Here is a 56805-nt window from a genome sequence, read left to right as displayed (position 1 = left end):
CTGCCCGTACTGCCCCTGTCCCGGCTGTCCCGGCGGCACCGGCGGCATGACGGCCGTCGGGTCGGCCGCGCCGCGGTGCGGGAGTACGGCGGTGGGGTCGGCGGCGCCGACGGGGTTGCCAGGGCCGGTGTGCGGCAGGAAGCTGGTCGCCGCGTTCGGGTCGTAGCCGCCCGCGGCGCCGGCGCCGTGCGGCAGGACCTGGGTCGGGTCGGCGGCGCCGGGCGTGTCCGGGACGGCCGCCGGGTCCGGGTCGGGCAGCAGCAGCGCGCCGACGTTGTCCGCCGCGGCGATCTGCGCGGAGTTCGCGTGCACGCCGATGCCCTCGGCGACCACACGCAGCCCGCGCGCGAGGTTCTCGGCGCTGGGGCGCCCGTCCGGGTTCTTGCTCAGACAGCGCTCTATGACCGTCCACAGCGGGTCGGGGACCGTGGAGGGGCGGCGCGGCTCGGCGCTCAGGTGCTGGTGCAGGACTTCGAGGGCGGAGCCCCCGGCGAACGGCGGACGGCCCGTGACCAGCTCGTACAGCAGGATGCCGGCGCCGTAGATGTCCACGGCGGAGGTCTGCGGGCGGCCCTCGGCGGACTCGGGCGCGACGTACGCGGGCGTGCCGACGAATTCCTGCGTCCGGGTCAGGCCCGGCGAGTCCGCGAGGCGTGCGATGCCGAAGTCGGTGAGCAGGGGGTGCATCTGGCCGCCGTACTGCCGCAGCAGCACGTTGGCCGGCTTGAGGTCGCGGTGGACCACGCCGTCGGCGTGGCTGGCGGCGAGCGCGTCGGCGATCTGGGCGGTGATCAGCGCGGCGCCGACCGGGCTGAAGGGGCCGTTCTCGCGCAGGTAGCGGTGCAGGTCGGGGCCCTCGACGAGGTCCATGACCAGGGCGAGCAGATCGCCCTCGACGACCAGGTCACGCACCCGCACGATGTTCGGATGGGTCAGCCGCAGCAGGACGGAGCGCTCGCGCAGGAAGCGCATCACGATGTCCGGGTCGCTCGCGAGCTCCTCCTTGAGGACCTTGATCGCGACGGTCTCGCCCGGCTGTCCGGGTACGGCGGCCTCGGCGCCCGCGGTCTCCCGCTGACGGGCCCGCCACACGGTCCCCGTGGCACCGCGTCCGAGCGGCTCCTCGAGGAAGTACTTGCTGCCTACCGGCCGCACGTCTGCACTCCCTGCTGCTTGCTGTCGTTCCGACCCACTTCCGACCCACTGTAGTGCCGCTCCTCCTGGCACTGCGTAAGCGTTGCCAAGCACGTTCGAAGGAAAGACGCTCCGCCCGGGTCTCCCGGTTGCCGGACGTTGACGTGACCGATCTCAAGTGATCGCGCGCGCTGCACTGGTCAGGCACTTTTGGGGGCAGAGCTGACCAATCAAGATCACTTGCCCTCGGGCGACGGGCGCGTTGTCAGTGGCAGGTGCGAGGATGCCTACCGTCAAGGCCGACGAACTTGGGCGCGTGCTTGTCCGCGAACTCGTCCGCGCAGAAGGGACCGCTGACGGCGATGCAGATCCGGCTGACCGTCGTAGACCCGCTGGGCCCGCCCGACCGGGGCCGGGGCCGCGCCGCGAGCTGCGACGTGCTGGTCACGGCTCCGGTGGGCACCGCGCTGGCCGCGGTGGCGACGGCGCTCGCCTCGGCGGTCCCGGCGGACGGGAGCACCTCCCGCGCGGGCGAGGCCGAGCGCGGTTCGGGCCCGGTCGTGCTGTACGCGGACGGGGAGCGGCTCGACACCCAGCGCGCCACCCTGGGCGAGCCGCCGCTGATCGACGGCGCCGTGCTGTCCGTGGGCGCCCCGGCGGCCCCCGAGCCCCATCCCGAGCTCGACGACGCCCCCACCCAGCTCCACGTGGTCGCCGGCCCCGACGCGGGCGGCGTCCATCTGCTGCACGGCGGCCAGATCCACATCGGCCGCTCCGCCGACGCCGACGTCCCCCTGGACGACCCCGACGTCTCCCGCCTGCACTGCGCGGTCACGGTCGCCTCCGACGGCCGCGTCTCGGTGGCCGACCTCGACTCCACGAACGGCACGACGCTGGACGGCACCCGTGTGGGCACCCGCCCGGTCCGGTTCCCTCCGGGGGCGCTCCTGAGGATCGGCGAGTCGGTGCTCCGGCTCTCGCCGAGCGGGGGGCCACGGCTCGGGACGGAACCGGACGGCGAGGGCCACGTGCGCGTGACCTCCGGCGAGGCCGGGCCCGTGACGGGCGGCGAGCGGGGCCCTGGGGGCGCGGACGCCGCCCGCAGAGCCGGCACCGCACCGGGCGGTGCGGACCGGGGGCCGAGCGTGAACGGCGCGCGCCGGAGTTCGGAGAGCGCCCCGGAGTCCGGTGCGGCCGGGTCTCGGCCCGGTGCTGTCCAGGGGCGCGGGACGGCAGAGGTCCGTGAGGACGGCAGAGGCGCCTCCGGCTCTCTCCCCGCACAGGCCGAGGGCTCGTCCCGCGCGCGCGGGAGGGTGTCGGCACGTGCCGCGGAGGCCGCGTCCGCCGCGGACGCGGGGGCGGCCGAGGGCTCGGCACGCGCGCGTGGTGGCCGGGACGGCGCCGGGGCCACGCCCCGGCCGCCCGCCGACCTGACCCACCACGCCTACGGCTCCGCGAGCTGGGGCGCCTCGGGCGGCGGCCCCGAGACCACGCGGGCGCAGGGCCACGGCTCCACCGAGCCGTCGGTGGTCGTTCCGGGTCAGGGCGGCGCACCCCGTATCGAGCGCCGAGTCGAGCGCCAGGGGGACACCGACGCCGGCCCCCGCGGCACTGCCGGAGGGCTCTCCCCCGGCGAGGTACGTGCCGGGGCCCCCGACGGGGACACCCACGGCGGCCGGTCCGGGCTCGGCTCCTTCGAGGTGACCCGCACGACCGCTGTCCCCTCACCTCCTCCGGCCGACCAGGAACTGCCCTCCCCGTCCTCCCCGTCCTCCGCGTCCGACGCCCCGGACACCACCGCGTCCGGCCGCCGCAAGGGCACCCCCCTGCGCGGGACCGACGTACCGCAGGGCGTGCGGCGGCGCGGCGGGCTGTCCGCGTGGGCCCGGCGGCTGACCGGCGCGCGGGGCGAGCAGGAGACACCCGAGCGGGACGAGACGTACGCCGAGACGAGCGCGCCCGTCACCCCGGCACCCTCGGCCAGCGCGCCCCAGGTGCCCGAGGTCTGGCCCGACCCGGCGGCCCTGCTGCTGACGGCGCTGGGTCCCGGCGCGCGCCTGTGGGAGCGCGGCCCCGGGCATCCGGAGGCCCTCACCGTGCGGCTCGGCACCGCCGACCGTGCGGCCCCGGACGGCTCGGGCCTGCTGCCCGCCGTGCCGGTCACCGCGGACCTGCGCGAGGTCGGTGCGCTGGGCCTGGCCGGTCCGCGCGCGCGGCTCGCCGGGCTGGCCCGCGCGGTGGTGGCCCAGCTCGCCGCCCTGCACGCGCCCGAGACCCTGGAGATCGTCCTGATCAGCACGGACCGCTCCCGGTCCGCGCAGGAGCGCACCGCCGAGTGGTCCTGGCTCGGCTGGCTCCCCCATGTCCGCCCGGGACACGGCCAGGACTGCCGCCTCCTCCTCGCCCACGACCGCGAACAGGCCGCGGCCCGTACCGACGAACTCCTGCGGCGCCTGGAGGACCACCTGGCCGACACGGAGCTCGCACCCGCCCGCAGCACCATCCCTGCCGCCCGCTCCGGCGCCCCGCAGACCCGCACCGGCACCAGCCCCCGGCGGCCCTCCTGGGCCCGGGACGACGCGGAGGACGAGACGGGCGGCGGTTTCCCGGGGCCGTACACCGTGGTCGTCGTGGACGGCGACCCCGGCGCCGCGGATCTGCGCAAGGCGGTGGCACGGCTGGCGGCGGAGGGCCCCAGGGCCGGCATCCACATCGTGTGCCTGGCCGAGACGGCCCCCGCCTCGCCCGCCTCTCCGGTGACCGACACCTACGAGGCTGCGTGCGCCGCGGCCCCGACGTTCCGCGAATGCGGTGCGGTCGGCCTGCTCAGCGGGGACGTGGCGACGGCCCTGCGGCTGATGCGGGTGGCTCGGGCGGGGGTTCCCGCGGAGAGGGGCACCGGGACCGACGGCGCCGGCGATTCCAGCCACCGCGCGAAGTCCGACGGCACCGGTCCGGGCCCGCGCGGCGACGCCGACGACACCCTGCACCTCACCGCGGCGCCCGCCCCGGCCCCGGTCGGACACGGCACGGTCGCCGCCGTGGACGCCGTCTCCGCGGCCTGGGCCGAGCGGTTCGCGCGGGCGCTGGCCCCGCTGCGGACGGACGGGCCCGCCGGTGCCGGACACACGCGCGTGTCCTCGCCGTTGCCCCAGTCGGCGCGGCTGCTGGACGAGCTGGGGCTGGCCCGGGCCACCCCGCCGTCGCTGATGACCCGCTGGGCGGACGCGGCCGACGACCCGGAGTCGCTCGGCGGCCGGGCCTGGGCGGTGCTGGGGGCCGGACCGCGCGGCCCGGTCTGCGCCGACCTCGTGGCCGAGGGCCCGCACCTGCTGATCGAGGGCCCCGCGGGCAGCGGCCGTACGGAGCTGCTGCGGGCCGTCGTCGCCTCGCTGGCCGCCGCCGAGCGCCCGGACCGCCTCAGCGTCGTCCTGATGGACGGCCGGGACAGCGTGGGCGCCGGGGGTGCCCCCGCCGGCGGTGAGGGGCTGCACGTGTGCACGGACGTGCCGCATGTGACCACCCACCTCACCGCCAACGACCCGGTCCGCATGCGGGAGTTCGCCCAGTCCCTGAGCGCCGAGCTGAAGCGGCGCGCGGAGCTGCTCGGCCGCTCCGACTTCGCGGAGTGGCACACCGGCCGGGAGCTGTCGGGCCGTATGGTCGCCCAGCGCACGGCGGCCCCCCGGGGCACCACCGGCACCGCGGGCGCCCCCGGCGACCCGGCCGCCGGTGACCTCGACTCGCCGCCCAGCTCCACGATCCGCCTGCGCCCCGGGGCAGCCCGCCGCAGGACGGAGACGGCACCCCCGCTCCCCCGTCTGGTCGTGATCGTGGACGACCTGGACGCCCTGGTCTCCCCGCCCCTCGGCTCTCCGGGCAGGCCGGCCGCGGGCTCGGTCATACGCGCGCTGGAGGCGGTCTCCCGCGAGGGCGAGCGCCTGGGCGTCCACCTGGTGGCCGCGACGGGTCCGGGCGGCCGTACGGCGGAGTGGGAGGCGGCCCGCCGGGCCACCCTCCGCGTCACCCTGGACGCCCCGGCCACCGGCCCGGACGAACCGGCGCCCGGCCGCGGCCGGCTGACCCGGTCCGACGGCCGGGTCACGGCCTTCCAGGCGGGCCGGGTCACCGGCCGCATCCCCCGCACGGCCACCCTGCGGCCCACGGTCGTGCCGCTGGAATGGGACCGCATGGGCGACCCGCCGGCCCGCCGCCCGGTCCGCGAACTGGGCAACGGCCCGACGGATCTCGCCCTCCTGGCGAGTGCATTGGAACGGGCAGCCAGGGAAGTCGCAGCAGCAGAGGTCCCGTCACTTCTCTAGCCGTCAAGGGGCCCGGGGGCACCGCCCCCTGGCCACGCGCGCCACAACGCAGCGGCACTGGTCACGACGGCATCACGATCTTCGGCTTGACAGCGGACGCCCACTTGCCGACCTCGTCCCCCCGGCGTAGACCAGATCGCACGGGACAGCCCTCGAACGTTCGACGAGGAACGAAGAACGGGGTCGTGATGCGCAGCACGAGCAGCACACAGCGGAAGCCCAGGTCAGCGAACAGGGCTGCGAAATCGGCGGCCGCCGCCCTCGCGGCGGCCCTCGCCCTCTCGCTCACCGCATGCGGCGGAGACGACGACAAGAGCAGTGACAGTGGCCCGACAGGCGGCAAGGAGACCGGCAGCAGTCTCAGCCTCCCCAAGCTGAACGGCCAGCACCTGGAGGTCGCCGCCGTCTGGAGCGGCGCGGAACAGGCCAACTTCAAGAAGGTCCTCGCCGAGTTCGAGAAGCGGACCGGCGCCACGGTGACCTTCGTGCCCGCCCAGGACCCGATCGTCAACTTCCTGGGGTCGAAGGTCGCGGGCGGCCAGCCGCCGGACATCGCGATGCTCCCGCAGCCCGGCGCGATCAAGCAGGCCGTGGACAAGAAGTGGGCCAAGCCGCTCGGCACGGAGGCCAAGGCGGAGCTCGCCAAGAACTACTCGCAGGGCTGGCAGGACATCGGCAAGGTCGGCGGCACCCAGTACGGCGTCTACTACAAGGCCGCCAACAAGTCGCTGATCTGGTACAACGCCAAGGTCTTCGAGAACGCGGGCGCCACCGAGCCGAAGACCTGGGACGAGTTGCTCACCACCGCGCAGACGGTCTACGACTCGGGCGTGACCCCGTTCTCCGTGGGCGGCGCCGAGGGCTGGACCCTGACGGACTGGTTCGAGAACGTCTACCTCTCCCAGGCGGGCCCGGAGAAGTACGACCAGCTGGCCAAGCACGAGATCAAGTGGACGGACCCGTCCGTGAAGGACGCTCTGACCACGCTGGCCCAGGTCTGGGGCAAGAAGGACTACGTCGCGGGCGGCGCGAAGGGCGCGCTCCAGACGGACTTCCCGGCCTCGGTGACGCAGACCTTCACCGGCGGCGACCAGCCCAAGGCGGCGATGGTCTACGAGGGCGACTTCGCGCAGGTCAACATCCAGACCGCCAAGGCGAAGGTCGGCACGGACGCGAAGGTGTTCCCCTTCCCGAAGGTCGGTGACACCGCCCCCGTGGTCTCCGGCGGCGACGCGGCCGTGATCCTGAAGGACTCCAAGGCGGCGCAGGCCCTTGCGACCTTCCTCGCCTCCCCGGACGCGGCGACCATCCAGGCCAAGCTGGGCGGTTACCTCTCGCCGAACAAGAGCGTGGACATCTCCTCGTATCCGAACCCGGTGCAGCAGAAGATCGCCAAGGCGCTGATCGGCTCGGGTGACGACTTCCGCTTCGACATGTCCGACCAGGCCCCGCAGGCCTTCGGCGGCACCCCCGGCAAGGGCGAGTGGAAGGCGCTCCAGGACTTCCTGACGAACCCGAAGAACATCGCGGGCACGCAGGCCAAGCTGGAGGCCGACGCGGCGGCCGCCTACGGGAACTGAGGCGATGACATCGGCCACCGAGGCAGGGGTCCCTCCGGCCCCTGCCTCCCCCAAGTCGCGCAAGAGCGTGACCGGCACGCGCAGGACCGTGGCAGCGCTGTTCCTGCTGCCCGCTCTCGTGCTGCTGGGCGCGCTCGTGGTCTACCCGATCGGGTACTCCATCGTCCGCAGCTTCTACAACCAGTCCGGCGACGGTTTCGCCGGTATCGACAACTACAAGGCCCTGTTCACCGACGACGGCATCCGTACGGCCCTGAAGAACAACATCATCTGGGTGGTGTTCGCGCCGACGATCGCCACCGCGCTCGGTCTGATCTTCGCGGTGCTCACCGAACGGGTGCGCTGGGGAACGGCGTTCAAGCTGGTCGTCTTCATGCCGATGGCGATCTCCATGCTGGCGGCGGGCATCATCTTCCGGCTCGTCTACGACCAGGACCCGGACAAGGGGTTCGCGAACGCGGTGTGGGTGGGCGTGCACGACACGTTCGCGCAGTCCTCGGCGTTCCCGAAGGCCCACCCGGGCCGCAACTCCCCGCTGGTGGCACAAGGGGGCGGCTTCATCACCAAGGAGGCCGTCCACACCGGCGGCACGGTCACCCTGCCGCTGGTCGGTGTCGCCCCGGACCAGATGCCGGGCGACGCGAAGAAGGCGGTGGCGCCGCAGGCCGACCCGGGCCGGATCACCGGGACGACCTGGCAGGACTTCACGCGCGGCAAGGGCGTCGGCAAGCTCGGCGGGGTCGACCCGACCGAACTCGGCTACCCCGGCATGAAGATCGAGGCGGTCAAGGACGGCAAGGTCGTCGAGACCGCGAAGGCCGGTGACGACGGCACGTTCTCCTTCTCCGAGAAGGCCGACGGAGCCCGACTCCGGCTTCCGGCGAGCAACTTCAAGGAGGCCTACAACGGGATCGACTGGCTCGGGCCGTCACTGGTGACGCCGGCGGTCATCGGGTCGTACATCTGGATGTGGGCCGGTTTCGCGATGGTGCTGATCGCGGCCGGGCTCGCGGGCATCCCCCGCGAACTCCTGGAAGCGGCCCGGGTCGACGGCGCCAGCGAGTGGCAGGTCTTCCGCAGGGTCACGGTCCCCCTCCTCGCGCCCGTCCTCGCGGTCGTCACCGTGACCCTGATGATCAACGTCCTGAAGATCTTCGACCTGGTCTTCATCATCCCCCCGGGCTCCTCGCAGGACGACGCGAACGTCCTCGCGCTGGAGCTGTACCGCAAGGGCTTCGCCGAGGACCAGCCGGGCATCGCGAGCGCCATCTCGGTGTTCCTGCTGCTGCTGGTGATCCCGGTGATGTGGTTCAACATTCGTCGGCTCAGGCGGGAGGTACGGCGATGACGACCCAGGCCGAAAGGCTCCCCGAGACGGCACCCGCCGAGGGTGCGAAGGTGAAGCAGTCACTCGGCTCACGGCTCGTCGAGCGGGTCAGCGGCGGCCTGATCAGCGTCTTCCTCGTCGCCGTCGGCCTGTTCTGGCTGGTGCCGACGATCGGGCTGCTGATCTCCTCGCTGCGCAGCCCCGAGGACCTCGCCGCGACCGGCTGGTGGAAGGTCTTCACCGAGCCGTCCCAGCTCACCCTGGACAGCTACGACAAGCTGCTCCAGAACAGCGACATCACCGGCTCCATCGTCAACACCGTGCTGATCACGGTCCCGGCGACGGTCCTGGTGATCGTCATCGGCGCGCTCGCGGGCTACGCGTTCGCGTGGATGGAGTTCCCGGGCCGCGACTGGTGGTTCATGGCCGTGGTCGGTCTGCTGGTGGTGCCGGTGCAGGTGGCCCTCATCCCGATCGCCGAACTCTTCGGCAAGATCGGCCTGTTCGGCAACCTCTTCGGCGTGATCCTCTTCCATGTCGGCTTCGGTCTGCCGTTCGCGGTGTTCCTGCTGCGGAACTTCTTCGCGGAGATCCCCCGCGAGCTCCTGGAGGCGGCCAGGCTCGACGGCGCGGGCGAACTGCGCCTGTTCGCAAGGGTGGTGATGCCGCTCGGCGCGCCCGCGATCGCGAGCCTGGGCATCTTCCAGTTCCTGTGGGTGTGGAACGACATGCTGATCGCCCTGGTGTTCACGGACGCCGACAGCCAGCCGATCACGGTCGCCCTGCAGACCCAGATGCGCGCCTTCGCCGACAACGTCGACGTGCTCGCACCGGGCGCGTTCATCTCGATGGTGATTCCGCTGATCGTGTTCTTCGCGTTCCAGCGGCAGTTCGTGTCCGGCGTGATGGCGGGCGCGGTCAAGTAGCCCGCAGAGCAGCCGACTTGAAGGGGCGGGCCGGTTCCGGTCCGCCCCTTCGCGTTCGCCCGAATGCCGTACGGACCGTAACCCCTTGCCCCCATGGGGCGTTCCCGGGCAGACCGCCCGCGCCGACCCATGGATGTGCCGTGCCCAGGTTCAGTGTCATCGTCCCCGCGTACAAGGTTCAGGCGTGTCTGACCGCATGCCTGGAATCGGTGCTGTCCCAGTCGTACGACGATCTGGAGCTGATCGTGGTCGACGACCGCTCGCCGGACGCGTGCGGCGAGATCGCCGACGAGTTCGCGGCCCGCGACCCCCGGGTCCGGGCGGTCCACCTGGCGCGGAACGAGGGGCTCGGCCACGCCCGCAACGCCGGGACGGCCGAGGCGACGGGCGACTACCTGCTGTTCCTCGACGGCGACGACACCCTCACCCCGCACGCGCTGCGGGCGATCGCCGACCGGCTGAAGGAGACGGGCGAGCCGGACGTCCTGCTGTACGGCCACGCGCTCGCCCACTGGTCGGGCGAGACCGTCCGCGACGCCTTCGCGGGTCAGCTCACCGAACAGGGCCCGGCCCCCTTCCTCCTGGAGGACCGGCCGGGGCTGCTGCGGGTGCCGCCGGTGGCCTGGAACAAGGCGTACCGCAGGGAGTTCACCGAGCGCGGCGGCTTCGCCTTCCCGTCCGGCCACCACACCGACCTGCCGTGGACCTACCCGGTCCTGATGACCGCCGAGTCGATCGCCACCCTGGACCGGGTCTGCGTCCACCACCGGCAGCGGCGACGGAGCGGGATGCCCGGCACGGTCGGCCACTTCGATGTCTTCGACCAGTACGACAGGGTCTTCGCGTACGTCGACGCGCGCCCCGAACTCGCCCGGTGGCGGCCGGTGTTGTTCCGCCGCATGGTGGACCACCTCGCGGCGCTGTTCACCGACCCGGACCACCTCCCGCGCGCCGACCGCGCCGAGTTCCTGAAGCGGGCCCGCGACCACTACCGCGCCCACCGCACTCCGGGTCACCCCGTCCCGGCACACTCCCGGTTGCGCCACACCGTGATCCGGCTGGGCCTGTACCGCACCCACCGACTCGCGGAACTGGTCCGGGGGTTCGCCCGACGGGCCGCCCGCCCGGCGCTCCGCCTCGCCAAGTCCCTGCGCGCGACCGCCCTCCGGCTCCACTACCGCGTCCAACTCCGGCTCCCCCTGCGCGAGGACCGTGCCGTCTTCGCCGCGTACGGGGGCCGCGGCCACGGCTGCAACCCGGGCGCGCTGGAGGAGGCGTTCCGCACCTTCGCCCCGCACATCCGCACCGCGTGGGTCGCCCGCCCCGAGCACCACCACACCGTCCCGACCGCGACCCGCCGGCTGCGCCCCGGCACGGCCGCCTACTGGACGGCGCTGGCCCGCTCCAAGTACCTGGTCGACAACACCGACTTCGACCGCCGCCTCGTCAAGCGCCCCGGCCAGATCCTCGTCCAGACCCAACACGGCACCCCCCTCAAGCACATGGGCCTGGACCTCCTGGAACGCCCCGCGGCGGCAGGGGACTTGGACGTCGAGGCGATGCTGCGCGGGGTCGACCAGTGGGACTACCTCCTGTCCCCCAACCGCCACACCACCCTGACCTGGGAACGTGTCTACCCGGGCGGCTACACCACGCTCCCCTACGGCCAGCCCCGCAACGACGTGTTCCAGCGGGCGACTTCGGAGGACGTACGGCGGCTGCGCGAGTCCCTCGGCATCCCCGAGGGCTCGGTCGCCATCCTGTACGCGCCCACCCACCGCGACTACCGCCGCACCCAGCGCACCACCCTCGACCTGGACCGCCTCGTGCGCCGCCTGGGCCCCCGCTTCGTCGTGCTGGCCCGCGCCCACCACCGCCACGGCGGCCCGCTCGTCTCCCCCGCCACCGCGCGGGTCATCGACGTCACCGGCCACCCGAGCGTGGAGTCCCTGTGCCTCGCCTCGGACGCCCTGGTCACCGACTACTCGTCCCTGATGTTCGACTACGCCAATCTGGACCGCCCGATCGTGATCCACGCCGACGACCGTGAGGCGTACGAGGCGGCCCGCGGCACCTACTTCGACCTGCGGTCCTGCGCGCCGGGCGCGGTGGCGCGCAGCGAGGACGAACTCATCGACATCTTCGCCACCGGCCACTGGCGCGGCTCCCGCTCCACCCAGCTGCGCTCGGCGTTCCGCGAGCGTTTCTGCCCGTACGACGACGGCCGCGCCGCCGAACGGGTCGTACGCCATGTCGTCCTGGGCGAGACGCAGTCGCCGCCCGTGATCCCCCTGGCCGACCGGCATCCGGTGCCCTCCGCGGCGGCCGCGCTCGGCCGGCCGCCGCTGGCCACCGTGGAGCGCGGCGCGACGGACACGCCCGTCGCCGAGACCCGCTAGGAGGCGCCGCATGCCGTCCAGCCCGTCGCATCCCACCCCGACCCGCCCCTCCACCTGGCGGCCGGCGGGGCGGCCGGGGCGCCGGCTCCGCCGCCAGGGCCTGTCCTAGCCCCGAGCCGCCTCCGGGTGCAGCCGGATCCAGCCCTCCCAGGCCGACGCGATCATGTCCTGGACGTCGTGCTTGGCCTTCCAGCCGAGTTCCGTGGCCGCCAGGTCGGCCGAGGCCACGACCCGGGCCGGGTCTCCGGGGCGGCGGGGAGTGACCGTCGGGGGGCGGTCGTAACCGGTGATGGCGTTGATGTGGTCGATCATCTCGCGCACGGAGACGCCCTCGCCGCGGCCGATGTTGACGGTGAGGCCGCGCCCCGGGGAGGCCTGCAGGGTGCGGGCGGCGGCCACGTGGGCCTCCGCCAGGTCGGCGACGTGGATGTAGTCGCGGACGCAGGTGCCGTCGGGGGTGTCGTAGTCGTCGCCGAAGATGCGCGGGGCCGCGTCCTGCGTGAGCTTCTCGAAGACCATCGGGACGATGTTGAAGACGCCCGTGTCGGCCAGCTCGGGGCTCGCCGCGCCCGCCACGTTGAAGTAGCGCAGGCAGGCCGTGGCCAGGCCGGTCGCGCGGCCCGTGGCACGGACCAGCCACTCGCCGGCCAGCTTGGTCTCGCCGTACGGGGACATCGGTGCGCAGGGGGTCCGCTCCGTCACCAGCGGCACGTCCGGCATGCCGTACACCGCCGCCGAGGACGAGAAGACGAAGGAGGGGACCCCGGCCGCCGTCACCGCCTCCAGGAGGACGCGCAGGCCCTCGACGTTCTCCCGGTAGTAGTGCAGCGGCAGGTTCACCGACTCGCCGACCTGCTTCTTCGCCGCGAGATGGACCACCCCGGTGACCTCGTGGTCCGCCAGGGTGTGCGCGACCCGCTCGGCGTCCAGCGTGGACCCCGTCACCAGTGGCACGCCGGCCGGCACGCGCTCGGCGACACCGGTGGACAGGTCGTCGTACACGACCGCCTGCTCGCCCGCCTCGGTCATCGCCCTCACGACGTGCGCCCCGATGTAGCCGGCGCCTCCGGTGATCAGCCAGGTCATGTACGGCCGTCCCCTCTTCGGTTGACCCGTGTCCGCGTATCAGTGAACCAGGCCGGTGCCGTCGACAGCGCGGTGAGCGTCAGTCCTGGACCAGCCCTCGGTCGGCCTCGTCGGGCAGTTCGGCGTGCACGGCGGCGTCCAGTGACGAGGTCAGCCGGTCGAGACGGAGCCGCAGGTCACGGATCTCGTCCAGGTCGAAGCTGGTCGCCTGGACGATCCGGCGAGGCACCTGTTCCGCGCGCTCGCGCAGGGCGACGCCCTGCTCGGTGAGCCGCACCTCCACCGAGCGCTCGTCGCGGGCACTGCGCTCGCGCCGGACCAGGCCCGCCGTCTCCAGTCGTTTGAGGAGCGGGGACAGGGTGCCCGAGTCGAGCCGCAGGTGCTCGCCGAGCTTCTTGACGGGCAGCTCGCCGTGTTCCCACAGAAGGAGCATCACCAGGTACTGCGGGTAGGTGATCCCCAGATCCTTCAGGATCACGCGGTAGACGCTGCCGAAGGCGCGGGAGGCCGCGTTCAGGGAGAAGCAGATCTGCTGGTCGAGGCGGAGCCAGTCGGTGGCGGTCGGGGATGTGGCGGCCGTGGGTGTCGAGGTCGGGGACGTGTCCATGCGTCCAGGATAGCTCTTGCGAGCCATTTAGTTGTGTGCAATTGAATTGTGTGCTCTACTTGTCGTCGTGAGGCGGCCGCGACAGAGCCGCCGGAACAAGTCTTCGAGAGGGATGGTCTTTGATGGACGCGCTCTACACCGCTGTCGCCACCGCCACTCACGGCCGTGACGGCCGGGCCTACACGAACGACGGCAAGATCGACGTCGCGCTGGCCCCGCCGGCTGAGCTGGGCGGCAACGGGCAGGGCACCAACCCGGAGCAGCTGTTCGCCGCCGGTTACGCCGCCTGCTTCGGCAGCGCCCTCGGTCTCGTCGGCCGCCAGGCCAAGGTGGACGTCAGCGACGCCGCCGTCACCGCCGAGGTCGGCATAGGCAAGCAGGGCGAGGGCTTCGGCCTCAAGGTCGCCCTCCGCGTCGAACTCCCCGACACCGTGGACGCGGAGACCGGCCGCAAGCTGGTCGAGCAGGCCCACCAGGTCTGCCCCTACTCCAACGCCACCCGCGGCAACATCGAGGTCGACCTCGTCATCGAGTAGGGGTCACGCGACGGCTGAGGCGCGCGCCTCTCCGCAACCCCGGCTCTGTCAGAAGCCTGCACGGGCCTCGTTCCGGTTCACTCCGGGACGGGGCCCGTGGTCGTTGTCCGCTCCCCGCTTGGAGGCCACGGCAACTCGGGCCCCGCCCGCACGGACGACCTCGACGGCCCACGGCTAACCTGCGCGGATGGTCGTTCGTATGGAGCGCGCCCTGGGCGCTGTCATCGGTTCCGCAGTGGGGGACGCGCTGGGCGCCCCCTTCGAGTTCGGGCCGGAGGGTGCCTTCACGGACCGCTTCCCGGCTCCCGGGCACGGCGGCGAGATGTGCGGGGGCGGCGGCTGGGAGCCCGGCGAGGCGACCGACGACACCCAGATGGCCGTTCTGGTCGCCGAGTCCCTGGTGGAGTGCGGCCGGCTCGAACTCCCGGACGTCTTCCGGCGGTTCCAACGGTGGGCGGCGGCGGAGCCGAAGGACATCGGCCTCCAGACCGAGGCCGTGCTCAGCAGCGGCGACCCGTGGGACACCGCGGCCGCTCTCCACTTCCAGGTGAACCAACGCGCCGCGGGAAACGGCGCCCTGATGCGAGCGGCGCCGTCCGCCGTGCACTTCGCCGTGCGGGGCCGCCACGCCACCATGGACGCGGCCCGCCGCCTGGCCGCCCTCACCCACGGCGACCGGGCCGCCTGGGAGGGCACGGCCGTCTTCCACGAATTCGTACGGGTCGCCCTGGCCGGCAACGACCCGCTGGACGCCGTGGAAGCCGCCCTCGGCGCGGTCCACCCGGACCACCGCCCGCGCTACACCACCGTCCTGGCCCCCGACTGGCACCCGGACCAGGCCACGGAGTTCAACGGCGCCGTACGGCCATGCCTGGGCTCCGCCGTCTGGGCGCTGCGGACGACCACCTCGTACGAGACGGCCGTACGCGCCGCGATCGACCTGGGCGGCGACACGGACACGGTGGCAGCGGTGACGGGCGGCCTGGCCGGTGCGGTGTACGGCGTCGCGGCCATCCCGGAACGCTGGACGGCCCCGCTCCACGTACCGCTCCCGGGCTTCGCCGGCCGGGTACTGACCGCGGCCGACCTGGCGGACCTCACCCGTCTGCTCACCGGCTGACGAACGCGCCTTCAGCACGCCCTCCGGACGCCGGACGCCGAGCGCCGGACGCCGGACGCCGGACGCCGGACGCAGCCAGGGGTACGGGCACAGCCGCCGGGGCTCAGAGCGCCTTCAGCGCCTCCGTCGTCGCCCGGGACAGCGCCGCGAGATACCCCTTCGGCAGCTTCGAGCCGCGGATCACCACCGAGCGCCAGTACAGGGGGCCGGAGATCAGATCGAGGGCCAGTTCGTCGTTGAAGCCCGTGCGCAGCTCCCCCCGCTGCTCCGCCGCCGTGATGATCTTGCTGGCGACGCCCTCCTGGCCCTTCTGCAACGCGTTCTGCAGGGCTTCGGCGATCTCGGGGTTACGGGCCGCCTCGGCCTGCAGGTCCGGGATGATCTGCGAGGCCACCGGGTGCCGCAGCGCCCTGGACGTCACCTCGTACAGCATCCGCAGGTCGTCCTCCAGCGAACCCGTGTCCGGGACCGGCAGGCCCAGCACCGCGATCTCCGAGACGACGTCGAGGACAAGGTGCAGCTTGGAACGCCAGCGGCGGTAGACCGCGGTCTTGCCGACGCCCGCGCGGCGCGCGATGCCCTCTATCGACATCCGCGCGTACCCGACAGCCGCGAGTTCCTCGAAGACGGCGCCACGGATGGCTTCCGTCACATCCTCGCGGAGTACGGCGGCGCCGGCCGGGGGACGGCGGCGCGGACGGGTCTGCGGCGCGTCGGCGTTGGTCGTCATGCGGACCAGCATAGGGCGTAGCGACGAAACGGTCCCGTTCCGACGCGGGTGGTCGGGACGAGACGGTCTCGTCGCGGCGCGCCGCGTTACGACGATACGGGCGCGTCCCGACGTGATCCGTCGCGACGAAACGGTTGCGTCCCGACGCGATCCGTCACGACGAAACGGTTGCGTTCCGACGCTCACTCGTCCTACGCTCACGTTGCGACGATACGGTGCCGTCCCGACGTAAGAAAACGTGAAGAGTCGCGTAAGGAAACGTCGGATGACGGGCGCGCCAGCCGCACGCGCACCACCCCCACCCCCCGAGTGAAAGCAGCGGATGTGAGCCAGGTCCTCGACACACCGCCCCCCACAGCGCCTCCGGCCGACGGCGACCTCTCGGCCCTGGCCGCCCGGCACGGCCTGGCGGTCAGCGGTGCCCGCCCCTCCCTGCCCGCGTACGTCCGCCAGCTGTGGGCACGGCGGCACTTCATCACGGCGTTCTCGACCGCCAAGCTCACCGCGCAGTACAGCCAGGCGAAGCTGGGCCAGGTCTGGCAGGTCATGACCCCGCTGCTGAACGCGGCGGTGTACTACTTCATCTTCGGCGTGCTGCTGGGCACCAAGAGGAACGTGCCGGACTACGTCCCGTTCCTGGTCACGGGCGTGTTCATCTGGACGTTCACACAGAGCTCGATCATGGCGGGCACGCGCGCGATCTCCGGGAACCTGGGCCTGGTGCGCGCCCTGCACTTCCCGCGGGCCGCGCTGCCGATCTCGTTCGCGCTCCAGCAGCTCCAGCAGCTGCTGTTCTCGATGGCCGCCCTGGTCGTGATCCTGCTCTGCTTCGGTGTCCCGCTCGCCGCGTCCTGGCTACTGGCGGTCCCGGCGCTGGTGCTGCAGTCCGTCTTCAACGCGGGCGTCTCGATGATCATGGCGCGGATGGGCGCCAAGACGCCGGACATCGCGCAGCTGATGCCGTTCGTGCTGCGCACCTGGATGTACGTCTCCGGCGTGATGTGGAGCATCGACAAGCTGGCCAAGGGCCACCACGACTGGCCGTCCTGGGTGGTGCCCGTCCTCCAGGCCAACCCGGCCGCCGTCTACATCGACCTGATGCGCTACTCCCTGATCGACAGCTTCCACGCCAGCCAGCTCCCGCACCACGTGTGGGCGATCGCGGTGGGCTGGGCGCTGGTCGCCGGCGTCGGCGGCTTCATCTACTTCTGGAAGGCTGAGGAGACGTACGGCCGTGGCTGACATCGAGAACGACAAGATCCCCACCGTCGTCGTCGACGGCGTCGACATCGTCTACCGCGTCAACGGCACCGGGGCGGGCAAGGGCTCCGCCACCGCCGCCCTCAACCGCATGCTGCGCCGGGGTCAGGTCGAGAAGGCGGCGGGCGTGCGCAAGGTGCACGCCGTCAAGAACGTGTCGTTCGTCGCCTACAAGGGCGAGGCGATCGGGCTGATCGGCACTAACGGTTCCGGCAAGTCGACCCTGCTCAAGGCGGTCGCGGGCCTGCTCCCGGTGGAGAACGGCCGTATCTTCACCGACGGCCAGCCCTCCCTCCTCGGCGTCAACGCGGCCCTGATGAACGACCTCACCGGCGAGCGCAACGTCTACCTCGGCGGCCTCGCCATGGGCATGTCCCGCGAGCAGGTCAGGGACCGCTACCAGGAGATCGTCGACTTCTCCGGCATCAACGAGAAGGGTGACTTCATCACCCTCCCGATGCGCACCTACTCGTCCGGCATGGCGGCCCGGCTGCGTTTCTCCATCGCCGCCGCCAAGGACCACGACGTCCTGCTCATCGACGAGGCGCTCGCCACCGGTGACCGTTCCTTCCAGAAGCGCTCCGAGGACCGCATCCGGGAGCTCCGCAAGCACGCGGGCACGGTGTTCCTGGTCAGCCACAGCAACAAGTCGATCCGCGACACCTGCGACCGGGTGCTGTGGCTGGAGCGCGGCGAACTGCGCATGGACGGCCCCACCGACGAGGTCCTGGCGGCCTACGAGGACTTCACGGGCGGCCCGGACAAGGCGAAGCCGAAGCCGAAGGTCGCCGCCTGAGAATCCGTACAGGACGGACGACCGGACGACCGAGGGCGCCCCGAGCCACATGGCCCGGGGCGCCCTCGTCGTCGTATCGCTGACGAACGCTTACGAATGCTGCCGCAGCAGCGTCCTCATCGTGCGCATCGCCACCGACAGGTTGGCCAGGTCGAACGCGTCCGAGCTCCGGATCTCCTCCAGGGTGGTGCGCGCCCGGCTCAGGATCGGGGCGTTCTTCTCCTCCCAGGCCTTGAAGCGCTGCTCGGGCGTGGACGTGCCGTTGCCCACGGCCAGGACGTCCGCGGTCAGTGCCGAGTGGGCCGCGTAGAGGTCCTCGCGGATGGAGGCGCGGGCCATGGACTGCCAGCGGTCGGCGCGGGGCAGCTCGATGATGCGGTCCATGAGCTGGGTGATGTGCAGGCGGTCGGCGAGGTCGTAGTACACCTCGGCGACGTCCATCGGGTCGCGGCCCATGCGGTCGGCCACCGAGACGATGTCCAGCGTCGGGAAGGCCGAGGAGAAGCCGGCCACGCGCGTGGCGAGTTCGTCCGGGACGCCGGCGCCGCTCAGCTCGTCGTAGATCTTCTGGTACCACTCCAGGTCGGCGCCCCGCAGCAGCTTCGGCAGCTGCGACCACACCTGTTCGACGCGGTCGCCGAAGAACTCGACGGTCTCGGCGAGCTGGAGCGGCTGCGGCCGGTTGTTGAGCAGCCAGCGGGTGCCGCGCTCGACGAGGCGGCGCGAGTGCAGCCGGATCCGGGTCTGTACGGCGGCCTCGACCTGGTTGTCGAGCGCCTCGACCCCGTCCCACACCACGCCGGAGCGGAAGATCGCGCGGGCCACGGTCTGCGCCCGGACGATCTCCTCGAGGGAGGCGCCGGTCTCCTCGCGCAGGCGGTGCAGATAGGTCGTACCGCCGGTGTTGACCGTGTCGTTGACCAGGACGGTCGTGGTGATCTCGCGGTGCAGCGGGTGGTTGTCGATGTGCTCGGGGAACTTCTCGCGCAGCGCGGCCGGGAAGTACGTGTGCAGCAGGCCGTGCAGATAGGGGTCGTCCGGGAGCGAGGTGTGCAGCAGCTCCTCGGCGACCGTGATCTTCGTGTACGCCAGCAGGACGGCCGTCTCCGGGCTGGTCAGGCCCTGCGCGGCGCCGAGGCGTTCGCGGATCTGGCGGTCGGTGGGCAGGAACTCCAGGGCTCGGTCGAGGTGGCCTTCGCGCACCAGGTGGCGCATGAAGCGCTGCTGGGCGTGGAGCATGTCCTTGGACTGGGCGAGCGCGTTGGCGATCGCGGTGTTCTGCGCGTAGTTGTTGCGCAGGACCAGGTGGCCGACCTCGTCGGTCATCTCGGCGAGCAGCTTGTTGCGCTGCTTGACCGTCATGTCGCCCTCGGTGACCAGGCCGTTGAGCAGGATCTTGATGTTCACCTCGTGGTCGGAGGTGTCCACGCCCGCGCTGTTGTCGATGGCGTCGGTGTTGATCTTGCCGCCGCGCAGCGCGAACTCGATCCGGCCGAGCTGGGTCAGGCCCAGGTTGCCGCCCTCGCCGACGACCCGTACGCGCAGGTCGGCGCCGTCGACGCGGATCGGGTCGTTGGCCTTGTCGCCGACGTCCGCGTGGGTCTCCGTGGACGCCTTCACATACGTGCCGATGCCGCCGTTCCACAGCAGGTCCACCGGCGCCTTGAGGATCGCCTTCATCAGGTCGGCCGGGGTCATCTTGGTGACCTTGTCCTCGATGCCGAGGGCCTCGCGGATGTGGGCGTTGACCGGGATGGACTTGGCGGTACGGGGGAAGACGCCGCCGCCCGCGGAGATCAGCTCGGTGCTGTAGTCGGCCCAGCTGGAGCGCGGGAGGTCGAAGATGCGGCGGCGCTCGGCGTAGGAGGTGGCCGCGTCGGGCTTGGGGTCGATGAAGATGTGCCGGTGGTCGAAGGCGGCGACCAGGCGGATGTGCTCGCTGAGCAGCATGCCGTTGCCGAACACGTCACCGGACATGTCACCGATGCCGACGACGGTGAAGTCCTCGGACTGGGTGTCGAGGGCCAGTTCGCGGAAGTGCCGCTTGACGGACTCCCAGGCGCCGCGGGCGGTGATGCCCATGCCCTTGTGGTCGTAACCGGCCGAGCCGCCGGAAGCGAAGGCGTCACCGAGCCAGAAGTTGTACGACTCCGCGACCCCGTTGGCGATGTCCGAGAAGGTCGCGGTGCCCTTGTCGGCGGCGACGACGAGGTAGGTGTCGTCCTCGTCGTGCCGTACGACGTCGGCGGGCGGGACGACCTCTCCGGCCACCATGTTGTCGGTGATGTCGAGCAGCGCCGAGATGAACATCTTGTAGCTGGCGATGCCCTCGGCCAGCCAGGCGTCCCGGTCCACGCTCGGGTCGGGCAGCTGCTTGGCGACGAAGCCGCCCTTGGCGCCGACCGGCACGATGACGGTGTTCTTGACCATCTGCGCCTTGACCAGGCCGAGGATCTCGGTGCGGAAGTCCTCACGCCGGTCGGACCAGCGCAGGCCCCCGCGCGCGACCTTGCCGAAGCGCAGGTGCACGCCCTCGACGCGCGGCGAGTACACCCAGATCTCGAACGCCGGGCGCGGGGCCGGGAGGTCGGGGATGGCCTGCGGGTCGAACTTCATGGAGACGTAGTCGTGCGGCTTGCCGCCGGCGGCCTCCTGGAAGAAGTTGGTGCGCAGGGTCGCCTTGATGACGGTCAGGAAGGACCGGAGGATCCTGTCCTCGTCCAGTGAGGCCACCTGGTCGAGGGCCGCGTCGAGCTCCTCCAGGAGGGCGTCGACGAGTTCGTGCCCGGCACGCTGGCGGTCCGGCGACATCCGCGCCTCGAACAGGGAGACGAGCAGCCGGGTGGTGTGGACGTTGTTGCGGAGGGTGTCCTCCATGTAGTCCTGCGAGAACGTGGAGCCCGCCTGGCGCAGGTACTTGGCGTACGCCCGCAGGACCATCGCCTGACGCCAGTTCAGGCCTGCGCTCAGCACCAGGGCGTTGAAGCCGTCGTTCTCCGCCTTGCCGGTCCAGGTGGCGGCGAAGGCCTCCTGGAAGCGCTCGCGGCCGTCGTCGCCCAGGTAGTCGCCGCCGCCGTTCTGCGACTTGGGCATGCGCAGGCCGAAGTCGTAGATCCAGGCGATGCTGCGGTCCGAGCAGCGCAGTTCGTAGGGGCGCTCGTCCATGACCTCGACGCCGAGCCGGTTGAGGACCGGCAGGACGGCGGACAGGGAGATCGCGTCGCCCTTGCGGTAGATCTTGAAGCGGCGCTCCTCGGGGGCGGCGCCCACCGGCTCGTAGAGGCTGAGCGCGAAGGAGTTCTCCTCGGTGAGCCGCTCCAGGTGGACGAGGTCGGCGACCGCGGAGCGCGGGGTGTGGTCGGCCTTGTAGCCCTCGGGGAAGGCGTTGCCGTAGCGGCGCGACAGTTCGGCGGCGCGCTCCTCGCCGAGCTCGGCGTTGAGGGCCTCGGCCCAGCCGTCGGCCCAGGAGCGGGCGGCCTCGACCAGGCGGGTCTCGATGCGCTCCTTGTCGCCGTCGCTGAGCTGCGGCAGCTCGGTGCCCTGGGGGACGCGGACCACGAAGTGCAGCCGGGACAGGATCGACTCGGTGTTCCAGGCGGTGAAGTCGACGCTGATGCCGCCGAGCTCCTCCTTCAGGATGTCGATGATCCTGAGGCGGACACCGGTGGTGTAGCGGTCGCGGGGCAGGTAGACGAGGGCCGAGTAGTAGCGGCCGTACTCGTCCTGGCGCAGGTAGAGGCGCAGCCGGCGCCGCTCCTGGAGGTACAGGACGGAGGTGGCGATGGACTCCAGCTCGTCGGCCGGGGTCTGGAAGAGCTCGTCGCGCGGGTAGGTCTCCAGGATCTGGAGCAGGTCGCGGCCGTCATGGCTGTTGGGCGAGAAACCGGCCCTTTCGAGCACCTCGTCCACCTTGCGCCGAATGACCGGAACCCGGCGCACCGACTCGGTGTAGGCGGCGGAGGAGAACAGTCCGAGGAAACGCCGCTCGCCGACGACATTGCCGTCCGCGTCGAACTTCTTGACCCCGATGTAGTCGAGGTACGACGGCCTGTGCACGGTCGCCCGGCTGTTGGCCTTGGTCAGCACGAGCAGCTTGTGCTCACGTGCCTTCGCGCGCGCGTCGGCGGGCAGCCGCTCGAAGGACGGGCTGACCGGGTGGCCCTCCTCGCCCGCGTGGTGCGGGTCGGAGCGCAGGATGCCGAGGCCGGTGCCGGGGACGGCGGCGAGGGAGTCGTCCGGCCTGAGCTGGTACTCGCGGTAGCCGAGGAAGGTGAAGTGGTCGTCGGCCAGCCAGCGCAGCAGCTCGCGGGCCTCATCGATCTCCATGCCGCGCAGATCGGTGGCGACGGGCTCGGCGGGCAGTTCGTCGGCCATGCGCAGGGCCGTGTCCCGCATCTTCTCCCAGTCCTCGACGGCCTCCCGGACGTCGGACAGGACGCGCAGCAGGTCGGCGGTGATCTGCTTCAGGTCGCCGCGGTCGGTCTCGCGGTCGATCTCGACGTGGATCCAGGACTCGGTGTGCGCGTCGTGCGGGAGGTCACGGGCGGACGGCGGGGCGGTGAGGATCTCGATCAGCTTGCCGGTGAGGTCGCGGCGGACGACGACCTGGGGGTGGATGACGACATGGATGCCGCGCCCCTGGCGGGTCAGCTCGTTGGTGACGGAGTCGACGAGGAAGGGCATGTCGTCGGTGACGACCTCGACGACGGAGTGGGTGCACGTCCAGCCGTTCTCCTCCACCGTGGGCGTGTGCACCCGCACGTTGGCCGTGCCCTGCGGGCGCGTCTCGCCCAGCCGGAAGTGGGAGAGAGCGGCTCCGTAGACGTCGATCGGGTCGCGGTCGGCGAGGTCTTCCGGGGCCGTGTGCAGGTAGTAGCGCTGGAGGAACGCGAGCACGGTCTCGCTGTCCGGGGTGTCCGGCGTGCGGAAGGTGTCCTCGTCTGTCGTCCCAGTCGGTAGGTGCCCCCCGGCCGGGCTGTTCTCAGCTACCCGTGCGGCCCTCTCGAGCAGCTCGGCCTTGGCTTCGTCCAGCTTGGTCTGCATTGTCCTCTGACTCCTGTCGCGCGCCGTTGCGTGACGTAGAAGGAAGTTCGGCTTCTTCCCCTGCGGCTCGACGCCACGGCCCGGGGTCTCCGGTCTGCTCCGACGCTATGCCGCAAGGTGAGAAGAGCGGGGGTATATCAGCCATTCTCGACACGCCCGTCGGGTGTGACGCTGCTCTCTGCCGCGCCGCTGACGAGGGTGTACTCGGCGTCATGAGGGCCCCTACGGCCCCGTCCCGCCCGCGAGGACCAGCGGCCGCCGCCCGGCCACGGAGGTGTTCCGTGCGTACCGGGCGCGAGGCGGGGGCCACAGCGCCCCCGCGAACTATCGCGCTGATCACGCCACCAAGGCTATCGCTCATCACAGGGGGGTCGTCATGAGCCGTATGTGTACAAAACCAGGGGTGGAACTTTGACACTCTGCACAGTGCCTGCGCCGCATCCAGACCATGACCTTCTCCCCCTCCCTTTCGCGCGCCCCCTTGGCAAGCGCGCCCCGCCGGTGCACTTTGCCGACATGACCGCAAAAATCCTCATCGTCACCGGTGACGCAGCAGAGTCACTGGAGGTCCTGTACCCCTACCAGCGCCTCCGCGAGGAGGGCTACGACGTCCACATCGCCGCCCCCGCCCGCAAGCAGCTCCGGTTCGTCGTCCACGACTTCGAACCCGGCTTCGACACCTACACCGAGAAGCCCGGCTACACCTGGCCCGCCGACCTGGCCTTCGCCGAGGTCGACGCCGGCCAGTACGCCGCTCTCGTCATCCCCGGCGGCCGCGCCCCCGAGTACCTGCGCAACGACCCCGAGCTCCGCAAGATCCTCAAGTCCTTCTTCGACGCGGACAAGCCGGTCGCCCAGATCTGCCACGGCCCCCTGCTCACCGCCGCCATCGACAGCCTCCGCGGCCGCCGCGTCACCGCCTATCCGGCCCTGGAGCCCGACATGCAGTCCGCCGGCGCGGCCTTCCAGGACGCCGAGGTGGTCGTCGACGGCACCCTGGTCTCCTCCCGCGCCTGGCCGGACCACCCGGCCTGGATGCGGGAGTTCCTGGAGGTGCTCCGGGCGAAGGCACCGGTGACCTAGCCGACGGGGTGCCGCATGCCGTCGTGGTCGCGGAACCGACGCGAACGGTCACGCCGCTATGCGCTCGGCCTCCGCGACCGCCTCCGCCAAGGTGTCCACCACGGGCACTCCCACCCCCTCGAGGCTGGCGCGGCTGTGCGACCCCCCGGTGTAGAGCACGGCCCGCGCCCCCACCCGCATCGCGGCCACCGCGTCGTCCGCGGCGTCCCCGATCACCACGGTCCGCGCCGCCTCCACTCCCGCCAGCGCGGCGAGATGCCGCTCCATGTGCTCCGCCTTGCTGCCCCCGGAGGGTCCGGTCCGCCCGTCCACCCTCAGGAAGTGCGACTCGATCCCGAATCCCCGCACCAACGGCACCAGTTCGTCATGCACGTACATGCTGAGGATCGACTGGCTGCGCCCGGCCGACCGCCACCCCATGAGCAGTTCGACCGCGCCGTCGGTGAGCCCGCACCCCACCCGGTGCTCGGCGTAGTACCGGTGGAAGGTCTCGTCCATGACCTCCCACTCCGCGTCGGTGGGCAGCCGGCCGAGCAGTCGCTCGTAGAACTTCGGCACCGGCACGCAGTACAGCGCCCGGTACTGCTCCAACGTGATCGGCGCGAGCCCCAGCTCGCCGAACGCCGCGTTCGTCGCCCCGATGATCGCTTCGTTGTCGTGGAACAGCGTGCCGTTCCAGTCCCAGACGATGTGCGCCCCTGTCAGCTTCCCCATGCCAAAAACGTACCCGCCCCCACTGACAATCAGGAGGCGGGCAGGTCACAGCGGGTAAAACCGCGGCCCGGCACGACGGGACATCGGGCTCAGCCGCCCAACCCGACCAGGTTCGGGATCTCCTGCGTCGCGTACCACAGCAGCTCGTGGTCCTCGGCCCCGTCCACGACGAACTGCGCGTCGTCGTCCCCGGCGTCCGCCGCCTCCAGCGCGTCCACGGCGGCGGTGACGTCCTCCACCGCGTCGTCCGAGTCGACGTGCACCGCGGCCGCCTTGGCCAGCCTCACCGTCCCGGCCACCCGCACCTCACCGAGGGCGGCGGGGTCCAGCGCCCGGTCGGGATCGGCGACCGCCGCTCCGTCGGCCACGTCGACGGCCACCACGACCCGGCGCCGCACCGCCCCCGCGTCCGCGGCGAGCAGTCGCAGCGAGGCCAGCGCGGCCCGGTTCAGCGCCGCGTACTCCAGCTCCTCGATGTCGTCGGAGAGGTACCACTCACGCAGGCCGGGCGTGACGGCGTAGGCGAGGAGCGGTCCGGCCCCCAGCTCACCCGTCTTGTACGCCTCGGCGAGCCCGGAGAGGGTCAGGGGGACGTAGACGCGCATGACTGGCCGCTTTCGTGGTCGGAGAACATCATCGGAGGGGCTCCGCGACGGCCTTCAGGATACGTGCGGGCGTCCCCTTTCGAGTCCCCGCCCAGACCTCGGCAGGCGTCCACCCCGGGCCCGGAATTCACCCTCCCTGCCCTTGGCGCCACCGGCCTTTCACCCTCTCCGGTCACCCTGATAGGTGAACATTCCGGCCGGGCCGACCCGGCCTTCCGCTTCCTTGCCGCCGCGGTCCGCGGCCCCGTACAAGATCCCCAACCAGAAGTTACTGCCCGGTACTTCCCGGGCCCGCAGAACGGGGATCCCATGAACAAGGTCATGACCAGGGGCCAGCACCACCCCGGCACCCGCCCGCCGGCCCGCCGCGACTCCCGCCGCCCGGGCGGCACACCGCCCCGCACACCTGGCGGCACCACCTCCCGCACGGCCCCGGGCGACGGCCGCCCACCGGGCTCCTCCGGCCACGGCCCCCGCGCCGGTACGGGCCCCGCCAACGGCCGTCCGCAAGCCGGACCGGGCCGGACCGGGACGACCACCGGAGCCACACGGCGCGGCACGATGGCCGGCGATACGGCGACCGGCACGAGCAGCATCACGCCCGAGACCCCGGCCGCTGCCAGCATCACCGCCGAGACCCCGGCCACTGCCCCGCGCAGCACCCCCACGGCGACACACACCGCCGCCCTCACCCGCGCCGCAGCGGCACTCTCCGACGGAACCACCACCAGGCCCTACGCGCCCGCCTCAGGCAGCACAGTCCGCGGCACAGCCACCCCGGCCGTCGTCCCGCCCCAGACCCCGCGCCGCCCGCTGGCCCGGCCCGTCCCACAGCCGCGCCCAACCGATCTCTTCGCCGACCTCCTCCTCGCGGTCCTGAGCGGCCAGCGCCCCGTCCACTCGATGCTCCGGCACACCGCGGGCCGTGGCTACGACGAGCTGGCCTGGCTCGCCGAGCGCGGCCCCCTGCGCACCCGCGGCGCCCGTCCCGTCGTCCGGGACATCGGCTACTACGTCCCCCGCGAGGGCGCCGTGGAGGCCTTCGCCCGCATCGGTGCCGGCGACCAGCTGCGTGCCATGGCCTTCCGCCTGGAACAGGGCAAGGACCTCCGCTGGCGCTGCACCGCGGTCGAACTGGGCGGCCCCCGGGCTCCCCGGCCGGACGACGACTGACAGGCCCGCGGAAGCCCGCGCGTCCCTCGCACGCCGAAGGGCCGGCCACCCAGGGGTGACCGGCCCTTCCTGGCTCACAGGGACTACTTCTTGCGCCGCCCCCGAGCACGGGACTGCTTGCGCCGCTCCGCGCGCGTGAGGCCGTCCGCCTCGGAACGCACGGGCTCGCCGTCGTCGGTGAACTCGCCCTCGATGACACCGCCCTCGCCGTCCACGGTCGGCGCGGAGAAGTGCAGGTCCCGGCGCTGCGGGGCGTCAAGCCCCTTCGCCCGGATCTCGGGACGCGAGCCGGCCTGCGCCGGAACGGAGTCCTGCTTGGCGAGGGACGGCTTCTCGTCCTCGACCGGGACCTCCTCGACCTGCTGCTCGACCTGGACCTCCAGGTTGAACAGGTAGCCGACGGACTCCTCCTTGATGCCCTCCATCATGGCGGTGAACATGTCGAAGCCCTCGCGCTGGTACTCGACCAGCGGGTCCTTCTGCGCCATCGCGCGCAGGCCGATGCCCTCCTGGAGGTAGTCCATCTCGTAGAGGTGCTCGCGCCACTTGCGGTCCAGGACCGACAGCACGACCCGGCGCTCCAGCTCACGCATGATCTCGGAGCCGAGCTGCGCCTCACGCGCCTCGTACTGCTCGTGGATGTCGTCCTTGATGGACTCGGAGATGTACTCGGCGGTCAGACCCGCGCGGTCGCCGGCCGCGTCCTCCAGCTCCTCGACGGTGATCTTCACCGGGTAGAGCTGCTTGAACGCGCCCCACAGCCGGTCGAGGTCCCAGTCCTCCGCGAAGCCCTCGGCGGTCTCCGCCGCGACGTACGCGTCGATGGTGTCGTCCATGAAGTGCACGATCTGCTCCTGGAGGTCCTCGCCCTCCAGGACGCGGCGCCGCTCGCCGTAGATGACCTCGCGCTGGCGGTTGAGGACCTCGTCGTACTTCAGGACGTTCTTACGGGTCTCGAAGTTCTGCTGCTCGACCTGCGACTGCGCGGACGCGATCGCGCGCGTGACCATCTTGTTCTCGATCGGGACGTCGTCCGGGACGTTCGCCATCGACATCACGCGCTCGACCATCTGGGCCTTGAACAGCCGCATCAGGTCGTCGCCCAGCGAGAGGTAGAAGCGGGACTCACCGGGGTCGCCCTGACGGCCGGAGCGACCGCGCAGCTGGTTGTCGATACGGCGGGACTCGTGCCGCTCGGTGCCGAGGACGTACAGGCCGCCGAGCTGCTTGACCTCCTCGAACTCCGCCTTGACCGCCCGCTCGGCCTTCTCCAGGGCGGCCGGGAGAGCGGCGGCCCACTCCTCGATGTGCTCCTCGGGGTCGAGGCCGCGCTGGCGCAGCTCCGCCTCGGCGAGGTCCTCGGGGTTGCCGCCGAGCTTGATGTCGGTACCACGGCCGGCCATGTTGGTGGCGACGGTGACGGCACCCTTGCGGCCGGCCTGGGCGACGATGATCGCCTCTCGGTCGTGCTGCTTGGCGTTCAGCACCTCGTGCTGCACGCCGCGCTTGCTCAGCTGCTGCGAGAGGTACTCGGACTTCTCGACCGAGGTCGTGCCGACGAGGATCGGCTGGCCCTTCTCGTGCTTCTCGACGATGTCGTCGACGACCGCCTCGAACTTCGCGACCTCGGTGCGGTAGATCAGGTCCGACTGGTCCTTGCGGATCATCGGCCTGTTCGTCGGGATCGGCACCACGCCGAGCTTGTAGATCTGGTGGAACTCGGCGGCCTCGGTCATGGCCGTACCGGTCATGCCGCAGAGGCCCGGCTGTTCCTTGCCGTTGTGGTCGTGGCGCTTGTACAGGCGGAAGAAGTTCTGCAGGGTGATCGTGGCGAGCGTCTGGTTCTCGTCCTTGATGTCCACCCCTTCCTTCGCCTCGATCGCCTGGTGCATGCCCTCGTTGTAGCGGCGGCCGGCGAGGATACGGCCGGTGTGCTCGTCGACGATCATGACTTCGCCGTCCATGACGACGTAGTCCTTGTCCTTCTTGAAGAGCTCCTTCGCCTTGATGGCGTTGTTCAGGTAGCCCACCAGAGGGGTGTTCACCGACTCGTAGAGGTTGTCGATGCCCAGCCAGTCCTCGACCTTGCTGACACCGGACTCGTGGATGGCGACCGTGCGCTTCTTCTCGTCGACCTCGTAGTCGCCGGTCTCCTCGATGCCCTTGAGCGGGTTGCCGGCCTCGCCCTTCTTCAGGCGGGTGACCAGCTTGGCGAAGTCGCCGTACCACTTGGTGGCCTGGTCGGCCGGGCCGGAGATGATCAGCGGCGTACGGGCCTCGTCGACCAGGATGGAGTCGACCTCGTCGACGATGGCGAAGTTGTGGCCGCGCTGGACGAGTTCGTCCTTGGACCACGCCATGTTGTCGCGCAGGTAGTCGAAGCCGAACTCGTTGTTCGTGCCGTAGGTGATGTCGCAGTTGTACTGCTCGCGACGCTGGGCCGGCGTCATGTTGGCGAGGATGCAACCGACCTCGAGGCCCAGGAACTTGTGGACGCGGCCCATCATCTCGGAGTCGCGCTCGGCCAGGTAGTCGTTGACCGTGATGAGGTGGACGCCCTTGCCGGACAGCGCGTTCAGGTACGCCGGCAGCGTGCCGACGAGCGTCTTGCCCTCACCGGTCTTCATCTCGGCCACGTAGCCGAGGTGGAGGGCGGCGCCGCCCATGATCTGCACGTCGTAGTGGCGCTGGCCCAGCGCGCGCTTCGCGGCCTCGCGTACGGTGGCGAACGCCTCGGGCATCAGGTCGTCCAGGCTCTCACCGTCGGCGTAGCGCTGCTTGTACTCCTCGGTGAGGGCCCGCAGCTCGGCGTCGGAGAGGTCGATGAAGTCCTCTTCGATGGAGTTGACCTGGTCCGCGATGCGGTGCAGCTTGCGCAGGATCTTGCCTTCGCCTGCACGCATGATCTTCGAGAGGACGGACACGGGGGTTGGTCTCCTTGCCGGTCGGGCCTGGGACGGTCGGTTTCCATTTGACTTGCTGAGCAACGGCCATCGTATGCGAGGACCCCGCCGCGTCGGGAGGCCTGCCGGGTACGCCGACTGTCCGCTCCTTCAAAACTGCTTCAAAGGGGACAACGGACGGGGAACGCCGTTGGTGCCGCGCCGCGCTCACGAATTGCGCGAATTGTGATCGCCCGCTCACACACGGCGAAATCGATGGCGTCTTCCCGAACACCTGAGCAGAATCGGCTGATGGAACCCGTCGCACTGACCACGGACCGTCTCCTGCTGCGCGCGCCCACCCCGCAGGACACCGAGACCGTCCTCGCGGCCGTGCAGGACCCCGACATCCTGCGCTGGACCACGATCCCCTCGCCGTACCTGATCGAGCACGCCCAGAGCTTCACCGAGCGGCTGGCCCCGGAGGGCTGGGCGAACGGCACGATGTTCACCTGGGGCCTCTTCCTCCCCGAAGGGGAGGACCTGGTGGGCATGCTGGGTCTGACGATGCGCTCACCCGGCATGGCGGAGATCGGCTACTGGGCCACCAAGGAGCACCGTGGCCGCGGCTACGTCACCGAGGCCGTGCTCGCCGTCTCCCGCTGGGCCTTCACCGAGCTGGCGGTCGACCGCGTGGAATGGCGCGCGGAAGTGGGCAACCAGCCCTCGCGCGCGGTGGCGGAGCGCGCCGGGTACGTCATCGAGGGCGTCCTGCGCTCCGGCCTCGCCCACCAGGGCGTACGACGGGACTGCTGGGTGGGCGCGCTGCTGCCCTCGGACCTCGGGCTGCCGTCGACGACGCAGTACGTCCCAGCCCCCCGGTAGATCCGCGGATCACCTCGCGTTGTCAGTGCCGGGCCCTATCTTCGAACCCATGACGACCGCGCGCCCCACCACCGACCTCTCCGCCGACGAGGCCCGTCGCATCGCGCTGCGGGCCCAGGGCTTCCTCGGCACCCCCGACCGCCGGGCCGGAGTCCGCGGCGTCCTCCGTCACCTCGGGGCGGTCCAGCTCGACACCATCTCGGTCCTCGCCCGCTCCCACGAGCTGATCCCGTACGCCCGCCTCGGCGCGGTGGGCCGCAAGAAGGTGGAGGACGCCTACTGGACCACTGCTCCCGTCGGCGCGTCTCCGGCACGACCCCACGCCTTCGAGTACTGGTCGCACGCGGCGTGCATCCTCCCCATCGAGGAATGGCCCCACTTCGCCTTCCGCCGCCGCGCCTACCGCAACCGCCCGCACTGGAACCACCAGCTCCCGGACGGCACCTACGACCAGGTCATCAAGCAGCTCCGCACCGAAGGCCCCCTCACCGCCACGGAGTTGGGCGGTGCGAAGAAGACCAGCGAGTGGTGGGACTGGTCCGGCACCAAGGTCGCCGTCGAGCGCGCCCTGATGTACGGCGAGGTGGTGTGCGTGGAGCGCCGCGGCTGGAAGCGCGTGTACGACCTCGCCGAGCGCGCCGTCCCCACCGACCTGCTCCATGACGAACTGGACGACGCCGAGTGCCTGCGCCGCCTGGTCCGTCTGGCCGGCCAGTCCCTGGGGGTCGGTACCCGCGCGGACATCGCCGACTACCACCGCCTCAAGGGCGAACAGGTCGACGCCGTGATCGCCGACTCGGGTCTGGTGCCGGTCACGGTCGAGGGCTGGGGCAAACCTGCCTGGGCCGACCCCGAGGCTCTGGAGACTCCCCCGCGCGGCCGCCACCGGACCACCCTGCTCTCCCCGTTCGACTCCCTGATCTGGGAGCGCGCGCGCACGGAGCGGATCTTCGGCTTCACCCACCGCCTGGAGGCCTACGTCCCCAAGCCCAAGCGGATTTACGGCTACTTCGCGATGCCGGTGCTGGCGGGCGGCCGTCTGGTCGGCCGTGTGGACCCGGCCCGGGAGGGAACCACGCTGGTGGCCAGGCAGGTCACCGTGGACGGCCCGAAGGCGGTCCCGGCGGTGGCCCAGGCCCTGTCGGAGGCGGCGAGCTGGGTGGGCTGCACGGACATCCGGGTCGAGCGGGTGGACGCGCCGGAGCTGCGCGGGCCGCTCGTGAGGGAGCTAGCGGATCTCTAGGATCTTCTCCCGCATCGCGTAGACCACGGCCTCCATCCTGGAGTGCAGCTGCAGCTTCTCCAGGATGTTGCGCACATGGTTCTTCACGGTGTTCTCGGAGATGAACAACTCCTTCGCGATATCGCGGTTGTTCATCCCGGTGGCGACGAGCTTGAGGACTTCCAGCTCGCGATCGGTCAGCCGCGGGGCCGGCACCAGTCGGCGCTCGTCCGTCCGCTGGATCATCGACTTGAACTCGGTGAGCAGTTTCGACGCCATGGACGGGCTGATCTGCGACTGCCCGTCGGCCACCGCGCGAATGGCGGTGGCCACCTCGTCGGTCGAGATCTCCTTGAGGAGATATCCGGTCGCGCCCGCCTTGATCGCGTCGTAGAGATCGGCTTCCTCATCGCTGATCGTCAGCATGATGATTTTGGCGCTGGGTGCCACCTCCTTGATGGAGGTGCAGGCCTCGATGCCACCCCGCTTGGGCATCCGCACGTCCATCAGAACGATGTCCGGCAGCAGGTCGGCGGCCTTGTCGACGGCCTCGGCGCCGTCGCCCGCCTCCCCCACGACCTGGATGTCCTCCTCGGCCGCGAGCACGATCTCCAGCCCGCGCCGGAAGAGTGCATGGTCGTCCACGACGAGAACCCGGATCGGCTCCTTGCGTGGCGAGCCCGCGTCCGCGCCCATGCCGACGACGCCGTCGCCGGCGTCCTGGCCGTGCAGCGGTCCGAAGCTGTCCGCCATCGTTCCTCCCCCTGAAGGCTGTGGCTGGTCCTGTGCCATCGCCAACCCAAGGCAACGACCCACCGGTTGGGCCGGTGCGGCCATGATTTCATGCCCGGACGACAGTGAGGTGACAGAGCGGGGCGCGAAGCGGTTGCACGCGGGTGCCCCTGGGGGCGCACACGCGCTCCAGGGGCACCGGCTCAGCTGTCATCCGGGAAGGTCAGCTGCCCGTCGTGTCGCCGGCCGCGGGAGAGTGCGCCCGGGCGACCATCGGGTCCGTACTCAGGTGGATGACGCCGTAGTCGTAGGCGTGCCGCCGGTAGACGACACTCGGTTCCTTGGTCTCGGAGTCGACGAACAGATAGAAGTCGTGCCCGACCAGCTCCATCTCGTAGAGCGCCTGGTCGAGGGTCATCGGGGAGGCGACGTGGGTCTTCTCACGGACCACGAGGGGGCCTTCACCCTTGATCTCCAGCGAGCCGATCTTCTTGGTGGGCACGCCGTCCGACTCTTCTTCGTGGACCGGGCGGCCGTCGCCGTTGAGCGTCGCCGCGTCCGGAACGTGGTCGGCGACCTCGGCAGCCGTGAGCCGCCGTGCGCCCCTGCGTGTGTGGCGCTTGTCGTGTTCCTTGCGCAGCCGCGCGTCCAGCTTCTCCGCCGCCAGGTCGAGTGCCGCGTACGGGTCGCTGGCTGCCGCTTCCGCCCGGATCACCGGACCGCGGGAGCGGAGCGTGATCTCCACTCGGTCACAGCGGTCGGCCTGTCGGGGGTTCGGCTCCTTGGACACCTCGACGTCGAGGCTGATCACCTTGCCATCGAGCTTCTGGATCTTCTCCAGCTTCAGCTTCTCGGCCACGTGCTTGCGGAACCGCTCGGGCACCTCGGTCTTGCGGCCCTTGACGACGATGTCCACGCAGAACTCCGTTCCCGGATCGCTCCGCCTCGATGCGGAGCATCTCCCTTTTGCACCAGGCTCCGGTGAGCCCCGGAACCTCGGACTCGGTGACTTCCACCTCCTCCCCCGCGGACAAGATCTCATTCCACCGTCGCGGGCGATGGTGGAAATCCCGCGGGCACGGCATTCGGTTTTACGAGGTGTGGCCTGCGCCTTTCCCTCACAACCGAACATATCTCGCCTGGACGGATGTCGTCACCCTCTACTGCGGCGTACCTCCGTTCAGGTGAATTGACCCTCTCGTAACCTGCAACGACGCAACTACGCAGTCAGTTCCGGTTTATTTCGAAAGAATCCGGCGAGGCCGCGACCACAGCCGCGCAGATCACGTCACGGACGCCACCGGCGCCCGCGGCTGTCGCCAGGCAGCGCTCCCGGGCCGTGTCCTCCTCCGTCACTGCAAGCATCTGTTCCCCCATGCTTTCCCGAGTTGCGGCGGTGTACACGACGCCGGCCCGTTCCTCACCGCATCCGGCCACCGCCCGTCCACCAGGCCGACGGACCACCCGTGCGTCCACGTCCTGCCACCGTTCGCCATGACGTCCGCCCGTGCCCCGCCGCCGTTGCCCACGTTCTCCCTCTGCCCCCGACCACCGATGCCCCTGCGCTGCACCCGCGTCCGACCGACGATCACCGGACCCCGCACCTGCCTCCCACGACCGACGACCGCTGTGCCCTCCTGCCCCCTCCTGCCGTCGATCACGGCGGGCACCCCCCACGCGTTCACCGCGGCGCCCGGCGCCCTCCCGAACGCTCACTGCCGGGTCCTGCCGAGTGCCGGCCTCCCGGCCCTCCCGACCCCACACCTCCGCGCTGGCCCGGCCCCTCACCTCCCGGTCGCCCCGAACCCGCGCCTCCCGGTCTTCCAGAGCCCGTGCCACCGGCCTCTCCCGAGTCCCCGCCACCCGGCCCTCCCAAGCCCGCGCCGCCCGGACAACCCGAGCCGCCTCCGTCAGGGACGCCCCCGTCGTCATCAGGTCGTCGACGAGCACGACCAGCCCTTCGGCCAGCAGCCGTCCGCCGCCAGGAACCACGCTCAGCGCACCGGCGAGATTGTCCAGCCGCTCCCGCGAACTCAGCCCCGACTGGTCGGCCACCCCCCGCCGCTGCCGGAGTACGGCCACGACCCGAGCCGGCATGCCCGCCCGCCGTAGCTCCCCCGCCGCCGCGAGCGCGATCCGCCGCGCCGGATCATGCCCCCGAGCCCGAACGGCCCGCCGCGCTGACGGCACGGGAACGAGCAGCACCGGCACATCCACCGCCCACCCACCACCGCAGGACGCTCCCGTCCGCCCGGGCCCGGCAGGAGCCCCACCTCCGCGCTCCAAGGCCCCCGGGGACCACCACCCCGAGTCCGATCCCCCACCTCCCGACTCACACGCCTCCCGCACCCCCGCCCACACAGCCCCCGCCAGTGCCGTCCCGAGCGGCCCCGCGAGGCCCAGCACCCCCCTCTCCTTGTGGGCCAGCAACACCGCCCGTACCGAGTCCGCATACCGAGCCGCCGCGTGCACGACCGGCAGTCCGGGCGGTTCCGGCACCGGTCGCACCCGGCTCGGCGCGACCCCGTCCAGGGCGGCACGGCACTCCTGACAGAGCACCGTGCGAGGCCTCCCGCAGCCTCCGCACTCGGCCGGCAGCACCAGATCGGTGAGGTCCTGCCACCACCCCCGCATGCCCACCACTGTGCCAACGCGAAAGCCGACCGACCACCCCTGTGGATAACTCCCTGTGGAAAACCGCGACCCCCGATACGAACAGCAGTTCCCCCGACAAATAACGGCCCTATACAGCAATCGGCGGCCGAACACAGTCAGCGAATCAACCTCACGAGTCGGCCGCATTCCCGGGGCGAATCCCCACCCGTCCCCGCCCGTCCCTCCAACAAAAGCGGCCACCCCCACCAGGGCCACACCCCGGCAAAAGCGGCCGCTCCCAGCAGCGCGGTCCCGTCACCTCACCCCGGGTAGACCGGAGCGGTCCCGTCCGCGTCCACCTTCTGCCACTGCGCCCCGGACGGCAGCCGTACGATCCCGTCCTCCGAGTACGCCACCAGCGGCATCTCGTCGTCCTCGGACGCCGCGATCTCCTTCACGCCCGTGAGCGCGGCCGGCGGCGGCCCCTCCGGCGTGGAACCGTCGACCTGGACGTACCGCGTCTGCTGCACACCGCCCTGTTCGCGCCCGACCACCACGAGCCTGCTGTCGCCGGCCCAGGACATGGTGGTGACCTCTTCCAGATCCGGTGTCGTGGCGCGCAGTTCCCGCACCGAGACGCTCTGCGGGTCCCCGGCCCTGCCCTCGCGTTCGATCCGCCCGACGAGCAGCGACTGCTTGCCGCCCTTCTCGACGACGAGCGCGATCCGCACCCCGTCCGCGGCCACCCGCAGGTCCTTGATGCGCCCGTCCAGCCCGGGAGTCTGCACCACCAGCGGCTTGCCCGCGCCCTCCTTGAACAGCAGCAGCCGCGGATCGGCGGGGTTCCGGTCGGCCACCCACAGGTCGCCCTCGGTGTCCCAGCTCGGCGTGGTCAGCCGGTCCCCGGCCGTCTTGCCGCTGCTGACCAGCACCGGATCACCGAGCGACCCGCCCGACACCAGCGATCCGACGTACAGCGACGTGCCGTCGAGGCTGACGCCGGCCGCCATGTGCTCGTCCCGGGATACGGCGACCGACCTCAGGTCCTTGTCACCCTCGCCCAGCGCCCCGGGCACCGGCACCGGCTGGGCCTTCGGACCGCCGGCCACCGCCTCGGCCGGGACCCGTACGAGCCGGTGCTCACCGTCGACGAAGTACAGGAACTCGGGGTTCTTGACCGAACCGCGTGTGGCCTCCCCGTCGGCGTCGCTCTCGGTGGCGGAGCACAACTGCCTGCCGCCCGACTGCAGTTCGACGTCGTCCACGGCAGGGGTGAGGTTCTGCAGGGTGAACAGCAGCTGGGCCGCCATCGCCTTGCACTGGTCCGTACCGACGTGCTTGGCCTTGGCGTTGAGCGGCACCGTCAGCGTGTTCCGGTCGTCGGGAGCCAGCGAGGAGACACCGTTCCTGAGGGCCGTACCGGTGGGAAAACTCGTCCTGACGACAGGGTCGAGCCAGCTCGTCGGTCCTTTGAGCAGGGACCGCACCAACTGCGTCATGGGATCCACGCGCTCGCGTACGTACACGGGATCGGCGACCGCCACGGTCTCCGGAGCCGTCACCGCCTTGGTGTGGGAGGCGAAGTAGTACTTGTTGACGGCCATGTAGTTGCGCTGGAAGTCCGACTTCCCCATGACGACGCCCTGCGGAAGGCTGTCGATCCGCCACTGCTTGGTCTTCTTGTCCTGCACGAGGTGCACGGTCTCGCGGTACGCACCGGAGGCGGGCGCGTACGACTGCTGCCCGTCCACCACCGCCACCTTGGTACCGAACAGCGTGAACGACGTGTCCTCGCTCTGCGCCCGGTCCGCGGGCCGCAGGACATCGGCGCCGGGCCCGTCGTCGAGCACCGTGGTGGACAGCCCGGGCTGCCACTTCTTCGCCGCACTCCCGGTCAGGTACTTGCGGGCGGTCTCGTAGTTCGGATCGTCACTGGTCAGCGCCTCGAGAAAGCCCTGCACGATGTCCGTGGGCTCGGCGTCCTCCTGCGGCGGCATCGCGAAGACCCGCACCTGTGTGTCCTGTCGCGGCGTGGAGTCCACCCCGCGCAGATCCCCGCTGTCCGGCATCGAGGCACACCCCGCCAGCAGTACGGCACCGCAGACGACGTACGCCGCCGCGCGCCCCGGCGTGCGCCGGCGGCCGCCCTCGCGGTCAGCGTCCACGGAATGCCTCCCCCTGCTGTTCGTACGACTCCTGCGCCCCCGCGTCCGAGTGGCTCGCGGTCTCACCGCCGGGCGCGTCCCCGGCGTCCGTACCGTCGGGCCGTCGAGCACCGGACGTCGGCCGGGGCACCACGCGCGCGCCGTTGCCGGGCAGCGCCGTCGGATCGGCCGTGGGGGCCGCCGCGGCCGCCCTGGGCGCTATCGGGTCCCGGGAGGTCACCTGGTCGCCCTTCGGCTGCACCGGCACGGTCGCCGCCTTGTCCCCGCCCCCGCGCGGCAGGCCGGCGTCGTCGAGTCCACGGTTGCGCCGCGAGTCCTTGGGCTCCAGCGGTATCGGCGAGCCCCGCAGCGGCTCGTCCGCCGTCCTGGGCAGCGTCAGCCGGAACTGCGAGCCGCCACCCGGCTCACCCCACGCCTGGAGCCAGCCGCCGTGCAGCCGCGCGTCCTCCAGGGCGATGGACAGCCCGAGCCCCGTACCGCCCGTGGTACGCGCGCGTGCCGGGTCGGCCCGCCAGAAGCGGCTGAACACGCGCGTAGCCTCGCCGGGCTTGAGCCCGACACCGTAGTCGCGCACCGCGATCGCGACCGCCCCGCCCGCCGAGGCCAGCTTGACCACGACGTCCTTGCCCTCGCCGTGCTCCACGGCGTTGACGACGAGATTGCGCAGCACCCGCTCCACCCGCCGGGCGTCGGCCTCCGCGACGACGGGCTGCTGGTCGCCCACGATCCGCACGGTGGTGCCCTTGCGCTCGGCGAGCGGCTCGGCCCCGCTGACGACCCGCCGCACGACCTCCCTGAGGTCGATCGGCTCGGCCTCCAGGGCCGCCGCCCCCGCGTCGAACCGGCTGATCTCCAGCAGGTCCGCGAGCAGCGTCTCGAAGCGGTCCAGCTGGTCGGCGAGCAGTTCGGCCGACCGTGCGGTCATCGGGTCGAAGTCCTCACGCGCGTCATGGATGACGTCGGCGGCCATCCGCACGGTCGTCAGCGGCGTCCGCAGCTCGTGCGACACGTCCGACACGAACCGCCGCTGCATCCGCGACAGGTCCTCCAGCTGCTGGATCTTCAGCTGAAGGTTCTGCGCCATCTTGTTGAAGGCCTCACCGAGCCGCGCGATGTCGTCCTCACCGGTGACCTTCATCCGCTCCTGCAGCCGACCGGCGGACAGCCGCTCGGCGATCCCGGCCGCCATCCGCACCGGCGTGACGACCTGCCGCACCACAAGCCAGGCGATGGCTCCGAGGAGTACGACCACGAAGAGCCCGGCGGTGGCCAGGGTCCCCTTGACCAGGCTGAGCGACTTCTCCTCCTGGGTGAGCGGGAAGAGGTAGTACAGCTGGTACGGGTCGCCGTTGGGGTCGTTGACCTGCTTGCCGATGACCAGGGCGGGCTGGGACTCCTCGTCGGCGTCGTAGACGATGCGGGTGTAGCTCTGGGCCGCCGCCGTACTGTCGTCGACCTTCTCGCGCAGTGCCTCGGGCACGCTGGCCGCCGGGTCCACGTCGCCGGAGGCGCGCGGTCCGCGCCCGCTCCCGCTGTCGCCGCCCACGGGCAGGGTCACCACGTCGAAGGCGCCCTGACCGCCGCTGGAGAGCGAGTAGACGAGGTTGCTCATCCACTCGATGACGAACTGGTCGGACTCCCCGTCGGCCGCGGCCGCGTCGTCGGTCCCGGCGCCGGCCTCGTCCGCCTTCTGCTTGGCCACCGCGAACCCGCCCGTGGCCTGGCTCTGCGACGCCTTCACCTTGGCGTCGAGGAGGCCGTTGCGCACCTGCCCGATGACGACGAAGCCCAGCAGGAGGACCACGCCGAGCGACATCAACAGGGTCGTGACGACGACCTTGAGCTGGATGTTGCGCCGCCACAACCGCATCATGGGCAGCAGCGGTCGGCGGACCCAGCGCATGAACAGCCTCAGCACCGGGCTGCCCTGGACTCCGCCCTGGAGCAGCCCGCCCTCGAAGAACCGCCTCCAACGGGAGCCGGCCTTCGTCCGCCCGACAGGCCGCCCCGCACTCACCCCGGTCCGTCCGGGCGACGAAGCGGCACTGTCTCCGGACATGTCAGCTGGGCCCTGCCTTGTAACCCACACCACGGACGGTCACCACGATCTCCGGCCGCTCCGGGTCCTTCTCGACCTTGGAGCGCAGCCGCTGTACATGCACATTGACGAGCCGGGTGTCGGCCGCATGGCGGTAACCCCACACCTGCTCGAGCAGCACCTCACGCGTGAACACCTGCCACGGCTTGCGCGCGAGCGCGACCAGCAGGTCGAACTCCAGCGGCGTCAGCGCGATCGACTGCCCTTCCCGCTTCACCGAGTGTCCGGCCACGTCGATGACCAGGTCACCGATGGCGAGCTGCTCGGGAGCCGGCTCTTCCGACCTCCGCAGCCGCGCCCGGATACGGGCCACGAGCTCCTTCGGCTTGAACGGCTTCACGATGTAGTCGTCGGCCCCGGACTCCAGGCCCACGACGACATCCACGGTGTCGCTCTTGGCCGTCAGCATCACGATCGGCACCCCGGACTCCGCCCTGATCAGACGGCACACCTCGATGCCGTCCCGCCCGGGCAGCATCAGATCCAGCAGCACCAGATCCGGCTTGGCCTCACGGAACGCGGCCAGAGCCTTGTCGCCGTCGGCTACGAAAGACGGCTCAAAACCTTCACCACGCAGCACAATGCCCAGCATCTCGGCAAGTGCGGTGTCGTCGTCGACGACAAGGACTCGTCCCTTCATAAACGACATCATCCCATTCTCATAACAGTGGTGAAGGCAGTGGTGAGACAGCTCACCGACCAGTGACCTTAGTCGTACTGGACCGTCACTGTCTGCCTTCGTCCCTCGGCGTTGATGTCAGCGATGGATGTCAGGCGCGGATCAGGGCGGCGGCCGGTTCGTGGCTACGGGTACCCCCGGACTCGCATGAGGGTGCGAGAGGCGGGGCGGGAGGGGAAGAACCATGTCTGAGACCTCGGTGGCTCTCATCACCGCAGGCGCAGCTTTGGGGGCTAGTGCGATCACCGGGGCGCTGACCTGGCTAGCTGGCCGCAGCAACCTGGTTCGTCAGCTCATGGACCAGAAGGCGGTTCGTCAGGAAGAGCACCGTCGAGAGGTCTACACCACTAGCCTCGAATCGCTCTCGAAGATGCTTGACCTAACTACGAAGTACGGCGTCAGCAGGGTGAAAGGGGGCAACGAAGGGGCAGAAGATCGTCGGGCGGAGCTCACCTCTCACATCCCTATCCAACTCCATCAGATGTCGGCACTCACGCTCACAGGGCCCGATGCCCTCGTACTTGACTTCACACGAGCCCACAACGCCCTGATGGACTTGGCCGAGTTCCTCGATCGCTTGCCGCCCGTCGGAGATCCATCCAGGCCAAACGATCCGGAACAGGCAGTCCGCCCACTTCTGGTAAAGATCAGCGATGCGGTAAACGCCTTCGGCCGAGCCGCGCGTACAGCGCTGGAGGTGAACTGAGCCACCAGGTCGGTGGAGCGACTTTGGCCGGGAGCTGCTTTGGGGGGAGTGATCATGGCCCCGTAAGCTTCCGGCGCGTCGGGCAGTCTGTGGACCTGCCCGTTAAAGCACGACGTGGGGGCCATGATCTTCGAGGCTCCCCCCAAAGTGGCTGGCTAAAGTCGCGGAGCCGACCGCCCCAGCCACGGGGCAACGACCCCGGTAGCGAGGTAGCCCGCGGGGAACCGCCGCCGCGATCCGGCCTTGTCGGTAACACAAAGCGTCTTTGGCCTGGTGTGCGGCAATCCCCTGTACCTCATGGCCCGGTGCTGGGTTTTTGGCCGCTGCTGGTGGCGACGGGCGGGCGACGGTGCGCGGCCGGTGGCGGAGACATAGAGGCGGCGCGGCGGCGACCGACCGGCGCCGCCGCGCGTGCGCGGCCCCTCGGTCCCCTTGGATCGATCCCTACTCTGTTGGGCGGCTCGGGTCTCATGGTCTTGATGGGGTGTCTCGTGCTCGTGCGCCTTCTGGGCCCTACGGGTGCTGCTGGCCTTCCATCCCTAGGCCGGATCGCGGCGGCGGTTCCCCGCGGGCGTGCCCAGCGTCACCGGTGGAAGATCCCCAGGTCATGGGGCGGTTGGTGCTCGCGGCCGGAGCAGGACGGCCGCGAGCGGAGCGAGCCTTGATGAAGTAGGGAAACTCCCACCGCGCGACCGGGGGACCTAGATCACGGCGCTCCGCTCGGCCAAGGTCCGCAACGACTCGGGGACGCGAGGGTCCGAGAGCTGAACCAAGTCGCGGATCAACTCGCGGGCCAAGTGATGATCGTGGATCTGTTCGGGCGCCTGGGCCTCGGCCTCCAGGAGTGCGGCTGTGGCCTCGCCGACGTGTCGCCGCTGCGCGTGAGCTCGCGCCACGTCAAGCAGGAAACGTGACTGCCGCTCGGGCGAAAGACCTGATGCGTCGACATGCTGAGCCACCTCCAGGGCAAGCCCGGCGTCTCCCAACTCCACTGCGGTACTTACGGCGTGGATCTCGACGTTCGTCGGTCCGAACTCCGTGTCGAAGTCATTGCGGTCCCCGCCCAAGCGCGCCGCGATTCCGCGCGCTCGATCGATGTACTCATGGGTCCGCCGACGGTTGCCCTCCCTCGCGTTGATCACTGCCAGAACGAGGTTCATCGCGCCGAACAGCGACAGCTCTTCCGGCGGGCATGTTGAGGCTTCCGCCCTCGGAGCCATGACGGTTGCCGCGGAGTTCGCGGCTTGCTCGGCCTGCTCCATGTGCTGTTGCCGCATGAACGCGTGAGACATACGGAAGAGACTCGCGACGACTTCCAGCGGCTGCCCTGCAAGCTCGGCTGCTTGTAGTGCTCGGTCAGCCGCGATCCACGCCGCATCTGCCTGATCTTGTCTGGTGAAGCTCGCCGCGGCCACCTGGTACGCCTTGGCTCGCAGGGCGTGGAGCTCTGCGCGATCGGCTGCTGGTGCATGGCGTACCGCGGCCTCGATGCTTGGGAGCAGCTCGGCAAGGTGATCGCTAAGCGCGGCGTAGCTCGATGCGTGAACGAGGGCCCATGCCTCGTCCACTTGCTGACGGAAGTCGGCAAGCGACCGAGCCGGTTCGGCCGGTGGCTGGTGGAAGAGGCTGCCCAGTGCTGGGTGACCGGTGAGAGCTACCCGCAGACCATCCAGGTCGTTGCTCCTGGTCTGCTCTTCCGGCTCGACTTCCTCAGCGGGTGCAGCATCCAGCCGTAGCTCACGTACTGGGACGTTGAGTGCGTCGGCGAGAGCTTGCAGGACGGACAGGCGCTCGACGGGCTGCACGCCTCTCTCAACCTGCGACACCCAGCTCTCAGAGCGCCCCATTGCGGCGGCAAGGTCACTCTGTGACATGCCTGCGGCGCGGCGAAGCTCCTTCACCCTCTGGCCGAGAGTTTCGGTTTCAGGAGCCATCACTTCTCAACTCCGGTGGGGTACTTCCCCGCGTACGGCTGAAGGCGGTCAACCTCGGTCTTCTCGACGTACTTGGAGCGCTCGGCGAGGAAGTGGCGCGTGTGGGGCTGGCGCTCGTGCTCCTCGAAGGCGGCGTGATCGGCGTACAGCTCGAAGAAGATCCGCTCATTGGGTGCGCCCTCGACCTCATGACAGGCATAAACCAGCGTGCCGGGCTCGTGTGCCCGGATTCCTTCAGCGGTCTTCCGGATCAATGCGTCAAACGCCTCGCCCGCTCCGTCACGCAGGGTGAAGCGAACAAAAAGCCCGAAGTTGGCCATTTCATCCTCCTTGTCGTCGCACTCAGTCTCGCAGACTCGGACTTCCTCTACTAGTCGCAGTTTTTCTGTTGACTCGCAGTTTTTCTGCGAGTAGCGTCGGTGGAGTTGAAACAGCAAACCCCGGTCTGCGTGCCATCCGCCAAGATCACAACGCAGCCCGGGGTCCGTCCCAACAGGGAGACTCCATCATGCGTCAGATTCCTGTCGACACCTCCGCCGCTACCGTGATGGTGGCCCAGGCCCCCGAGCCGAAGATCAAGGACCGGCGTACCGGCGAGATCGCCATGGACACCGAGACCGGCGCAACGCTGATGACCGTGAACGTGATGTTCGCGGCCAACGGTGACGTCGAGATCCTCACGATCACCGTCCCCGAGACCGGCATCTCCGGCGACCTCGCCATGGGCACCCCGGTCGCACTGACCGGCCTGATCGCGCGGCCGTGGGAGAACGAGTTCAACGGCCAGAAGCGGCACGGGATCGCCTTCCGCGCGGTCGCCGTCACCTCGCTCGCCGCCGCTGCGTCGAAGCCGAAGGCGGCCTGAGCATGACGACGTGGATAGGGATCGCGCTGGCGGTCCTGGCCGGTGTGGCGCTGCTGCTGAAGTGGCGCCGCCCGGTCTGGTACTGGCTCAGCTTCGGCGTCACCCTCGCCGTGCTGCGGGTGCTGTTCCGGTACGCGGCCGTGATGGAAGCCTGCCGACTGACGGTGCCCGCCTCGCGGATGCGCCGGGCGCTGGCCCGCTGGATGAAGAAGCCCGTCCCGCAGCAGCGGGTGCCGCGGCTGCTGTGGATCCGCCCGACCCGCACCGGGCTTCGGCTGCGGATCCGGCTGTGGCCTGGCCAGGATGCGTTCGAGTTCGCCGCCGCTTCTGACCGGCTGCGGCACTCCTTCGCGGTCCATCAGGTCACTTCCCGCGAGATCAAGCCGGGCGTGATCGAGATCGCGCTGACCGGCTATGACGTGCTCAAGCGGGTGCAGATGCCGGACGCGCCCGACCGTGGCCTGCTGAAGATCCCGCTCGCCCTGGTGGAAGACGGCTCGGTGCACTACCGCGACTACCGCGAGGTCCCGCACGCGATCACGGTCGGCGCCACGCAGTCCGGGAAGTCGGTCACCCAGCGCACCGTGATCAAAGAACTCGCCTCCCAGCCGGTCGCGCTGGTCGGCATCGACTGCAAGAAGATCGAGCTCGGGCCGTTCGCCCGCCGCTTCTCCGCCCTGGCAGACAACCCGGATGACGCCATGGAGCTCCTGGAAGCCCTCGTGACCCGCATGGAGATCACCTACGACACGATCCGCCGTGAGCAGCGGATTAGCGCGGACACCCCGGATGCGGAGATCGCCGCGAACATCTGGGACCTCCCCGCGGAGCTGCGGCCGGTGCCGATCGTGGTCACCATCGATGAGATCGCCGAACTCGCGCTGAGCACGAAGAAGAACGACCCGCGCCGGGACCGGATCGTCAAGGCCCTGGTGCGCCTGGCCCAGCTCGGCCGTGCCGCGGGGATCTTCCTGGACATCTACGGGCAGCGTTTCGGCTCCGAGCTCGGCGACGGGATCACCATGCTGCGTGCCCAGCTCACCGGGCGGATGGTGCACCGCGTCAACGACGAATCCACGGCCAAGATGGCGTTCGGGGACATCTCCCCGCACGCGGTGTTCGCCGCGATTCAGATTCCTAACGACCGGCGCGGCATGGCCGTGGTCGGCTACTCCACAGGCGAGTGGGTGCGCATCCGCACCCCCTTCACGACCATGCGGCAAGCCGTCGCGGCCTGCAACAAGTACGCGCACCTGGCCCCGGATCTGCCGGAGTTGGCCCGCTTCCGCCCGCTGCATGATCTCGCGCCGGTAGAGGCGCCCGCGGTGATCGAAGCCGCCTGATCCCCCCTGTTCCACGGTCGGCGCGACCGCCTTCGCGCCGGGCCCCTACCCCTCCCATGCCTGAAGGAGGAACGCCTCCCATGTGTGAGCACTGCGAGGACTTCCACCGCACCGTGATCCTGCTGGGCTCCCTGGCCCTGTACGCCGACACCCTTGGCGCCGACGCCGACCAGGTGTTCATCGAGACCGTCGGCCCCTCGCTCGCCGCGTCCCTGCCGGAGCCGCCGCCCGGCCTGTTCCCGCCCGGCTACGACCCCACCGACGGCCCCGAGTACCCCGGCGAGGGGTGGACGCCGTGAGTGCCGCGAAGAAGCCGACCACCCGCCGCCGCGCGAGCGTCGCCCCGAAGCCGCAGCCGGTGAAGTGCCCGACCTGCAACGGGACCGGCGAGGTCTCCCGCACGGTCCGCGTCGGCCGCAGGCAACGCCCGGTCGGCCAGCAGACCGGCCTGTGCCTGGCCTGCCTCGGCTCCGGCGAAGCCACCGACTGAACCCGCCCGGGCGGAGCGGCCGGACAGCGCTCCCCGCCCGCCCCGGCCCAACCCCCCTGAAGGAGGTGAAGACATGACCCGCTCGATCCGCCCCGATGCCGTCCTGGTTCAGGCCGTGATCGCCGGAGCCTTGTCCTTTGCCCACCTGCACGACCTCGCCGCCGCGGCCGGGCAATCCGGCTGGAAAGCCTGGGCCTACCCGATCAGCGTTGACCTGCTCCTGGTGGCCGCCTGGCGTCGGCTCCGCTCGGACGGCCCGTCCCGCCTGGCCTGGTGCTGGTTCCTGATCGCTCTGATCGCCTCGCTGGGCGCCAACGTCGCCACGGCCGGATTCCTCGACCTCGACCACCCGCCCGCTCTGCTCCGGCTCGGCGTCGCCGGTTGGCCTGCGCTGGCCTTCCTCGGCGGCACGCTCCTGGCCCACTCGCCGACCACGGCCGGGGACCGGGTGCCGGTTCCGCCGGCACCCGCAGCCCCGGCCCCCGCACCGGATATCGAGCCGGTCTCCGACCCCGCCGCGCCGCCTGCTCCGCTCGCCGCGGCTGAGGACACTCCGGCCCTGCCCGCTTCCGACCCGGCCCCGGCCGTGCCTGCCGCGCTGGTGGCTCATGCCCGGAAGGTCGCCGACGACCACCGCGCCCGGACCGGTTCGCCGATCGACACCGACACCCTCCGTGCTCGCCTCGGCGTTCCCGCCCCGATGGCGGACACCATCGCTGCCCAACTCACCTGAGAAGAAAGGAACTTCACCCATGGGCCTGTATCAGATCTGGAACGAGATGCACCGCGTCGGCACCACCGCGATCGGCGGCGGACCCGACCGCAGGACCGGCGAGATGAAGTACGTCGCCGCCTGCGAAGCCGAGGACTGCGGATGGTCATCCGCCTACGACTCCTACGAGGCCGCCATGGTCGCCGCCCGCGGCCACCGCTGCCCCGTCCGCTGAGACCCGAAGGGAGATCAGCTCATGTCCGTGCCGCTGTGGTTCTTCATCGCCTGCCTCGGCGTGGTCGGCGTCAAGCTCATCCGCCCGCCCTGGTGGCTCGTGATCGTCCTGCTGATCGGCGGCTACCTCCTCGCCGACAGCTTCCTCGCCCCCGCCATCGACACCGCAACCAAGTAAGGAGACCCCGCCATGATCCGACCCAAGATCCCCGTCAACCCGGTCCCGACCGGGCTCAGCACCCCGCCCGCCGTCATCCAGCCGACCAGCATCACGCCCGGCAGCGCCGTGCCGCCGCCCGCCCCGATGGCCCTGGCCCCGGCGCCCTCGCGGCCCACCGTGCAGCTCACCCCCGGCGCGGTCGTCGCCGTCGCCGGAATGGGCACCGCCGTCGTCCTCGTGGTCGGCGCCGTCCTGGTCTCCATGCTCCTCGCCGTCGCCATCACGGGCGCCTCGGTCGCCATCTGCGCCCTGGTCATCCGCTCGATCCTCAGCACCGACACCCGACGCTGACCGGCCCCCGGAGCGGTCCCTGGCTACCAACCTTTCGCCGCTCCGGGCGCCGTCCCCAACCGATCCAATGAACCGGAAGGAACTCCCATCATGACCGGCCACACCCCGGCCCCGCACACCCCGGCGCGGATCTGCCCGAACTGCGACGGCTTCGCCACTGCCGCGGTAGCCTCCGGCACCCGCCACCACGACGGCTCTCGCGTTCTGTTCCGCGTCGACTGCGGCACCTGCCACGGCACCGGAACCGTGCCTCTCCGCCCGCGTCTCAAGGCCGCGGACCTGGAGGCCGCCGCATGACCGACACCGCGACTTTCGCGGGCCTGGACCCGGCCACCCTCGCCGACACACTCAGGGTGGCCGGGTCACCGGGCTTCGACCGCTGGCAAGACCAGATCCGCCGCACGGGCGGCTGCTCCGACCCGATCCACCTGCGCGGCTGGGTCCTGCACAAGGACAAGACGACCGGTGAACTCCTGCACCGCTACACCACCGCAAACGAGCCCGGCGGACGGCTCCGCATCGCGTGCGGCAACCGGCGCGCCTCCCGCTGCCCGGCCTGCGCCTGGACCTACGCAGGCGACACCTACCACCTGATCCGCGCCGGACTCGTCGGCGACGACACCCGCGACATCCCCGCCACCGTCCGCGACCATCCCCGGGTCTTCGCGACCCTCACCGCGCCCTCGTTCGGCCCGGTCCACAACCGGCCCAAGGGCGGCACCTGTGCCTGCGGCACCCGCCACAGTGCCGACGATGCCGCACTCGGTACCGCCCTGGACCCGGCGACCTACGACTACGCGGGCGCGGTCCTCTTCAACAACCACGCAAGCGAACTGTGGATGCGCTTCGCCAACCGGCTCCGCCGCGAGATCGCACGCCGGGCCGGACTCACGCAACGCGAACTCGCCGAGGTCTGCCGGGTTTCCTACGGCAAGGTGGCTGAGTTCCAGAAGCGCGGTGCCGTCCACTTCCACGCTGTGATCCGTCTCGACGGACCCGACGGCCCCGACTCTCCGCCGCCCGCGTGGGCCTCGGTCGGCCTGCTCACCGACTCGGTGCGCGCCGCCGTCCGCCACGCCTACACCACGGTGAGCGTGCCCGCCTCCGGCGACCAGCCTGCCCGCACCTTCAAGTGGGGCCGACAGCTCGACGTACGCCCCGTCAAAGCCTTCGGGGACGGCTCAGAGCTGACCGAACAGGCCGTCGCCTCCTACGTCGCCAAGTACGCCACCAAAGCCGCCGAAACGACCGGCACGGTTGACCGGCGCGTCGGCAACAAGGAAGCCCTGGAGCTCCTCGGCGTCCCCGAACACCCCCGACGCCTGATCGAAGCCTGCCTGGACCTGCACCCGCTCTACCCCGATCGCAAGCTGCGCGACTGGGCCCACATGCTCGGCTTCCGCGGCCACTTCAGCTCCAAGTCCCGCCGCTACTCCACCACCCTCGGCGCCCTCCGCCAGACCCGAGCCGACTACCGCGCCGCCCAAGAACGCCAAGCCCGCGGCCTCGACGACACCGCACCCGACACCGTCCTCGTCCTCGCCGACTGGCAGTACGCCGGACACGGCCACACCCCCGGCGAATCCGCCCTCGCCGCCAACATCCGCCGCGACCTCCAGCACAACCGCGAAACCGCACGCGAAGAACTACCCGCGCTGCTCGAACTGGAAGGAGTCGCCGCATGACGACTGCTCCCACAGAGCTCTTGACGGTGGAGCAGGTCATGGCACGGCTGAAGTACGGCCGAAGCAAGGTCTACGACCTGATCCGTTCGAAGCGACTCGCCTCCTTCACCGAGGGCCGGTGCCGACGAATCCCGGAGAGCGCTCTTCAGGACTACATCCGCACCCAGCTTGAGGAGGCAGCCTGATGCCCCCGCGCAAGCGAAACCCCAACGGCGCAGGCACGATCACGAAGCGGACTGACGGCCGCTACCAGGCAGCGGTGTACGTTCCTCAGCCGGACGGAACCACGAAGCGGAAGTACGCGTACGGCAAGACCTTCGAGGAGTGCGACCAGAAGCGTCGGGAGCTGATCGACCGCGCGAATGGCGGCATCCCGACGCCCACGCGGGACATGACGCTTGGGCAGTGGTTCGACTACTGGCTTGAGATCATCGTGAAGCCCAATCTCGCCCCGAACAGCTACCGGGCGTACGAGCCTGCGGTGCGGCTTCACCTCCGTCCGCGACTCGGCTCGAAGGTCATGCTCAAGCTCGGCGTCAGAGAGCTGCGTACGGCCATACAGGCGCTCGCACAGGACCGAGGAGCCAAGACCGCCAAGAGATGCTTGCGGGTCCTCTCAGCGGCGCTCACGGCCGCCATGGTCGAAGACATCGGGCTGACCCGTAATGTCGCCAAGCTCGTGCACGTCCGCGCGACCACGGACAGCGGTAAGAGCTGGGATGCCGTGGCCGTGCTCCGCTTCCTCGCGGCGGCCCGTCGGCTCACCCCCTACTACCCGGCCTTCCTCCTGATCTGCCTGCTGGGTCTCCGTCGGGCTGAGGTGTGCGGGCTGCGCTGGGAGAACGTCGATCTCGACAACCGGATCGTCTGGGTGGAACAGCAACGGCAGCGCAGCAGCGCAGGCACGATCGACGATGCCGACCTCAAGACTGCGACCTCTAAGGCACCGCTGCCGCTGCCTGCGCAGTGCATCGCTCCCCTGCGCTGGGCGAGGATGCGTACGGCCATGCTCCGCGAGAAAGCGATCAGCAGGGGACGGAACTGGTTCGAGGACCCCGACGCGCATGTGTTCATCACCCGCACCGGTCGGCCGCTCACTCCGCCGCACCTCTTCCTCGTGCTGCAACGGATCATCACGAAAGAGGGGCTCAGCAAGATGAACCCGAAGGGGCTGCGCAAGTCGTGCGGCACGCTCTTGGTTCACCTCCGGGTGCACCCGAGGATCATTAAGGCGATCCTCCGGCACAGCCGGATCGCGACCACTCTGGACATCTACGCTGAGGCTCTGGACCCGGACGTCGTCGAAGCGGTTGGTCAGCTCGATCGGCTGCTTCGGCAACCGGCTCGGATCAGCGAACTGGAGGCCGCATCGGCGCTGGAACCCGCCGCTTGATGTAGCCGTTGGATGTCACGGCCCCTCGCCTCGCGCATCGTCGCAGGCAGAGGGGCCGTTGGCGTCGATGAGGGCGAGAGCATCCCATTCTCATAACAGTGGTGAAGGCAGAGGTGGCACAGGTCACCGACCAGTGACCTTAGTCGTACCGGACGGTCACTGTCTGCCTCGACCACCGCCATGCATGCAAGCCGTCGATGTCAGGCGGAATGCGTGGCCACTCCATCCGGATCAGTCGGCCGTCACCTCCCGGGACCTCGCGCACAACTCGGCAAGTGCCTCGGCCGTCACCGGCGACACCACCCCCTCCTCCGTCACGATCGCCGTCACCAGCTCCGGCGGCGTCACATCGAAGGCCGGGTTGTACGCCTGCGTCCCCAGCGGTGCCACCGGGATCCCGCCGCCCGCCTCGGCGCCGGCCACCGGCACCTGGGGCGCCACGATCTCCGTCACCTCGTGTCCGGGCCGCTGCTCCACCTCGATCGACGCCCCGTCCGGCGTGTCCGGATCCACCGTGGTCACCGGCGCCACGACGATGAACGGCACATGGTGATACCGCGCGAGCACCGCCAGCGGATAGCTCCCCACCTTGTTCGCCACCGAGCCGTCGGCCGCGATCCGGTCGGCCCCGATCAGCACGGCGTCCACCTCACCGGCCGAGAACAGCGAACCCGCCGCGTTGTCGGTCAGCAGGGTGTACGCCATCCCGCTGCGCGCCGCCTCGTACGCCGTCAGCCGGGCGCCCTGGAGCAGGGGACGCGTCTCGTCCACCCACAGCCGCCGCAGCCGCCCCGCACGGTGAGCCGCGAGCGCCACCGCGAACGCCGTCCCCTCGCCGCCCGACACCAGCGAACCGGTGTTGCAGTGCGTCAGGATCCGGTGCCCGCCTCCGGGCAGCAGCTCGTCGAGCAGCGCCAGCCCCCGCTCGGCCATCGCGGCACTGGCCGCCGCGTCCTCCTGGTGCAGCCTGCGCGCAGCCGCCAGCGCCGCCCCGGCCGCCAGCTCCTGGTCACCGCTCCTGCCGAGTTCGGCCCGGTAGGCGGTCTCGGCTCTGCGCACACCGACAGCGAGGTTCACCGCGGTCGGACGGGCGCCCGCCAGCGCGCCCGCCGCCTCGTCCACGTCGAACCCGCGCGCGGCGGCGAGCGCGACCCCGTACGCCCCGGCGATGCCGAGCAACGGCGCCCCGCGCACGGCGAGCGAACGGATCGCCTCCACCAGCGCGGACGCGTCCGTACACACCAGTTCGACCTCCTCGGCCGGCAGCCTCGTCTGGTCGAGAAGCACCAGCACGGGGCCTTCGGGTGGCTCCTCCCAGCGGATCGCCGGTGTCTCGGTGGGCTTGCTGTCCTCGCCGGTTTGCACGTACTGATCAGCCATGCGATCAGTCTGCCCCTTTGCCACCGGAGTATTGAAGGTGCGCAGCCCATACCGCGGCTGGTCCTTCGCCCACCACCCCATGGCACGATGGCTGCCAACCTGCCGCCGCGACCGCGGACGGGCACCGTGAAGGAGCGACGATGAACGACACTCCGGGCTGGGCCTCGCCCGGATCCGCCCCGTCCGACGGACAGGAGCCCGGCACGTCCGGTCCCGCCGAGCCCGCCGCCCGGCCCGACACCGCGGGCCCCGCGCAGCAGCCGGAGGACAACCCGCAGGACGCCGGCTCGAAGTGGTCCCAGGAGCAGCCGCCACCCGCTCAGTGGTCCGCCCCCACCGGCCCGGCCGCTCCCGGCCAGACCCCTCCGCCCCCACCGCCCGGCCCCGGCTGGGGAGCCCAGCCCCCCGCCGGTCCGGCCGGAGGCTACGGCCCTCCCCCGGGCTGGGGCGGCGGCTACGGCGGCTGGGGCGGCCCCCCGCCTGCGGCCAAGCCCGGCGTGATCCCCCTGCGCCCACTCGGCGTGGGCGAGATCCTCGACGGCGCGGTCTCCACCATGCGCACCTACTGGCGCACGGTCCTCGGCATCTCGCTGACCGTCGCCGTCGTGACCGAGGTCCTGGTCATCCTGCTCCAGGGCCTCGTCCTGAACGACAGCGCGGGGACCGAGGCCCTCAACGACCCCAGCGCCAGCGTCGACGAGCTGACCCGCGCCCTGGGCGAGACCATGCTCGGCAGCACCGTGGTCTTCCTGATCTCCCTGATCGGCACGGTCGCCGCGACCGCGCTGCTGACGACCGTCACCAGCCGGGCCGTGCTCGGCAGGCCGGTCACCACCGGTGAGGCCTGGCGCGACGCCCGCCCGCAGGTGCCCCGCCTGTTCGGGCTGATCTTCCTGCTGCTGCTCATCACCTTCGGCGTGCTCGCCGTCGGGGCACTGCCCGGCATCCTCGTGGCCGTCGCAGGCTCGAACGGCGGCGGTATCGCCCTCGCGGTCCTGGGCGTCCTCGGCGCCGGCGTCGTAGCGGTGTGGCTGATGATCCGCTTCTCCCTGGCCTCGCCCGCGCTGATGCTGGAGAAGCAGACCATCGTGAAGTCGATGAGCCGCTCCACGAAGCTGGTCCGCGGTTCCTGGTGGCGGGTCCTCGGAATCCAGTTGCTGGCCGGGATCATCGCGAACATCGTCGCGGCGATCGTCGTCATCCCCTTCACCTTCCTCGCCGCGGCGCTCAGCGGCGAAGGTGTTGGCGGCTTCGTCAACGGCACCGGCGACCTCGGCTGGACGTTCCTCATCATCAGCGGCATCGGCTCGGTGATCGGCTCCATGATCACCTTCCCGATCACCGCGGGCGTCACCGTGCTCCTCTACATCGACCAGCGCATCCGCCGCGAGGCCCTCGACCTCGAACTGGCCCGCGCGGCCGGCGTCCAGGACTACGGCACCGGCCCCACTCCCGGGAGCTGATGCGGTGAACCTGCCGGGGGGAGGAGTGCTCACCATGCTGCGCGCCGGCGACACCTCCGTGCTGTCACTGGCACGGTCCGCCGACGATCCGCCGCTGACGATCCCGCGCGACCCCGCGCGGGAGGCGGCCCGCCGCGAGCTGTCCAAGCGCATGTACCACGAGAACGACCCCAGTTGGTTCCAGCGCGCCCTGGACGCGTTCTGGGACTGGGTCGGCAAGCTGTTCGACACCGCCTCGTCCGCGACACCGGGCGGGCCACTCGGCCTGGTCGTCGTCATCGCCGTCGTGGTCCTGGTCGTCGGCGCTCTGTGGTGGCGCCTGGGCACCCCGCGCCGCGAACCCGCCTCCTCCGCCGCCCTGTTCGACGACCGACCGCGCAGCGCCGCCGACCACCGCGCGGCCGCCGAGGCCCACGCCGCCCAGGGCCACTGGAACCAGGCCGTACAGGAGCGCATGCGCGCCATCGTCCGCTCCCTGGAGGAACGCGCCCTCCTTGACATCCGCCCCGGCCGCACAGCCGACGAGGCCGCCGCGGAAGCGGGCCGCGCCCTGCCCTCGCACACGGACCGGCTGCGCTCCGCCGCCCGGAACTTCGACGACGTCACATACGGCGGCCGCGCCGCGACCGAGCCGTCGTACCACCGCATCGCCGAACTCGACCGCGACCTGGAACACACCAAGCCGGTGCTCACGAACAGCACGAGCGCCACGAGCGGCAGCCACAGCACGGACCGCAACGCCCGCCAGGGAGCCGCCGAATGACCACCGAGGCCACGCTCCCGTCCACCTCGGCCTCGCCCACCGCCCGCCAGGTGTGGACCCGCGCGCGAGGCGTCGTACTCGCCCTCGTGCTGCTCCTCGTCGCCGCCGTGGCGATCGCGGCGATCCGCTCCGGCGAACGCCACGGCAGCCTCGACCCGCGCTCCGCCGACCCCTACGGCAGCCGCGCCGTCGCCGAACTCCTCGCCGGCCGGGGCGTCGACACCCGCGTGGTCACCACCCTGGGCGAGGCACGCGCCGCAGCCGGTCCCGACACCACGCTCCTGGTAGCCGTACCCGACCTCCTGACACACCGCCAGCAGAGCCAACTGCACTCCGCGACCGCCGGCTCCGACGGCCGCACCGTCCTGGTAGCCCCCAGCGGCTGGTCCGTGGGACGACTGGCCCCCGGCATCGTCGCCGACCCCGCCACCAGCCTCGACTCCACGCTCTCCCCCGACTGCGGCCTGCCGGCGGCACAGCGCGCGGGCAGGGCCGACACCGGCGGCATCCGCTACACCGTCACCCACCCCGGCAACGACGAGTGCTACCCCAGCGAGCGCCTGCCCACCCTGGTACGCGTCCCGGCAGCCTCCGGGGACGGCGACACCGTCGTGCTCGGCGCACCCGACATCCTCTACAACGACTCCTTCGACGAGCAGGGCAACGCCTCGCTCGCCCTCCAACTCCTCGGCTCCCGCCCCCATCTGGTCTGGTACCTCCCCTCGCTCTCCGACTCCTCCACCGCCGACCCGGCCGAGAAAAAGGGCTTCCTCGACCTTCTCCCCTCGGGCTGGCTCTGGGGCACACTGCAGCTCTTCTTCGCGGCAGCACTAGCGGCCCTGTGGAGGGCACGCCGACTCGGCCCCCTGGTGCCCGAAAAACTCCCCGTGGCGATCCGCGCCTCCGAAACCGTCGAAGGCCGCGCCCGCCTCTACCGCAAGGCGGGCGCCCGCGACCGCGCGGCCACCGCTCTTCGCTCCACCACCCGCACCCGCCTCGCCCCCCTCGTAGGCGTCCCCGTCGCCCAGGCGCACGCGCCCGAAGCCCTGCTCCCCGCCCTGTCCGCGCACCTCCGCACCGACGGAGACGGACAGCCCCTGCACTCCCTGCTCTTCGGCCCGCCACCCGGCGACGACGCAGCCCTCATCTCCCTAGCCGACCAACTCGACGCCCTCGAAAGAGAGGTACGCCGTTCATGATGGACCCGACCACTGACAACGCCGGGACCACCGAGGCCCCGGACACCGCCCGGGCCTCCCTGGAAGCCCTGCGCGCCGAGATCGCCAAAGCCGTGGTCGGCCAGGACCCCGCCGTGACCGGTCTCGTCGTCGCCCTCCTCTGCCGCGGACACGTTCTCCTTGAAGGAGTCCCTGGGGTCGCCAAAACGTTGCTTGTCCGCGCCCTCGCATCCGCACTCGAACTCGACACCAAGCGCGTCCAGTTCACCCCAGACCTCATGCCGAGCGACGTGACGGGCTCCCTGGTCTACGACACCCGCAGCGCCGAGTTCTCCTTCCAGCCCGGCCCGGTCTTCACCAATCTCCTCCTCGCGGACGAGATCAACCGCACCCCGCCCAAGACCCAGTCGTCCCTCCTGGAGGCCATGGAGGAACGCCAGGTCACGGTCGACGGCACCCCCCGCCTCCTCCCCGACCCGTTCCTGGTCGCCGCGACCCAGAACCCGGTGGAGTACGAGGGCACCTACCCTCTCCCCGAAGCCCAGCTGGACCGTTTCCTCCTCAAGCTGACGATCCCGCTCCCCTCCCGCCAGGACGAGATCGACGTCCTCACCCGCCACGCCGAGGGCTTCAACCCCCGGGACCTCAAAGCCGCAGGCGTACGCCCCGTCGCGGGCCCCGCCGATCTCGAAGCCGCCCGCGCCGCCGTCGCCAAGACCACGGTCTCCCCCGAGATCACCGCCTACGTCGTCGACATCTGCCGCGCCACCCGCGAGTCCCCGTCACTCACCCTCGGCGTCTCCCCGCGCGGCGCCACCGCCCTGCTGGCCACCTCGCGCGCGTGGGCGTGGCTCACCGGCCGCGACTACGTCATCCCCGACGACGTGAAGGCCCTCGCCCTGCCCACCCTCCGCCACCGTGTACAACTGCGCCCGGAGGCCGAAATGGAGGGCGTGACGGCCGACTCCGTCATCAACGCGATCCTCGCCCACGTCCCGGTCCCCCGCTGATGGCCCTCACCGGACGCGCCGCACTCCTCGCAGCCCTGGGTTCCCTCCCCGTCGGCATCTGGGAACCCAGCTGGACGGGCATCCTCGCGGTGAACGCCCCCCTGGCAGTCGCGTGCGCCTGCGACTTCGCCCTGGCTGCACCCGTACGACGGCTCGGCCTGACCCGCTCCGGCGACACCTCCGCCCGGCTGGGCGAGACGGCCGACGTCACCCTGACGGTCACCAACCCGTCCGGCCGCCCCCTGCGCGCCCACATCCGCGACGCCTGGCCCCCCAGCAGCTGGCAGCCCGGCACGGAAGTAGCAGCCTCCCGCCACCACCTGACGGTCCCGGCCGGCGAGCGCCGACGCCTCACCACACGTCTACGCCCCACCCGCCGAGGCGACCGCCAGGCCGACCGCGTGACCATTCGCTCCTACGGCCCCCTCGGCCTCTTCTCCCGCCAGGGCAGCCACAAGGTCCCCTGGACGGTCCGCGTACTGCCCCCGTTCACCAGCCGCAAGCATCTGCCTTCCAAGCTTGCCCGCCTGCGTGAACTGGACGGCCGCACCAGCGTCCTCACCCGCGGCGAGGGCACCGAATTCGACAGCCTTCGCGAATACGTCCCCGGCGACGACACCCGTTCCATCGACTGGCGAGCCACCGCCCGCCAGACCTCCGTCGCCGTACGCACCTGGCGCCCCGAACGCGACCGCCACATCCTGGTGGTCCTCGACACCGGCCGCACCTCGGCAGGACGCGTGGGCGACGCCCCCCGCCTCGACGCGTCCATGGACGCTGCCCTGCTCCTGGCCGCCCTGGCGTCCCGCGCCGGCGACCGCGTGGACCTCCTCGCCTACGACCGCAAGGTACGCGCCCTGGTCCAAGGCCGAACAGCCAACGATCTGCTCCCCTCCCTGGTCAACGCGATGGCCCCCCTCGAGCCCGAGCTCGTCGAGACGAACGCCCGTGGTCTCACGGCCACAGCACTGCGTACGGCTCCTCGCCGCTCCCTGATCGTCTTGCTCACCAGCCTCGACGCGGCGCCCATCGAGGAGGGTCTGCTGCCCGTACTTCCTCAGCTCACCCAACGGCACACGGTCCTTCTGGCATCAGTGGCGGACCCCCATATCGCCCGCATGGCGACGGCCCGCGGCAACACCGACGCGATCTACGAGGCCGCTGCCGCCGCCCAGGCCCAGACGGAACGCCATCGCACGGCGGAGCAGCTTCGCCGCCACGGAGTGACCATCGTCGACGCGACACCGGACGACCTGGCTCCAGCGCTGGCCGACGCATATCTGGCACTGAAAGCGGCCGGGCGCCTGTAGACAAAGAAGGGGGCGCTTGTGGCGCCCCCTTGAGGAAAATGACCCTAAACGCAGAAAACCCCCGTGCCGAATGGCACGGGGGTTTTCCCAAAAATTGTTCGGCGGTGTCCTACTCTCCCACAGGGTCCC

47 protein-coding genes and 1 pseudogene (1 of these 48 only partly in view) are annotated in these 56805 nt (G+C 70.9%); 31 read left to right on the top strand and 17 right to left on the bottom strand.

Going from position 1 to position 56805, the window contains the following annotated elements; genetic code table 11:
• Positions 1-1155 carry the 5' portion of a serine/threonine-protein kinase gene (locus ACFYZ8_RS00240; RefSeq protein WP_388542250.1) on the bottom strand. It extends 585 nt beyond the left edge of the window, so only the first 1155 of its 1740 coding nucleotides appear in the window; it begins with the start codon at positions 1153-1155; its stop codon lies off the left edge, out of view.
• A gap of 341 nt (positions 1156-1496) precedes the next feature.
• Here ACFYZ8_RS00240 and ACFYZ8_RS00235 point away from each other — a divergent pair, with 341 nt between their 5' ends.
• The 5 genes from ACFYZ8_RS00235 to ACFYZ8_RS00215 all read left to right on the top strand — a co-directional run bounded on the left by ACFYZ8_RS00235 (position 1497) and on the right by ACFYZ8_RS00215 (position 11688).
• Entirely contained in the window at positions 1497-5456 is a 3960-nt protein-coding gene (locus ACFYZ8_RS00235) for an FHA domain-containing protein (protein WP_388542312.1), read from the top strand.
• A 188-nt stretch (positions 5457-5644) separates the two neighbouring features.
• Positions 5645-7036, top strand: coding sequence for an ABC transporter substrate-binding protein (locus ACFYZ8_RS00230; protein ID WP_359030580.1), 1392 nt, complete (start codon positions 5645-5647; stop codon positions 7034-7036).
• Between the two features lie 4 nt (positions 7037-7040).
• Positions 7041-8384 (top strand): carbohydrate ABC transporter permease, encoded by a 1344-nt coding sequence (locus tag ACFYZ8_RS00225; RefSeq protein ID WP_388542252.1) that lies wholly within the window; start codon positions 7041-7043, stop codon positions 8382-8384.
• Entirely contained in the window at positions 8381-9289 is a 909-nt protein-coding gene (locus ACFYZ8_RS00220) for a carbohydrate ABC transporter permease (protein ID WP_359030582.1), read from the top strand. Before ACFYZ8_RS00225 ends, ACFYZ8_RS00220 begins: the two co-directional genes overlap by 4 nt.
• A gap of 140 nt (positions 9290-9429) precedes the next feature.
• Positions 9430-11688 carry a CDP-glycerol glycerophosphotransferase family protein gene (locus tag ACFYZ8_RS00215; RefSeq protein ID WP_388542254.1) on the top strand — a complete coding sequence of 753 codons (2259 nt, stop codon included), beginning with the start codon at positions 9430-9432 and terminating at the stop codon, positions 11686-11688.
• A 105-nt stretch (positions 11689-11793) separates the two neighbouring features.
• Here ACFYZ8_RS00215 and galE read toward each other — a convergent pair whose 3' ends face one another.
• Together galE and ACFYZ8_RS00205 are read right to left on the bottom strand one after the other, a co-directional pair.
• Complete coding sequence (galE, locus tag ACFYZ8_RS00210; protein ID WP_388542256.1) at positions 11794-12774, bottom strand: UDP-glucose 4-epimerase GalE; 981 nt, start codon at positions 12772-12774, stop codon at positions 11794-11796.
• 79 nt (positions 12775-12853) lie between these two features.
• Positions 12854-13381, bottom strand: coding sequence for a MarR family winged helix-turn-helix transcriptional regulator (locus ACFYZ8_RS00205; protein ID WP_388542258.1), 528 nt, complete (start codon positions 13379-13381; stop codon positions 12854-12856).
• A 122-nt stretch (positions 13382-13503) separates the two neighbouring features.
• Here ACFYZ8_RS00205 and ACFYZ8_RS00200 point away from each other — a divergent pair, with 122 nt between their 5' ends.
• On the top strand, positions 13504-13917 hold the full coding sequence (locus ACFYZ8_RS00200; RefSeq protein WP_037711420.1) for an organic hydroperoxide resistance protein: 414 nt from the start codon (positions 13504-13506) through the stop codon (positions 13915-13917).
• Positions 13918-14104: 187 nt separating this feature from the next.
• A complete protein-coding gene (locus ACFYZ8_RS00195) occupies positions 14105-15037 on the top strand; it encodes an ADP-ribosylglycohydrolase family protein (protein ID WP_388542260.1) in 933 nt (310 codons plus the stop codon).
• Between the two features lie 103 nt (positions 15038-15140).
• Here the strand turns inward: ACFYZ8_RS00195 and ACFYZ8_RS00190 are convergent, their stop codons facing one another.
• Complete coding sequence (locus ACFYZ8_RS00190; RefSeq protein WP_359030586.1) at positions 15141-15779, bottom strand: TetR/AcrR family transcriptional regulator; 639 nt, start codon at positions 15777-15779, stop codon at positions 15141-15143.
• Positions 15780-16091: 312 nt separating this feature from the next.
• Here ACFYZ8_RS00190 and ACFYZ8_RS00185 point away from each other — a divergent pair, with 312 nt between their 5' ends.
• Together ACFYZ8_RS00185 and ACFYZ8_RS00180 are read left to right on the top strand one after the other, a co-directional pair.
• Positions 16092-17009, top strand: a complete 918-nt coding sequence (locus ACFYZ8_RS00185) for an ABC transporter permease (RefSeq protein ID WP_359030587.1) — start codon at positions 16092-16094, stop codon at positions 17007-17009.
• Positions 17002-17823 (top strand): ABC transporter ATP-binding protein, encoded by an 822-nt coding sequence (locus tag ACFYZ8_RS00180; RefSeq protein ID WP_359030588.1) that lies wholly within the window; start codon positions 17002-17004, stop codon positions 17821-17823. The genes ACFYZ8_RS00185 and ACFYZ8_RS00180 overlap by 8 nt, the downstream gene beginning before the upstream one ends.
• Positions 17824-17913: 90 nt before the next feature.
• Here ACFYZ8_RS00180 and ACFYZ8_RS00175 read toward each other — a convergent pair whose 3' ends face one another.
• A complete protein-coding gene (locus tag ACFYZ8_RS00175; protein ID WP_388542262.1) occupies positions 17914-22866 on the bottom strand; it encodes an NAD-glutamate dehydrogenase in 4953 nt (1650 codons plus the stop codon).
• Between the two features lie 516 nt (positions 22867-23382).
• Between ACFYZ8_RS00175 and ACFYZ8_RS00170 the strand changes: the two genes are divergently transcribed.
• Positions 23383-23949 carry a DJ-1/PfpI family protein gene (locus ACFYZ8_RS00170; protein ID WP_359030590.1) on the top strand — a complete coding sequence of 189 codons (567 nt, stop codon included), beginning with the start codon at positions 23383-23385 and terminating at the stop codon, positions 23947-23949.
• Positions 23950-23997: 48 nt separating this feature from the next.
• Here ACFYZ8_RS00170 and ACFYZ8_RS00165 read toward each other — a convergent pair whose 3' ends face one another.
• Both ACFYZ8_RS00165 and ACFYZ8_RS00160 read right to left on the bottom strand, forming a co-directional pair.
• Positions 23998-24663, bottom strand: a complete 666-nt coding sequence (locus ACFYZ8_RS00165) for an HAD family hydrolase (RefSeq protein ID WP_359030591.1) — start codon at positions 24661-24663, stop codon at positions 23998-24000.
• Positions 24664-24752: 89 nt separating this feature from the next.
• Complete coding sequence (locus ACFYZ8_RS00160) at positions 24753-25268, bottom strand: DUF6912 family protein (RefSeq protein WP_388542264.1); 516 nt, start codon at positions 25266-25268, stop codon at positions 24753-24755.
• Positions 25269-25577: 309 nt separating this feature from the next.
• Between ACFYZ8_RS00160 and ACFYZ8_RS00155 the strand changes: the two genes are divergently transcribed.
• Positions 25578-26441 (top strand): Rv3235 family protein, encoded by an 864-nt coding sequence (locus ACFYZ8_RS00155; RefSeq protein WP_388542266.1) that lies wholly within the window; start codon positions 25578-25580, stop codon positions 26439-26441.
• An 83-nt stretch (positions 26442-26524) separates the two neighbouring features.
• On the opposite strand, the gene secA is transcribed toward ACFYZ8_RS00155, so the two are convergent.
• Positions 26525-29365 (bottom strand): preprotein translocase subunit SecA, encoded by a 2841-nt coding sequence (gene secA / locus ACFYZ8_RS00150; RefSeq protein ID WP_388542267.1) that lies wholly within the window; start codon positions 29363-29365, stop codon positions 26525-26527.
• Positions 29366-29635: 270 nt separating this feature from the next.
• Between secA and ACFYZ8_RS00145 the strand changes: the two genes are divergently transcribed.
• Both ACFYZ8_RS00145 and ACFYZ8_RS00140 read left to right on the top strand, forming a co-directional pair.
• The gene (locus ACFYZ8_RS00145; RefSeq protein WP_388542269.1) at positions 29636-30208 is read left to right on the top strand and encodes a GNAT family N-acetyltransferase; all 573 of its coding nucleotides are present in this window, start codon (positions 29636-29638) and stop codon (positions 30206-30208) included.
• Between the two features lie 49 nt (positions 30209-30257).
• Positions 30258-31451, top strand: a complete 1194-nt coding sequence (locus ACFYZ8_RS00140; protein WP_388542271.1) for a winged helix-turn-helix domain-containing protein — start codon at positions 30258-30260, stop codon at positions 31449-31451.
• Here the strand turns inward: ACFYZ8_RS00140 and ACFYZ8_RS00135 are convergent.
• The 6 genes and pseudogenes from ACFYZ8_RS00135 to mtrA form a co-directional block, all read right to left on the bottom strand.
• The gene (locus tag ACFYZ8_RS00135; protein WP_359030598.1) at positions 31437-32183 is read right to left on the bottom strand and encodes a response regulator transcription factor; all 747 of its coding nucleotides are present in this window, start codon (positions 32181-32183) and stop codon (positions 31437-31439) included. The genes ACFYZ8_RS00140 and ACFYZ8_RS00135 overlap by 15 nt on opposite strands.
• Positions 32184-32385: 202 nt before the next feature.
• Complete coding sequence (gene hpf / locus ACFYZ8_RS00130; RefSeq protein WP_359030599.1) at positions 32386-33078, bottom strand: ribosome hibernation-promoting factor, HPF/YfiA family; 693 nt, start codon at positions 33076-33078, stop codon at positions 32386-32388.
• Positions 33079-33905: 827 nt separating this feature from the next.
• Positions 33906-34796, bottom strand: a pseudogene (locus ACFYZ8_RS00125) (ComF family protein); the annotation flags it as partial.
• Between the two features lie 281 nt (positions 34797-35077).
• The gene (locus ACFYZ8_RS00120; RefSeq protein WP_388542274.1) at positions 35078-36922 is read right to left on the bottom strand and encodes an LpqB family beta-propeller domain-containing protein; all 1845 of its coding nucleotides are present in this window, start codon (positions 36920-36922) and stop codon (positions 35078-35080) included.
• Positions 36912-38981: an MtrAB system histidine kinase MtrB gene (gene mtrB, locus ACFYZ8_RS00115; protein ID WP_388542276.1), complete on the bottom strand. Its 2070-nt coding sequence runs from the start codon at positions 38979-38981 to the stop codon at positions 36912-36914. The genes ACFYZ8_RS00120 and mtrB overlap by 11 nt, the downstream gene beginning before the upstream one ends.
• A gap of 1 nt (position 38982) precedes the next feature.
• Entirely contained in the window at positions 38983-39672 is a 690-nt protein-coding gene (mtrA, locus tag ACFYZ8_RS00110) for a two-component system response regulator MtrA (protein ID WP_187281934.1), read from the bottom strand.
• 211 nt (positions 39673-39883) lie between these two features.
• Between mtrA and ACFYZ8_RS00105 the strand changes: the two genes are divergently transcribed.
• Complete coding sequence (locus ACFYZ8_RS00105; RefSeq protein ID WP_388542278.1) at positions 39884-40405, top strand: hypothetical protein; 522 nt, start codon at positions 39884-39886, stop codon at positions 40403-40405.
• A gap of 701 nt (positions 40406-41106) precedes the next feature.
• Here the strand turns inward: ACFYZ8_RS00105 and ACFYZ8_RS00100 are convergent.
• Positions 41107-42339: a helix-turn-helix domain-containing protein gene (locus ACFYZ8_RS00100; RefSeq protein ID WP_388542280.1), complete on the bottom strand. Its 1233-nt coding sequence runs from the start codon at positions 42337-42339 to the stop codon at positions 41107-41109.
• Complete coding sequence (locus ACFYZ8_RS00095; protein ID WP_388542281.1) at positions 42339-42659, bottom strand: putative quinol monooxygenase; 321 nt, start codon at positions 42657-42659, stop codon at positions 42339-42341. Before ACFYZ8_RS00095 ends, ACFYZ8_RS00100 begins: the two co-directional genes overlap by 1 nt.
• 188 nt (positions 42660-42847) lie before the next feature.
• On the opposite strand from ACFYZ8_RS00095, the gene ACFYZ8_RS00090 reads away from it, so the two are divergent.
• From ACFYZ8_RS00090 to ACFYZ8_RS00035, 12 genes are all read left to right on the top strand, one after another.
• Positions 42848-43204 carry a hypothetical protein gene (locus ACFYZ8_RS00090; RefSeq protein WP_388542283.1) on the top strand — a complete coding sequence of 119 codons (357 nt, stop codon included), beginning with the start codon at positions 42848-42850 and terminating at the stop codon, positions 43202-43204.
• Between the two features lie 2 nt (positions 43205-43206).
• A complete protein-coding gene (locus ACFYZ8_RS00085; RefSeq protein ID WP_388542285.1) occupies positions 43207-44547 on the top strand; it encodes an FtsK/SpoIIIE domain-containing protein in 1341 nt (446 codons plus the stop codon).
• Positions 44548-44627: 80 nt separating this feature from the next.
• Positions 44628-44846 carry a hypothetical protein gene (locus tag ACFYZ8_RS00080; RefSeq protein ID WP_388542287.1) on the top strand — a complete coding sequence of 73 codons (219 nt, stop codon included), beginning with the start codon at positions 44628-44630 and terminating at the stop codon, positions 44844-44846.
• Positions 44834-45037, top strand: a complete 204-nt coding sequence (locus ACFYZ8_RS00075; protein WP_388542289.1) for a hypothetical protein — start codon at positions 44834-44836, stop codon at positions 45035-45037. Before ACFYZ8_RS00080 ends, ACFYZ8_RS00075 begins: the two co-directional genes overlap by 13 nt.
• Positions 45038-45110: 73 nt before the next feature.
• Positions 45111-45770: a DUF2637 domain-containing protein gene (locus tag ACFYZ8_RS00070; RefSeq protein ID WP_388542291.1), complete on the top strand. Its 660-nt coding sequence runs from the start codon at positions 45111-45113 to the stop codon at positions 45768-45770.
• A gap of 19 nt (positions 45771-45789) precedes the next feature.
• On the top strand, positions 45790-45984 hold the full coding sequence (locus ACFYZ8_RS00065; RefSeq protein ID WP_280845014.1) for a mobile element transfer protein: 195 nt from the start codon (positions 45790-45792) through the stop codon (positions 45982-45984).
• Positions 45985-46005: 21 nt separating this feature from the next.
• The gene (locus ACFYZ8_RS00060) at positions 46006-46161 is read left to right on the top strand and encodes a hypothetical protein (protein WP_388542293.1); all 156 of its coding nucleotides are present in this window, start codon (positions 46006-46008) and stop codon (positions 46159-46161) included.
• A gap of 12 nt (positions 46162-46173) precedes the next feature.
• Positions 46174-46494 (top strand): SpdD-like protein, encoded by a 321-nt coding sequence (locus ACFYZ8_RS00055; protein ID WP_388542295.1) that lies wholly within the window; start codon positions 46174-46176, stop codon positions 46492-46494.
• 90 nt (positions 46495-46584) lie between these two features.
• Entirely contained in the window at positions 46585-46791 is a 207-nt protein-coding gene (locus tag ACFYZ8_RS00050; protein WP_388542297.1) for a hypothetical protein, read from the top strand.
• The gene (gene repSA / locus ACFYZ8_RS00045) at positions 46788-48179 is read left to right on the top strand and encodes a replication initiator protein RepSA (protein WP_388542299.1); all 1392 of its coding nucleotides are present in this window, start codon (positions 46788-46790) and stop codon (positions 48177-48179) included. The genes ACFYZ8_RS00050 and repSA overlap by 4 nt, the downstream gene beginning before the upstream one ends.
• On the top strand, positions 48176-48364 hold the full coding sequence (locus ACFYZ8_RS00040) for a helix-turn-helix domain-containing protein (RefSeq protein ID WP_388542301.1): 189 nt from the start codon (positions 48176-48178) through the stop codon (positions 48362-48364). The genes repSA and ACFYZ8_RS00040 overlap by 4 nt, the downstream gene beginning before the upstream one ends.
• Entirely contained in the window at positions 48364-49572 is a 1209-nt protein-coding gene (locus ACFYZ8_RS00035; protein ID WP_388542303.1) for a tyrosine-type recombinase/integrase, read from the top strand. The genes ACFYZ8_RS00040 and ACFYZ8_RS00035 overlap by 1 nt, the downstream gene beginning before the upstream one ends.
• 231 nt (positions 49573-49803) lie before the next feature.
• Here the strand turns inward: ACFYZ8_RS00035 and mtnA are convergent, their stop codons facing one another.
• Positions 49804-50952, bottom strand: coding sequence for an S-methyl-5-thioribose-1-phosphate isomerase (gene mtnA, locus ACFYZ8_RS00030; RefSeq protein ID WP_359030604.1), 1149 nt, complete (start codon positions 50950-50952; stop codon positions 49804-49806).
• A gap of 140 nt (positions 50953-51092) precedes the next feature.
• Here mtnA and ACFYZ8_RS00025 point away from each other — a divergent pair, with 140 nt between their 5' ends.
• The 5 genes from ACFYZ8_RS00025 to ACFYZ8_RS00005 are packed head-to-tail and all read left to right on the top strand — an operon-like array spanning position 51093 to position 56676.
• On the top strand, positions 51093-52415 hold the full coding sequence (locus ACFYZ8_RS00025; RefSeq protein WP_388542305.1) for a hypothetical protein: 1323 nt from the start codon (positions 51093-51095) through the stop codon (positions 52413-52415).
• A 34-nt stretch (positions 52416-52449) separates the two neighbouring features.
• A complete protein-coding gene (locus tag ACFYZ8_RS00020; protein WP_359030606.1) occupies positions 52450-53178 on the top strand; it encodes a DUF4129 domain-containing protein in 729 nt (242 codons plus the stop codon).
• Entirely contained in the window at positions 53175-54377 is a 1203-nt protein-coding gene (locus ACFYZ8_RS00015) for a DUF4350 domain-containing protein (protein WP_388542308.1), read from the top strand. Before ACFYZ8_RS00020 ends, ACFYZ8_RS00015 begins: the two co-directional genes overlap by 4 nt.
• Positions 54377-55366, top strand: coding sequence for a MoxR family ATPase (locus tag ACFYZ8_RS00010; protein WP_359030608.1), 990 nt, complete (start codon positions 54377-54379; stop codon positions 55364-55366). The genes ACFYZ8_RS00015 and ACFYZ8_RS00010 overlap by 1 nt, the downstream gene beginning before the upstream one ends.
• Positions 55366-56676 carry a DUF58 domain-containing protein gene (locus tag ACFYZ8_RS00005; RefSeq protein ID WP_388542310.1) on the top strand — a complete coding sequence of 437 codons (1311 nt, stop codon included), beginning with the start codon at positions 55366-55368 and terminating at the stop codon, positions 56674-56676. Before ACFYZ8_RS00010 ends, ACFYZ8_RS00005 begins: the two co-directional genes overlap by 1 nt.
• Positions 56677-56805 lie beyond the last annotated feature (129 nt).

The organism is Streptomyces sp. NPDC001668 (assembly GCF_042893155.1).
Classification (GTDB): domain Bacteria; phylum Actinomycetota; class Actinomycetes; order Streptomycetales; family Streptomycetaceae; genus Streptomyces.
The sequence above is the reverse complement of the archived record's forward strand: the minus strand, read 5'-3'. Positions and strand labels throughout refer to the sequence as shown.

Excerpts from the sequence above, each read along its gene's own strand:
- ACFYZ8_RS00235 (WP_388542312.1), top strand. The coding sequence starts at position 1,497 with ATGCAGATCCGGCTGACCGTCGTAGACCCGCTGGGCCCGCCCGACCGG.
- ACFYZ8_RS00230 (WP_359030580.1), top strand. The coding sequence starts at position 5,645 with ATGCGCAGCACGAGCAGCACACAGCGGAAGCCCAGGTCAGCGAACAGG.
- ACFYZ8_RS00225 (WP_388542252.1), top strand. The coding sequence starts at position 7,041 with ATGACATCGGCCACCGAGGCAGGGGTCCCTCCGGCCCCTGCCTCCCCC.
- ACFYZ8_RS00220 (WP_359030582.1), top strand. The coding sequence starts at position 8,381 with ATGACGACCCAGGCCGAAAGGCTCCCCGAGACGGCACCCGCCGAGGGT.
- galE (WP_388542256.1), bottom strand. The coding sequence starts at position 12,774 with ATGACCTGGCTGATCACCGGAGGCGCCGGCTACATCGGGGCGCACGTC.
- ACFYZ8_RS00205 (WP_388542258.1), bottom strand. The coding sequence starts at position 13,381 with ATGGACACGTCCCCGACCTCGACACCCACGGCCGCCACATCCCCGACC.
- ACFYZ8_RS00200 (WP_037711420.1), top strand. The coding sequence starts at position 13,504 with ATGGACGCGCTCTACACCGCTGTCGCCACCGCCACTCACGGCCGTGAC.
- ACFYZ8_RS00195 (WP_388542260.1), top strand. The coding sequence starts at position 14,105 with ATGGTCGTTCGTATGGAGCGCGCCCTGGGCGCTGTCATCGGTTCCGCA.
- ACFYZ8_RS00190 (WP_359030586.1), bottom strand. The coding sequence starts at position 15,779 with ATGCTGGTCCGCATGACGACCAACGCCGACGCGCCGCAGACCCGTCCG.
- ACFYZ8_RS00175 (WP_388542262.1), bottom strand. The coding sequence starts at position 22,866 with ATGCAGACCAAGCTGGACGAAGCCAAGGCCGAGCTGCTCGAGAGGGCC.
- ACFYZ8_RS00170 (WP_359030590.1), top strand. The coding sequence starts at position 23,383 with ATGACCGCAAAAATCCTCATCGTCACCGGTGACGCAGCAGAGTCACTG.
- ACFYZ8_RS00165 (WP_359030591.1), bottom strand. The coding sequence starts at position 24,663 with ATGGGGAAGCTGACAGGGGCGCACATCGTCTGGGACTGGAACGGCACG.
- ACFYZ8_RS00160 (WP_388542264.1), bottom strand. The coding sequence starts at position 25,268 with ATGCGCGTCTACGTCCCCCTGACCCTCTCCGGGCTCGCCGAGGCGTAC.
- ACFYZ8_RS00155 (WP_388542266.1), top strand. The coding sequence starts at position 25,578 with ATGAACAAGGTCATGACCAGGGGCCAGCACCACCCCGGCACCCGCCCG.
- ACFYZ8_RS00145 (WP_388542269.1), top strand. The coding sequence starts at position 29,636 with ATGGAACCCGTCGCACTGACCACGGACCGTCTCCTGCTGCGCGCGCCC.
- ACFYZ8_RS00140 (WP_388542271.1), top strand. The coding sequence starts at position 30,258 with ATGACGACCGCGCGCCCCACCACCGACCTCTCCGCCGACGAGGCCCGT.
- ACFYZ8_RS00135 (WP_359030598.1), bottom strand. The coding sequence starts at position 32,183 with ATGGCGGACAGCTTCGGACCGCTGCACGGCCAGGACGCCGGCGACGGC.
- mtrB (WP_388542276.1), bottom strand. The coding sequence starts at position 38,981 with ATGTCCGGAGACAGTGCCGCTTCGTCGCCCGGACGGACCGGGGTGAGT.
- mtrA (WP_187281934.1), bottom strand. The coding sequence starts at position 39,672 with ATGATGTCGTTTATGAAGGGACGAGTCCTTGTCGTCGACGACGACACC.
- ACFYZ8_RS00105 (WP_388542278.1), top strand. The coding sequence starts at position 39,884 with ATGTCTGAGACCTCGGTGGCTCTCATCACCGCAGGCGCAGCTTTGGGG.
- ACFYZ8_RS00100 (WP_388542280.1), bottom strand. The coding sequence starts at position 42,339 with ATGGCTCCTGAAACCGAAACTCTCGGCCAGAGGGTGAAGGAGCTTCGC.
- ACFYZ8_RS00095 (WP_388542281.1), bottom strand. The coding sequence starts at position 42,659 with ATGGCCAACTTCGGGCTTTTTGTTCGCTTCACCCTGCGTGACGGAGCG.
- ACFYZ8_RS00090 (WP_388542283.1), top strand. The coding sequence starts at position 42,848 with ATGCGTCAGATTCCTGTCGACACCTCCGCCGCTACCGTGATGGTGGCC.
- ACFYZ8_RS00085 (WP_388542285.1), top strand. The coding sequence starts at position 43,207 with ATGACGACGTGGATAGGGATCGCGCTGGCGGTCCTGGCCGGTGTGGCG.
- ACFYZ8_RS00080 (WP_388542287.1), top strand. The coding sequence starts at position 44,628 with ATGTGTGAGCACTGCGAGGACTTCCACCGCACCGTGATCCTGCTGGGC.
- ACFYZ8_RS00070 (WP_388542291.1), top strand. The coding sequence starts at position 45,111 with ATGACCCGCTCGATCCGCCCCGATGCCGTCCTGGTTCAGGCCGTGATC.
- ACFYZ8_RS00065 (WP_280845014.1), top strand. The coding sequence starts at position 45,790 with ATGGGCCTGTATCAGATCTGGAACGAGATGCACCGCGTCGGCACCACC.
- ACFYZ8_RS00060 (WP_388542293.1), top strand. The coding sequence starts at position 46,006 with ATGTCCGTGCCGCTGTGGTTCTTCATCGCCTGCCTCGGCGTGGTCGGC.
- ACFYZ8_RS00055 (WP_388542295.1), top strand. The coding sequence starts at position 46,174 with ATGATCCGACCCAAGATCCCCGTCAACCCGGTCCCGACCGGGCTCAGC.
- ACFYZ8_RS00050 (WP_388542297.1), top strand. The coding sequence starts at position 46,585 with ATGACCGGCCACACCCCGGCCCCGCACACCCCGGCGCGGATCTGCCCG.
- repSA (WP_388542299.1), top strand. The coding sequence starts at position 46,788 with ATGACCGACACCGCGACTTTCGCGGGCCTGGACCCGGCCACCCTCGCC.
- ACFYZ8_RS00040 (WP_388542301.1), top strand. The coding sequence starts at position 48,176 with ATGACGACTGCTCCCACAGAGCTCTTGACGGTGGAGCAGGTCATGGCA.
- ACFYZ8_RS00035 (WP_388542303.1), top strand. The coding sequence starts at position 48,364 with ATGCCCCCGCGCAAGCGAAACCCCAACGGCGCAGGCACGATCACGAAG.
- mtnA (WP_359030604.1), bottom strand. The coding sequence starts at position 50,952 with ATGGCTGATCAGTACGTGCAAACCGGCGAGGACAGCAAGCCCACCGAG.
- ACFYZ8_RS00025 (WP_388542305.1), top strand. The coding sequence starts at position 51,093 with ATGAACGACACTCCGGGCTGGGCCTCGCCCGGATCCGCCCCGTCCGAC.
- ACFYZ8_RS00020 (WP_359030606.1), top strand. The coding sequence starts at position 52,450 with ATGCTGCGCGCCGGCGACACCTCCGTGCTGTCACTGGCACGGTCCGCC.
- ACFYZ8_RS00015 (WP_388542308.1), top strand. The coding sequence starts at position 53,175 with ATGACCACCGAGGCCACGCTCCCGTCCACCTCGGCCTCGCCCACCGCC.
- ACFYZ8_RS00010 (WP_359030608.1), top strand. The coding sequence starts at position 54,377 with ATGGACCCGACCACTGACAACGCCGGGACCACCGAGGCCCCGGACACC.
- ACFYZ8_RS00005 (WP_388542310.1), top strand. The coding sequence starts at position 55,366 with ATGGCCCTCACCGGACGCGCCGCACTCCTCGCAGCCCTGGGTTCCCTC.